Source organism: Pseudomonas sp. PDM14 (genome assembly GCF_014851905.1).
Classification (GTDB): Bacteria; Pseudomonadota; Gammaproteobacteria; order Pseudomonadales; family Pseudomonadaceae; genus Aquipseudomonas.
Genome location: NZ_JACVAQ010000002.1, coordinates 55,441 through 106,357 on the forward strand (window position 1 = coordinate 55,441; position 50,917 = coordinate 106,357).

Sequence of the window (50,917 nt, forward strand, 5' to 3'; positions counted from 1 at the left end):
CAGGGCTTTCACCGCCAGCAGAAACCAGGGCAAGTGGCGCTTCTTGCCGGCATAGCTGGGCCAGTCCAGGTCGAGCGCGATCTTCGGCGGCTGCAGGCGCGCGCGCAGGGCTTCGGTGAAGCCGGCCAGCTCTTCTGCGCTTTCTTCTTTATGTCGCAGCAGCATGAGGAAGGCGCCGAGCTGGGTGTCCTCGACCTTGTCGTCGAGCAGCATGCCCATCGCCTCGCGCGCTTCCTCGCGGCTCATGCCACGGGCTCCGCGCTTGCCTTTGCCAAGGATGCGCACGAACTGGGCGAAGGGGTGTTCCGGTGGCGCTACGAGGTGCATGGAGTGATCCTGAAGGGACGCAACGCCGTTACGGCGCTGCGTCAGAGGCAATTGGTCGGTTTCGGCAGGCCGGCGAGCTTGGCCGCCAGTTTCGCCGGGGTGCCGTTGAACAGGCGGTTGAGGTGCGCGCTATTGCCCTTGTCCGGGCCAAGTTTCAGGGCTGCGTACTTGATCAGTGGGCGCGTGGCTGGCGACAGTTGGAACTCGGTGTAGAAAGCTCGCAGCAGCTCGATGATCTCCCAGTGCTCGGCGCTGAGCGGCAACTGCTCGGCGGCGGCCAGGGCTTCGGCGGTCGCGGGCGACCAGTCGGTCAACTCCACCAGGTAACCGTCCTTGTCCAGTTCGATGCTGCGTTCGTCGACGATCAGTTTCATAGCCAGCTGTTGACCTTGGCATAGCGTGCGCAGAGTTCGACGAATGCCGGGTAGTCGACCACCTGAGCACGCTTGGGCGCGGCGAGATTACGCGCGTGCAGGTCTTCTTCGAGCACGTACAGCTCGATTCCTGCGGGCATCAGTTGCAGGGCCTGTAGTTGCACGGTCTCTGGTTGCAGAGCGTAGGCGGCATCGCCGGTCAGCAGCAAGGCGTCTTGCGGGCCGAGCAGGCGCAGGCAGCTGGCGAAGCGGCTGTCGCTGAAGGGCGAGTGGGAAAGCATGTGCAGGGTGGCCATCAGAGGGTGATCACCTGGTCGTAATGGTCGATAAGCAGGGTCAGTGCGGCGTCATCCAGGCACTCCACCGGCATGGCCAGCGACTGGCCGTGCAGGCCGCGCTCGTCGAGGCTGCGCTGCGAGGCATACAGCGCTTCGATTCCGAACAGCGGCAGCGCCTGCAGGTTGGCGCCCAGATCTTTCTGCTGCAAGGCGGCGGGCTGTTGCTGGGGTTGCAGCTGGAATACGCCGTCGTCGAGAAACAACATGCCCAGTGGCAGATCGAAGGCGCCGCCGGCCAGTACGATGTCCAGTGCTTCGCGTGCGGACGGTCCGGCCCACGGTGCCTGGCGGGTGATGATCAGCAGGGATTTGCTCATCACTGGCCTCCGAAGCAGATCAGCCGATCCGCTACCTGGTTGGCTTCATGCAGCTGGCCGAGACCGGATAGATCCCAGGGTGCGCCCAGGTTGGCCGCGGGCTTCTGGTAGCGCTGCGCCTCTTCTTCATTCAATACCCCGCGGCGCAGGGCGGCTGCGATGCAGACAACAGCATCCAGCTGGTGCTGCTCGACGAAGGCCCGCCATTCGCTGGGAATATCCGGCTCGTCCTGAGCGAACACGGTGTTGGCCGAGGCGCTGTGCACGCCATCCTGATAGAAGAACAGGCGCACGATCTCATGCTGGCCGGCCAGTACGGCCTGAGCAAAGCGCAGAGCACGGCGTGAGGCAGGGGAATGGGCCGGAGCGAACAGGGCGATGGCGAACTTCATGGTGAACCTGGTGGAAGAGTCCTGGCGCAATGATAAAGCCAGAATGACGCGGATGTTTCCCGCAGGCATGAAAAAGCCCGCCGAAGCGGGCTTTTTCATTGCGGGGTATCAGTCGTCGCTGCCCATGATGCCGAAGATCTGCAGCAGGCTGATGAACAGGTTGTAGATCGATACATAGAGGCTGATGGTCGCCATGATGTAGTTGCGTTCGCCGCCGTGAATGATCGCGCTGGTCTGGAACAGAATCATTGCGGAGGACAGCAGCACGAAACCGGCACTGATGGCCAGTTGCAGGCCGCTGATCTGGAAGAAGAAGCCTGCGATCATCGCACCGAGCAGAACGAGGCAGCCTACGGTAATAAACCCGGAGAGGAAGTTCATGTCTTTGCGAGTGGTCAGCACATAGGCTGAGAGACCGAAGAACACCAAGGCGGTCATGGCGAATGCCGAGCCAATCACCTCGGCGCCGTTACCCATGCCCAAGTAGAGGTTGAGAATCGGGCCCAGTGTATAGCCCATGAAGCCGGTCAGAGCGAAGGTGGAGAGCAGGCCCCAGGCGGAGTTGCGCAGCTTCATGGTGAGGAAGAACAGGCCGAAGAACCCGGCCAGCACCACGAAGAAATGCGGGTAGGGGAGGTTCATCTGCTGCGAGACGAAAGCGACCAGGCCGCTGAAGGCCAGGGTCAGGGCGAGCAGGCCATACGTGTTGCGCAGCACCTGGCTGACTTCGCGTTGTTCGACCTGCGCGTGGTTAAGCGCGTAATCTTGTTCGTGCATGGCAACTCTCCTAGCGAGCTATTGGGTCCGTGACCGCAGTCCAAGGGATCATAACAGACGACTCCGCTGTGCCAATTGCGAGAGTTTGACAGTGTGTTGCGTTCGGGTAAGATTGCCGCCCGCACTAACGCCGGAAGCGTGGCAGAGCGGTTGAATGCAACGGTCTTGAAAACCGTCGAAGGGGAAACTCTTCCGTGAGTTCGAATCTCACCGCTTCCGCCATCTAAGTCCTTATTTCTAAACGAATTTTTCTAATCGAAACCCTCTGCGGGAACGATTTGGGAACATTTTGGGAATGAGTGATGCTTGAGAGGGGCGCAAAACAGCCCCTGCAGCTGGTTTCAGGACAGTTTTAGCGCCTGATTCAGCAGGCCCACGAAGTCCGGGCCGTCCTTACTGATCCACGTCGCGTAGTGCTTGAAGATCATCGCCGTCGACGTGTGCCCCATCTGGTCTGCAATCCACTCTGGTGTCGCAATCCCGCTGGTCAGCATCTGGCTGGCAAAGGTGTGTCGGCACTGGTTCGGTCCGCGCGGCCGGATGCCTGCTTTCTTCAGATGAGCTTTCCACCAGCCGTTGCGCAGCGTGTCTGAGGTCGAATACGCCTCGCCGCTGGCCGTGTTGTGGAACACGAAGCGCACCTTCTGCACCTTCTTCGTTCGGTTGTCCCGATCGGTAATTTCGATTTCGACGGGTGGCAGGTTTTTGGTGTGCTTCACCTGGGCTTTCAGCGCCCGTAGGGATGGGGCCAGCAGCGTGACCTTGCGTGTGGAGCGTCTGGTCTTCGTCACCTTGTACTGACTGCGCACCCGCGCCCGGCGGAATATCACCGTGCCGGCCTCGAGGTCGACATCCTCCCAGGCCAGCGCCATTGCCTCGCTGATGCGCGGCCCGGTCCACATCATGAACTCGACCATGTTCAGCTCCTGAGTGCGATCGCTTTCCGTGCTGAGGATCTGCGCGATCTCGGCGCGGGTGAACGGGTCCGGGTCGTCGGAGTCGGGCAGGGTGATGACGATGCCGTCGGTAGGGTCGTGCGCGGTTTTGTTGCGGGTGCGATAGAGGCGGAAGATCTGCCGCATGTTGCTGACGATCTCGCGCACGGTCTTGTTGTGCAGCTTGGGCATCAGCTCCAGCTGCACCCAGCTCTGCAGGTCCAGGTGGTCGATCTGGTCGGCCTGGTGGTTACCCCAGCGCGGGCGGATGTGGTTTTCCACCCGGCTCAGGTAACCACGGAAGCCGCTGGCCGCCAGGTGGTTGCGCTTGATGTCGAGCCAGAGGTCGATGTAGTGCCCCAGGGTGTTGGTCTTGATCCGCGGGGAGTCGGGGAAGTGGCGCGCGTAGCTGAAGGTGCCGTTCTTGATTTCGTAATTGATGATGCCGGCCAGTCGCTCGGCGTTGGCGATGTTCGCCGGCGTTGCGTCACCGGCGATCGCCTCCCGGCATAGCTCACCCTCGAACCGGAAATACACGCGCACGCGGTTGCCGCGTACTTCTACACCCTCTGCCATGTGCGTCCCCACGCATAGAAAACGGGGCCAGTGTATTGGCCCCGTAAAAGCTCGCCCCGTTGCCAAGGCGAGAAACAGCGAATCGATATTCTTGTTCGCCAGGAATTACCTGGTTGCGCGATGGTCCATCCCGAGCTGTCCACCCGGCCGCGCGTCGGGCATGGAAGTCGGCCGGGCTGGGCGGTCCACCATCACCACGACATAGCGGTCAGCCCTGGCCAGCATGGTCACTGCGTTGCGCACGGCACGCCAATCGCTCGGTGTGCAGCTGGTGTGGATGATCGGGCGGCCTGGTTTCGTGATGCGAAAGTGACCGCTGTTCGTTTTCCCGATCTGCCAGCCGTGTTCTTTGGCGTACTGGAACAGTGGCAGCAGCCGTTTCCCCCCGCGCTGACCGGTGGTGCCGTACATGATGCGGCTCATGACTGGGACTCCAGGAACAGCAGCGGCTGCACAGAACCATCCGCATAGACCTTATCGAGCGGGGTGGTGGCGATAGGCTCGTCGCCGTCCCAGCCGTCTGGCCAGGTTTCGGTAGCGATCAGCTCGCGGATGCGGGCCTCTTCCTCGGTGTTGATCAGATCCACCAGCGGCCGGCCGAGGCGCTGCGCTGCCTCGTTGATTTCGGCCTGGATGCCGAGCAGGCGCTCCAGGGCCATGAGACGCGACTCCAGCAGAATCGGCCCCATGCGCTGCGGGTTGGCAGCAATGCTGCCGTCCTTCAGGCGCTCGATGCCGGCTTTGCGCAGGCGGTGCTGTGGCTCGCGCAGCTCGCGCCACAAGGCCCTGATGCGCTTGAGCGGGGCGAGGTAGGCCCAGGCCGGATTGAGCAGGATGGTGTCGAGCGCTTTGTCTTCGCTGGCAAGCGGGCAGGCGGTGCAACCGGTACGGGCGTTGATTTCCTCGGCTTCGTCGCCGCCGTAAGCGTCGGCAATGGTGGCAGTCGACCAGTCGCCGTACTCCACCAACGGCGCCCAGTGCTTGAGCCATTCCCAAACGTGGCAGACGCGCCAGTGCAGCAGCGGTGCCAGAGTACCGAGCCGACCTTTCAGGCCCTTAGCCTCGGGCAGCACCTTCTGGTACCAGCCCTGGCCACACTCGGCACCATCCTTGCCGCAGCTCATCTCGATCCGTTTGTCGCGGATCGCGCTTTCGCCCTGTCGCACACCGGTGATCATCAGGACATTGCCTTCCAGTTCGGCAAGGCGTTGCTCTAAGGCCTGGGTCATTGGGTCAATCTTGATCTGGCGGGTGCACCAGCGCAGCGTGTTGTTGTTCGGTGGAGGCACGCCACGGCCAAGGATGTAGACCATGAAGCGCTTGTCCATGGGCGCGGTGACAACCTCGACGTGGATTCCGCGCTCTTCCAGCTCGTCCATGATCTGCTTGGCCGCATTGGCCAGGGGCAGCAGCTCCAGCCGCGTGTCGGCATAGAAAACAGTGAGGGACTTAGGCGGTTTGATGCGGCCGGTGTCGATCAGCCAGATGAGCAGGGTAAGAGTGGCGCTGGAGTCCTTACCGCCCGACCACGCCACTCCCCAATGGTCGTGATCGGCGCCGTAGGCCTGCAGGGACTGGATCGTCAGCTCGATGCTCTCGGTCATCTGCAGGCGCTGGGCGCCGGAGGAGAAGATGTCGCCTTGGCGGAGCGAACTCATCATGCACCCCCGCCTACCTGGTCGATCTCGAAGAAGCCCAGCCGGCCCTTGCAGGGCTGGAACGGCAGCGGCTTGGCCTCGGCCAGCTCGAAGCCGAACTTGCCGAAGAACCAGGGCGACAGGCTGTCGCTGCTACAGCCGGTTATGGTCGCCTGGCTGACAAGGCCGTATCGGGTGACGGTGCGCAGGCGTGTGGTAGCCTTCGCCTCGCTGACTTCTTGGGGGTTCACTTGCATGGTGCTTCTCCTTGGGGTTGGTCTGGCCTCGGAGGGTTGCCGCCCTCCGAGGCCGTCTTTTATGCGGCGACGTAGCCGCCTGCGGTCTTGTGCAGCACGCCCATTTCGGCGGCCTGCTGCAGCAACTTGGTGGCCTTGGCGCTGCCTATCTGTAGTTCCTTCGCCACCTGCCTGACTGCCACCTTGGCGCCGCTCGCCGTGCCGGCGATGAGCTGTTGTAGCGCTGGCGGCAGGCCTGTTTCCTGCTCGGTTTCTGCCTGTTTCTGGCCGCGTTCCTCGGTCTGTTTCCGCGTGGCCGTTGCTGCTACAGGCGTGCGTTGCTGTGCCGGGGGCGGGCGCAGGGCGGCGAGGATCAGGGCGGGGACAACCTCCAGCGCGGCGGCGAAGCCGAGGCAGAGCAGGGTGGCCAGTTGCAGTGGCAGGCCGGCGGCCTTGGCCGGCTGGCTGCGCATGGCGGTGAGTTCCTGTGAGGCTGCTTCGCGGCGTACCTGGGCGGCTTGGCGTTGTGTGTCGATGCGGGCCAGGGCGGCGGTTTCCAGTTCCAGGGCGCGGGTGACCATGCCGCGCTCGCGCAGGGCGTTGGCCTGTTGGTGGACTGCGAGCGCTTCGGCGTCGAGCTGCTCGATCCGGTCGGCTTCGGCCTGACGTAGCTCCAGCAGTTCGGGCTGGCGTAGGCCGAAGCGCACCTGGTGCTCGGCGCGGCTGGTGATGATCGAGGTCATGAGTCGGTCATAGGTGGCCCAGCTGGATACGGCGCCCAGGGCCAGCGCGCAGGCCATCATCAGCAGCGCGGCCAGGATTCGTCGCATGGTCAGCAGGCCGAGGGCCAAGGGCCAGGCGATGTACTTGAACAGGTCCAGAACCACCGCCGCCGAGGCGAACAGGACGGCGAGCAGGGTGTTGTCGATGAGCGCGCTGATGGCCAGCGCCACGGACGTGGCGGTGACGCCTGCGAGCGTGGCGACCATGGCGAGCAATGCCCAGCGGTGGTGCTGATGAATGGGGTGCATGGTGCTTCTCCTTGGGGGGCGGCCCTGCCGAGTTGCCGCTCGGCGGGGCCTGCTGGTGCCGGCTTCAGTTGGTGCGTGGGGCCCAGGCTGCTTTGAGTAGCGACCAGATGGCCTCGCCGTTCTCTACGTACAGGTGCACCTCTTGCTCGGGGCGCCTGTCCATGCGCAGCAGCGCCATGCAGTCGTTCCAGAGAGCAGTGTCGAGCCCGCGCAGGTCGGTGAGCGGGAAGGGAAACGCGGAGCCGTTGTAGAGGCTGAGCAGAAAGGTGCCGACGATGCGGCTTTGCCCGGTGCGGCGCTGGGCTACGGGGAGCAGGCGGTTGAGCGCTTCAATGCCGGCAGCGCGCAGGTAAGGGCGCTCGGCTTCCTCCACCGCCAGGCGGTTGAGGTCGTCTTGCATGCGTGCGCTGAGGGCCATGATCAGGACCCCGCTTGCGCAACGGCGTGGATGGTCAGGCTGTCGGGTAGCTCGGGCTGAAGCTTTTCCAGCTGGTGGATCTGCTCAGGGGAACAGTCGTCGATGAGCACGATCTTGTGGCCGCGATGCAGGCGGCCGCGGATCAGCAGGCCGAGGTCGAACTCGCTGAAATGGGGGGCAGCGATGATTACCGCTTCATCATGGCCAGCCTCGGCGGCCAGTTGGCGCAGCCTTGTGGTTTTACCGGTGGCGCGTTCGCCGCGGATTACGTTGAGTTGCATGGTGCTTCTCCTTGGGGTGGTGCCCAGGCGTTGCCGCGCCTGGGTGGGGGTTAGCGGATGGCCGCGGCCAGCAGGGTTGGGGCGAAGTAGCCGGCGAGGGCCAGCAGGGCGATGGTCAGGCCGGTGACGACCAGGGTGCCGAGGGCTTCGCGCCGGCCGGCGGGGTAGAAGGTGTCGTTGTCGTCGGTTTGCATGGTGCTTCTCCTTGGGGTTGTGATCGGCGCGGGTTGCCGCCCTACGCCTTGAACACCCAGCACTTCACCGAAGGTGACTTGCTGACTGTGCTGTTGTGCCGCGTGGCCTGGTACGCGCGAACGGCGCTGTCGACGGTGCGGTTGGATTCGATGAACTTGCGGCTGCGCGATTCCTTGAGCAGGTCACGCAGCACGCTGACCTCGGCCAGCTTCTGGCGGTGCTCGGCGGCGCGCTCGGCGAACTCGTTGAGGTTGATGGCGATGAGGTCGGGCTTTTTGCTGTGGTTGACCACCGGGCCGTCGGCGTCCAGGCCTTCGAGGTAGTCGTACACCTCCCAGAATTCCGCCACGGCGGCGTGGTCGGCGCTGATGGAGCCCTGGCGCTCGATGGCCATGCGCACGATCTGGCGTTGGGTGGCGCTGACTTGTGCGTCGCTGAGCGGAACCATCAGGCGGATGCAGTCGAGCAGGGCGAGCATCTGCGCATGGTTCTTGCTGATGCGCTCTACGCGCAGGTAGCCGCGCAGGTCGTTGCCGCAGGCCTTGCAGGCGCTGCTGTCGACGTTGCCGGGGTACTCGGTGCCGCACTGAATGCAATGCGTGTGCAGGCGCCGCAGGCGGCTTTCGTGCTCGGGCATGCGCTGGGCGAACAGGTCCAGCACCGCGGATTCCTGGCGCACCGCCTTGAGCAGGAAGTGGCTGAGCTTGCGGCCGTCCAGGGCGTTGAGCTTGTCCGCCGCGGCGCGGCTTTCCGGGGTAACGGTGGGGCGCACGAAGTGCAGCTTGCAGATGCGCGTCATGATGGCCTCATGCGCTACCACGGCCGCGTTCTGGCTAATGGCAATGGTGCCGCGGAACGGTGGCTCGTAGGTTTCGTTGCCCGCCGTTTTCACGCCCTTGGTGGCCAGCGTACCGCCGCCGAAGAAGTCCTTCAGCTCGTCCCACTCGAAGGTTTTTGCATGGGCCTTGTCATCGCCGTGGCGGTCCGCCTCGAGGAACACCACCGGCATGCCCGACACCTGGCCCATCAGGCGGCTGCGGCCGGCCTTGGTGGACTTCATCGGGTCGAAGCCCTCGTAGCCCTCGCGGCCGAGCAGCTTCCACAGCAGGTTGAGCAGGGTGGTTTTGCCGGCTCCGGCCTCGCCGGTGGCCTCCAGGAAGGGGAAGGACTGGAAGCGGGCGCGGATCTGCTCGCAGAACAGCGAGCCGAACCAGAACACCAGCGCCACCACGCCCTGGGCGCCGAAGCACGTCCAGAGCAGCGGCAGCCAGTCGTCGCTGTATTCCTTTACGTCACGCTGCAGGCGGATGGTTACGCCCTTCTGCAGGCTTTTGAGGCGCAGTTTGCCGAACTCGAAGTAGTCCTCTTCGTTGACCTCGCTCACCGCGCCGGCGCGGATGGCCACGTCGCCGTAGACGTAGCAGCCGTATTCCTTGCTGTAGCCCACGTAGTCGATGGTTTCGACCGTCTTGATGCCGTAGAGCTGGTCCTTGAGGATTTTGTCGAGCTGCTGGCCGCTGCCGGTGAACACGGCGCCGGCGGCCATGCCGAGCATGCGTTTCTTGAACTCGCTCGCCGCGGCCACCTGGCCACCGGTGAAGGTGTTCTTCACCGACATGCCGTCGTGGGGGAAGTCGACACGGAAGTAGTACCAGGACTCGTCCGTCACCTCGTTTCGCTGGAAGTACAGGGCCTCGGGGTAGCAGTTGGCGATTTCCACCACGCAGCCCGACATGCGCAACGCCTTCTCGCGCATGGCGCGCTTGTCGAGCAGCTTCTCTTCCTGCTGGTCGCTGGACTCCAGGGCCTGCACGGCCTTGTTGAATTTCTCGATGTCGAGCTTCCACCAGTACAGGCGGCTGTCGAAGCCGAAGTGGAACTCTTCCCGCTCGCGCCATTGGTACATGAGCAGGGCTTTTTCCGAGGCGCTTTCGGCGATGAGCAGGGCGCCGTGGTGGCGGGCCTCGCGTAGGTCGGCGTCGATGCGGTCTGCGCGCTTGTCCTCGTCGAGGAACTGCCAGCGCTGGTGCAGATCGTTCCAATCGACCTTGCGGCCGTCGCGCTGGGGGATCTGCGCCACCTCGCAGAAGTAGCCGAGCTCGCGGGCCTGGCGCACCCAGCGGCGGGTGTACTTGTGCGCGCCGGGCTCGTTGTCCAGTGCCCACACCAGGCGGGGCAACTTGCCGCCGCGCTGGCGGGCCAGCTCGCGCAAGGATTCCTCGGGGAAGGCGTTGGAACTCATCGCCGATACGGCGGTGATGTCGTGGTGCATCAGGGCGATGGCGTCGAAGATGCCCTCGACAATCCACACCTCCTTGGCCGCTAGCAGATCCTGCCCCTTCGGGCTCCACCACACACCGCGGTAGCTGGCGCCTGGCTGGAAGCGCGCCTTTTGCTTGCCGAAGCGGTGGGGGCGGTCGATCAGGCGTTCCCAGTACCCGCCCTTGGCCAGCGGGAAGCGCACCGTGGCGCTGCCGATGTTCAGGTCGCGGGAAAAGTAGTTCTCCTGGGTGTATTCGCCCTCCAGCAGTTCCAGGCGGAAGCCGCGGGCGAATTCCAGGTAGGCACGGGCGCTGGCGTTGGGTTGCTGCTCGGTGGCCGGTGCGCGGTCGCTCCAGTCGTCGAACAGGTCGTCGTACAGCTCTTTCACGTGCCAGTTCTTGCCGCATTTGCTCTCGCGGCCGCAGCGTATGACCCAGGGCTTTTTGTGGCTGGTGAACAGCTCTTTCTTGTTGCAGCTCGGGCACACACCGCCGCGCATGTAATCGGTGCCGGTGCGGTGCTTGAGGCCGTAGTCGAACTCCAGGCGCTGGAGCACGTCGGAGCGGAGTTGGTCGTGCATGGTTGGCCTTACTGAGCTTGGGTGAGGGCGGCGCGCAGTGCGCCGATGGTGCGTTTGTGGCCAGCCAGCGCGGGGTAGTCCGCGAGGATGGCCTTGCTGCGCAGGCCGGCCGGGGTGTAGCGGTAGCGGTCTGCGTACCAGTGCTCGTTGAACGCCATGCGCAGGCGCTGGCGCTCGTCCTCGAGCAGCGCCTGGGCCTGCTCCTGGGTGAGTTGCAAGCGGATTTCCAAGGCCTTGGTCATGGGTGTTCTCCGGGCGCTGGGCGCAACTTGCCCAAACCCACTGCGTGGGAAGGGTGTGGGATTCGGTTAGGGGGCGGCCGGAGCGGCCAGGAAACGGTGCGGCAGAATGCGCCTGGCAACGAGCACCAGGTCGCGGTGCTGGCCTTGTTCCCAGCGCGCCAGCACGGCCACGTCGGGCTGGGTGGCCAAGTCGATGCCGATGACCGTGGGGCTCAGCTCGCTGAGGGCCAGCTGGGCCAGGCGCGGGGCCATGAACAGGGGCACGTCGAGCGACTTGACCAAGTAGCTAGTGGCGCGATCGAGCAGGGCGGCCTCGTTGCTCAGGTGTTCCGCCTGGTGGCGTTCCATGAAGCACAGGGCGGCACGCTGCATGCTGGCGCGGTATTCCTTGGCAGGGTCGAGCAGAGCGGTGGTATTCATGCGTGTGCCTCCAGCAGTTGGTCCAGCAGGTCCGGTTGTTCGCCTTCTGTTGCCAGGCGCAGGGCGCGCATCCGCTCCAGCGCCGGGGCGAGCGGCAGCACCATCAGCGGTTTTTCCATGCCGGATGGGCTGAGCTGGAAGTCGATAGTTACCGAGCCGCTGAACGTGGCGCCGCAGGCCAGGTTCTGGCACTGGTAGTACGTGGAGCGGAAACAGGGCGTTTGCCCCTCGGACGTTCGGATACGCATGCGCCCATTGCATGCTGGGCACACCAGTTTGTAGGTGCTCATTCAATCTCCCCGGCCGCTAGTCGCAGCCATGGCCGTAGCCAAAAAGTGTTGGCGCTTCGTGCGCTTACTGCTGGTCCTGGGGCCTGCCCGGATTTTTCCGGTGCAGGGTGATCACGGCGCCGACTTCGGCGTGTATGGCAGCCACATGGACGCGGTGCGCGGCGACGATATCGGCGAGTTCGCCCTCGTCGAGCCGGCCGTCTTCCAGGGCCTTGATGATGATCTGGTCGACCTTGCCCTCGGCCACGTCGGCGGCCAGGGAGCGGGTGTAGAGGTCGAGGTTGTCGAGGTCCGTGGCGGCTGGCATCGGTACGAACACGCCGCCGTAAAGCCCGGTGAGGTAGTCGACGAGGAAGCTGGTGCCACTCACCAGCTCCAGCTGGCGCACCTGGGCGTCGCTGAGCGGCTTGTGGCCGGGGTTCTCGTACACCTGGTTGTCGAGCTTCTTGAGGTCGATGCCCAGGCACGCGGCGGCACAGTCCCGGCCACCGGGGAAGGCACCCACCACGGCCATGACCACCTTGCGGCGGCTGTCGAGAATCGGCCGCCGGTTCTTCTCGTTTGTTTGGGAAGGGCTGCGCATTACTGTGCGACCTCGCCGGGCTTGATGCCGAGCAGCACTGCGGCGCGGTGGGACTCGCCGCGCAGGCACTTCTTCTGGCGATTGAGCACCGCGTACACGGTAGAGGGAGTCAGCTCGTTCTGTTCCGCCCACTCTTTGGCGGACAGGCCGAGTGCTGAAAGGCGGTCACGCGCTGCCGAGCACGCTTGCTCGGTTGGGTATCCGTTGGGCATAGTTCAAATTCGTGTGATTTCGTGTGGTGTGCGGCGATATTGGTTCAGATAAATGAACCTGTCAACGCCTAAGGTGCAAAAAATATGACCATCGGCGAACGGCTGAAGGAAGAAAGGTCGCGCCTGGGGTTCAGCCAGACCGATTTGGGTGCTGCAGGCGGGGTGGGGAAAACCACTCAGATCAATTACGAGAAAGGCAACGGAAGCCCCGACGCCTTTTACTTGGCTGCGGTCGCTCGGCTTGGTGTGGATGTGCTTTACGTAGTCACCGGCGAGCGGAGGCCCGTAGCTGCCGAGAGCTTCACTGCATCGGAAGCTGCGCTGGTCGACCACTATCGAAAATTGCCGGCCGAGGAACAGGCTGGAGTGATGCGAACCACGTCGGCGCTGGCCGCCACGATTGGGATGTCGTTTCCGGATTAAAGCGTTGTATCAGGGCGGCAGCAGATCGCCCGATTGCTTTGCGTTCGCTGGCCATGGGGGCCGGCGTTTCATTGGATGAATCAAAGGGGAGAATTCCATGGCTCTTACTGCCTGCAAGTCCTGCAAACACCAAGTCGATACCTCAGCTAAAACCTGCCCAAATTGTGGCGTTGCCAACCCCGGAGTCACGTTCGGGCAGCAGTTCGCCGGCGTGGCGATCCTGCTGGTGATTATCGCGGTCGTCGTCTCCATGTGCAGCGGCGATGACGATGAAAAAAAGACCGCCGCGCCGCCCAAGATTGACGACGCCACTTGCATGAAGAGCCTGAGCTGCTGGGGCGACAGGCACCTGGTTTCTGCCAGCGTCTACTGCAAGGACCACGTAGAGAAACTCGGGAAGTTCAGCGCTCGCTGGACTGACGGAACCTTCGAAACCAAATTCAGCCACTTCCGCTGGGCCAATGAAGCACAGGGAATAGTTACTTTCATTGGGGACAAAATCGAATTTCAGAATGGGTTTGGCGCATTCCAAAAACACATTTATGAGTGCGATTTTAATCCGACTACTAACGCAATTTTGGATGTGAGAGCGCGTCCAGGTCAACTCTAAAATTATAAGAAGAGAGTTCTCCCATGTTCAGTATGATCGACTCGGTAAAAAGTAGTGTGAGCGAACGGTTTAGTAGCCCTCTTACAGGGTCATTTATAGTTTCATGGCTTCTGTGGAACTATAAATTCATTTTCGTTATGTTCTCGGATATGAAGATTCACGTAAAATTCTCTTACATCCAGAATCATATTTGGACAACGCCTCTGGATATCGGCGTGCTCTGCTTTCTAGGTCCAATTGGTACTGCCTTGCTCTATTTGTATCTTTACCCAATTCCTGCAAAGAGAGTCCATAAATATTGGCTGCGCGAGCAGAACGAGTTGAGAAAGCAGCGGCAAGAGGCTGATGAAGTCTCCCCTCATACTCATCTAGAGTGGGTCCGCGTTCGGAAAGAGCTAAAAGTCCAAGTTGCCGAGCTACAAACAGACTTGGACTCTCGCGATGATATTATTGACACGCTTAGGGCCGATGTCGATAAACTTCAGCGGCAGCTTTTGGATAGTCAGGAATCAGTAAGAGAACGTGATGTTTCGCTTGATCTCATAGCAAAAGATGCTACTGAAAATAAGAAGGTCATCAATAGGCTTAGGGGTTCAAATGAGCAGATTCTACAAAATAATTCCTCTCTTGCAGACGAGACTGCGAGGCTGAAAGATGAACTTGACATTGCTGAGCAGAAAATTACGTCCTTGACTGAGGCTAAGCTAAAAGCTGAAAAATTTGCTGAGTCGTTAATGAGTCATCGCTCCAAGAAAGCTTCTTCGCAGTCGCATTTACCTATTTCAGATCAAGCTAAAGCGGCAGCTGAACTAGCTAAATTCTCCTCGCATACTTCAGCTTTGCTTGCTGAATTAAAGCAGCAAGAGCTAGAAGCAAAAAAGCAGATGGAGATTGTGGCAAATGAACAACGGTTTGATCGGCAGCGGTATTTAAAGGAGGTAGGGCTGGCACATCCCGGAACTTCTATTGCTGCGCTTGAGCGTGCTAGAACTGATTTTGAAACTTCACGACTCGAAGCTAATAAATTTTCTGAGAGAAAACCAACTGACGAGTAAATCGTACTTTGACGTAGTGTTGAATCATTCAGTACGAATATTGAAGTGGGGTTTACATGGGTTATCTCGCGCTCACCCGCCAGGAAGGCGAACAGATCCGCATCACCATCGACCCTGGCGTCGACACTGAGAAGCTGTTGAAGCACCTGCTGCGTGACGGCATCACAATCCACGTCAATCATGCTCAGGCTCACCGTGTGAGCCTGGGTATCGATGCTCCACCGCAGATGCTGATACTGCGCACCGAGCTCTGTGATGAAGGCGCCCCCGAGGTGCTGTAGGAGGTTGCTGTGTCGAAAGCACTTATCGCGTTGTGCATGCTCGTTGGCGTGGGCCTGCTCGTGGCGTTCGGCCTGCCGCTGCTGCGGGACGATGGCGCGAGCGCGGAGGTGGCCAGCCTGTGCGCCGCAGAGGTGGACCCACGGGAGCGCGACATCTGCCTTGAGGATGCGGCCAAACACTTCAAGGCCAATGGCTCGTTAGGTGTAGCGCCGGCTGCAGAGCAGAACTAGGCCGCTTAATCGTCCTTCAGCACCGTCCAGAACACGTCCACGCTGCCATCGTCGCGGTGCGCGATTGTGACGTTGTCTTCCTCTGCCAGCCCGTCTAGAACCTGACGCCAGTCGTCCTCATTGTCATCCGGCAGGCGCGGGAGGTAGGCGTGCTTTGTGCGCTGGGCCGCGGGGGAGTTGATGGCGCGCAGCAGGCGGCCGGCCAGGAGCTCGTAAGAAGAGGGTGCCGTTGGTAAGGAGCGTTTTGCCACGATGGGGAATCTCAATTACTGTATGTGCATACAGTAATTCGAGAAGTCCCCGATGTCACTCTCCATTCTTGGCCGCAGCGAGCGGCTGCGGCACCTGCTGCCAGAGGTCGCCGACCTGCGCATTACAGGCTTCCAGTCACCCGCCGAAGACGAGAAGGAAGAACGCCTCTCCCTGGACAAGCTCACGGGCCTGGGCGCGCCGCAGATTTGGGTGGTGATGGTGAATGCCGATGACCTGATCGGCTTTGGCATGTACCCCGGCGACCGCCTGGTGGTGGACCGTTCCGCCGCGTGCGCTGATGGCTGCTTTGTGGTGGTTGAGGCGGACGGCGACGACACGTTGCGCGTGCGCCTGATGAGCCGCGATGAGCAAGGCCGCTTGATGCTGAAAGCCTCCCACCCGTTTACCCCGCCAGTGAACCTGGAAACCGATGACTGTGTGGCCATTTGGGGTGTGGTGCGCTGGGTAATCAGCTATGTGGGGGCCGCGTGACCATCTTCGCGCTGATCGACTGCAATTCGTTTTACTGCAGCTGTGAGCGTATTTGTCAGCCGGGGTTGAAGCGTGTGCCGGTTGCTGTTTTAAGCAACAACGACGGCTGCATCATCGCGCGCACGGCGGAGGTGAAGAAGCTCGGCATTCCCATGGGGGCGCCTTACTTCCAGGTGCGCGAGCAATTGGCCGACCTGGGCGTGGCAGTGCGATCGAGCAATTACACGCTGTACGCCGATATCTCGAACCGGGTGATGGCCATCATCGCGGACATGGTGCCGGCGATTGAGGTGTACAGCGTGGATGAGTGCTGGGCAGACATGACCGGTGTGCATGAACGTGCTGCGCTGGGCCTGCGCATTCGCCAGCGCTTGTTGCAGTGGGTGGGCATGCCGGTGGGGGTTGGCATTAGCACCACGAAGACGCTGGCGAAGCTTGCGAACTGGGCGGCGAAGAAGTGGCCGGCCACCGGCGGCGTGGTGGACCTGACCGACCGCGCGCGCCAGGAGAAGCTGCTGCGCCTGGCACCAGTTGACGAGGTGTGGGGCGTTGGCCGGCGCACCGGCGTGAAGCTGGCCACGCTGAATATCGCCACTGCCTGGGACTTGGCGCAGTGCGATGTGGCGCTGATTCGCAAAACCTTCGGTGTGACCATGGAGCGCACGGTGCGCGAGCTGCGCGGGGTGAGCTGCATCGGGTTCAACGAAGGGCCGCCGCCGAAGCAGGCCATTTGCTCGAGCAAAATGTTCGGCACCAAGCTGCATGACCTGCCGCCGATACGCGAGGCGCTGGCCACCTACGTGACGCGCGCGGCCGAGAAGCTGCGCAGCCAGCAGTCGGTAACCGGCGCCCTGCAGGTGGGTATTCAGACGCAGATGATGGACCCGTACAAGCCGCGCTACGCGAATGCGGTGACCATTCCGCTGCCCACGCCGACCGACGACACGCGCGACATCCTCAAGTGGGCGCTGCGCGGCCTGGAGCAGATCTACCGGCCGGGGTATGCCTATTCCAAGTGTTCGATTCTGCTGACGGACCTGAGCCAGCGCGGCGAGGTGACGGGCGACCTGTTCGCGCCGGCGCCGCGGCGTGGCAGTGAGCGGCTGATGGCGGTGTTGGACTCGATTAACCAGCGGGAAGGGCGCGGCACCGTGCGGCTCGGCCGGGTGCCAATCGACCCTGGCTGGGGCATGCGCCGCGACATGAAAAGTCGCAACTACACCACGCGCTGGGATGAGGTGATTGGGGTAAGGGGCTAGACCAGGGGATCGCTGATTGGCTCGATGAGCTGCGGGCCCTGGTTGCGGACGTTGCCCACAGCCTTGCCTACGGGGTACCACTCGAACGCATCTGCGGGCAGCGCCAGATTCTCCGCGATGTGCTGGGCATCGGTGGGTGAGGTGTCGGGGCTTAGCCATTGCCGGGCGAAGTCGGGCGGCAATACCAGGGGCTTGCGGTCGTGCACGTCGACCAGGCCCGAGTCCGCACCGCCGGTGATGATGACCACGCCGCGGTTGGGCGGGTCGATGCCATCGGGCAACTCGCCCAGGGCGGCGAAGAGCAGGGGTGCGCCGCTTTTCAGACGAATGAAGTAGGGCTGTTTGACCTTGGGGTTGGCCGGGTCCTTCTTCCATTCGTACCAGCCATCGGCACCGACGATGGCGCGGCCGTGTTGCCAGATCGGCCGGAAGAACGGGCTGGTGGCCACGCCTTCGATGCGCGCGTTGATCGGCGCCGGCCGCTTGCCCTTGGCCCACGCGGGGCTCCAGCCCCATGGCACCACTTCATCCTGGAGCAGCCCCTGCGGCATGTGCAGGACGTGCACGAGGGAGGTGGGGGCGATGTTGTAGCGCTCCGCGGCTGGCTGCTCGAGGATCAGCGTGAGCTGATCGGGCCCGAGGTCAAGCGCCTGGGCGTAGCGGTGTGGCTGGCGATACTGAACGAAGCGACCGCACATGGTTGGCTCCCGGGGGCAGGTAAGTGGAAGACAGCGCACCCGGCTGGATGGTGCAGGTGAATCGCACGGAGCTGCCGTTTCTGCCCATGTAGTCAATTTGTCGCGGGTCAGTGGAGTGGGGAATGTCAGCCGTTATCGTCCATAGCTCACTGCCAATAACGGAGTATGCAGATGAGTTGCGAGGTTGCTGTTCAGGAGCTGGAACAGAAGGGGCAGGATCTGCCCGACGCTGACAGCCTGACGCCGGAAGAGTGGTTGATTGTCCGGTTCTATCGCGGGCTCGGGGAGCCTGACCGGAAGATCGTGAGAAGGATGCTTGTAGCCCTGACGGCGCGAACGGTACCCGACTGATGGAAGAAGGCCCTGCAGTGCAGGGCCTTTTTGTTTGGGCGTCTCAGCTCGGTTTATCTGCCGGCTTGGCGACCAGCGTTGTGGTGCGCATGACCCGATTGTTGGCGTTGTTGATCTTGTACACCAGGTGCGTTTTGTCGCCTTTTTCGTCGGTGGCCACGGCCAGGAGAAACGTGACCTTGGCGGTGGCGAAAACGATACGGCCTTCCAGCTCCCGGCCACCCTCAATCGTCAGTTTGTGGACTGACTTGTATTTAGCGGCAGCGTTCGTAGTTTGCTCGTTATAACTCTCGGTCGCGACCTCAAGCCCTCGGATATAGCCCCAGGCGGGTGCGAGAAAAAGAAGTCCAACACCCACGCCTGCGAACGTACTAGCAAGTAGTTTCAGCTTACCTTTAGCACGCCCTGTGACCGAGAAAATCACCAGCCCGCATATGAGGTCAGACACCAAGAACAGTATGACGGCGCTGACCGCAGTAGATGTGCCGAACAGAGCGTTTAACACCTGAACGTAGCCACTGAAGAGAAGCTCGGCTTTACTGATTTCAAGCTCGCCCAAGTCGATGCCGTAGAGCGAGTAATAGCCAATCAGGACTGAATACCCATAGATGAGCAGGCTGCCTTGGATCACCAGATAGAGCCCAGCGATGAGCTTTATGGCAAGTCCAAAATCTACGAATGGGGATTCAGCTGCAGGTGCCCGATTCTGAGGTGCCGAGGCGGAGTGAGCCGGCTGAATTAGCTCGACTCGAGTGGTGTTCCGTTTCCTGCGGATCATGCTCTTTCCTTGAGGTGGTTGGCAGCGTGCGACCTTATCGCGCGGTGCGGAAAAGCGACAGCCTGGGAAACCTGTTTATTGAGCCGTTGCATCCTGAATCTTTGCCCATTCCCGATCCACCGCCCGCTTGGCATTAGCCTTGGTAGCGTAGAGGTGGCGCAGCCGGCGCGGCTTGGTTTGGTCGCCGGCTGTGATGGTTTTTTGGGTGCCAGTTTTCTTGTCGCGGTAGTAGGCGATAACGCCGGTGTAGTCGCCGGGCACTTCCTCGTACAGGGCGTCGACCAGGTCTTCGGGCAGTTGGCTCTCCAGCTCCAGACTGGTGATGTAGCCGCCGTCTGCCGTGAGGCTGTGTTGCACGTTGCCGCCGTGCCAGATGATGGCGTCGATTTCGTCCTTTACGCCGACCAGGGTGTAGGTGAGTTCGGGGAACAACTCTGGCCGGCCCAGGGCGAGGGTGTAGCTGAGCGTGGCGGTGCCGCGCTGGAGGCGGTTCCATTCCGAGCGGGCAGCGCGCAGGGCGCTGTCTCGATCGCTGTAGGTGTGGCGCAGGTCTTTGAGGTTGTCGCCACCGCCGGCGATGGCTTCCTGTTTCTTGGCGCTGTTGATGTCGTAGAAATAGGCGCGCACGCCGTCGTAGCTGTCGCGGTTGGCGTTGAGGTAGCGGTGGCCATCGCCGTCTGCGCGGGTGAGGGTGATGTGGGGCAGATCCAGCCCGCTGGCGGACTTGCCGCCGTTGCCGCGCATGAACACCAGGCGCCCGGCCTTGACGGTGGCCACCGCGTCGAAGTCTTCGCCGAGGCGGGTGAGGATGTTGGCGTCGGACTCGTTGGCTTGGTCCAGCTGCAGGATGGGCAGAGCGGCGAGGGCTGGCGCTATCTGCGGCAGCAGGCCGCTGCGTTCGGCGATGGTGGTGAGCACGGCGCCGAGGGTGGTGGCGCTGAAGCTGCCTTCGCGCTTGGACTTGAGCTGCTTGCGCAGATCCGCACTGCGGGCGCGGATGCTGAGCACGTCGGGCGTGCCGCTGTGCTCGACCTCGTCGACGGTGTAAGTGCCCTTGTCCACCAGGCCGCTGTTGCTCCAGCCGAGCCAGAGGCGCACCGCTGCCCCCTTGGGCGGGATGACGAGCAGGCCGTCGTGGTCGCTGAGGGTCAGGTCGAGCTGGTCTGACTCGAGGCCGCGGTTGTCGGTGAGGGTGAGGCTGATCAGGCGCGGGCTGATGAGCTGGGCGATATCGGTGCCGTTGACGGTGATGCGGTAGATGGGCACGGGGTAGTCGGCGGCGCCCTGCAGGTTCTGTGCGGCGTCGCGCACCATGCCGACCACGCTGGCGAGGGCCGCCTCGATCACAGCAGGCCCCTGACGAAGTTGACGCCGGCGCTGACCAGGCGGCCGAGCATGTCGCTGCTGCCGTCGTCGACGCGCTTGAGGCTGATGGTGAATTCGATGCGGCGGGGCGTGCCGTCCTGGAAGAAGATCGTCTGCGTTTCGCTGATGCTCTCAATGACCCAGGTGCCCATGACGTAGCCGGAGCCGTTGACCATGGGGTACGCCTTGCCGGTGTCAGCCATGGCGCGCAGCGCGGCGAGGCTGAGCGGTGTGCCGGCCAGCTCGGGCAGGAGGATGCCGGGCAGGGTGATTGAGTCTTCACCGCGGCCGGCGAACTGGCGGGCGGGGTTGGTGCCCACGCGGCCGCTGGTGGGGTGGCGCCAGTCCGTTTGGCGCTGCAGCTCCTGGTAGGCCAGGGTGTGCAGGCTGAACACGAACATGCCGAGGGCCATCATCATGGCTTGTTACTCCTGGTCGGCCAGGCGGGAGCGGCCGCGGGCCTGTTGCTGTTGCTGGGCGGCGGCGAGCTGGCGTTGCACCTCGCGGCCGATGGCGGCGGCGTCCATGCCCGGGGCCGGGTGAATGTTGATGGTGATGTTGCCCGGCGCCTGAGCTGCTGCAGGCGCCGAGCCGCGTGCGCTGATGGGTGGGCGTTTGTCGAAGGTGAAGGCGTTGCTGGCGGTGAGCATGCCGGCGCCGGCGTTGGTGAGGCGCTTGGCGGTGCTGGCCACCTGGCGCAGCACATCGTTCTCGCCGCCAGCCAGGCCCTGGGTGAGGCCGGCCATGGTGAAGCCGCCGAGGGTGGCGAACACGCGCGAGGGGCTGTGAATGCCGAGCTTCTCTTTGAACCAGTTGACGGTTTGGTCCGCAGCGCCGGTGATGGCGGTTTTGACCTGGGCCAGCCCGCTGGTGATGCCGTTGACCATGCCCTGCATGAGCATGCTGCCGAACTCGGTGAATTTGCCGGGCAGCTCGAAGCCGAAGTAGTTCATCACCGCAGCGAAGGCGCGGTAGAACAGGCCGATGGGGCTGAAGTTGGTGATGAGCTGCAGGATGCCCAGGAGCCCACCGTCGAAGCCGGCCTTGATCTCTGCCCACAGGCCGAGGAAGTAGGCTTTGATCGGGTCCCAATTTTTGTAGATGAGGTAGGCGACGACGCCCAAGGCGGTAACCGCTGCGACCACTGCCAGGATCGGCCAGAGGGTGGCCGACGTGGCGATGCCGAGTAGGGTGAGGGCGTAGCGCACCATGGCGAACGGGCCGAGCATGCCGGCGAGCATGACGGCCAGGCTGCCGCCTACGGTGAGCAGCAGTGCGAGGCCTGCAGCTGTTTTGAAGATGATTGAGGTGAGGCCAGGGTTGGCACGTACCCATTCCTTGATGCCGTTGGCCACGCCGCCGAGGCCGTTGATGATTTCCTTGAGCTCCGGCGCGATGGTGGCGCCGATTTCGGACATGGCATTTGTCCAGCTGCCCTGGGCGGCCTCGATCGTGTTAGTGAGGGTGCCGAGCTGCTCGTTGACGCGCTTGCGTAGGTCGGCCTGGGCCTGCATTTTCTCGGCGACTTCGCGATAGCCGTCGATGCCTTTGTTCATCATGGTGTTGAGGACCTGTTGGGTTTCGGCGTCGTCGCCGAACAGGTCTTTCATCACGGACAGGCGGGTGGAGGTGTTGAGGTCTTTCAGCTTGGAGAGCTGGGCGTACATGTTCTCCAGGCCGCCGAACTCGCCTTTGCCGTCGGTGAATTCCAGGGAGATTTTGTGGCCTTGGAGCGCGAGGATCTTGTTGACCTCCTTGACGCCGTCGGAATCCATGATGCCCTGGAACACCTTGCGGAAGGCGTTGCCGGCGGACTCTCCGGCCATGCCGGTCTGGTCCATCATCACCAGCAGCGGGGCGAAGGTGTTGGCCGCCTCCAGGCCTGACTGCTTGATGATGTCCATCACGGGGCTGATCTTGCTGAAGCCCTTGAGCATGTTGTTGTCGTCGACGCCCAAGTAGAAGGCCCGTTGGATGGTGTCCATCAGACCCATCATGTCCTTTTCGCTGGTGCGCGTTGCATCCTGCATCTTGGCTGCGAATTCGGCGGCTTCCGCCACCGGCTTTTGCAGCTGCACGCCGAGGTATGCCGCTGCCTCGCCAGTACCGCCCAGGATCGACTGCGCGCTGATGCCCTGGCGGCGCAGCATGGTCATCATGTCCTGGAAGTCGGCGGTGGTCCCCGGCAGGCGGTCGCCCAGGCTGTTTGCCAGCTCGGTGATGCGCTGGAAGTCGGCGGCGACCTGGCCGTTTTTGTCCATCATCGCCACCTTCAGCTGGGTGGCGGCGTTCTCGGCCGGGGCGAAGGCGTTGACAATGCCCTGCAGGGGCCTGGCCAGCGCGTAGCCGGAGGCAAGCCCTGCTGCGCCGCCGGTAGCCATGCTGCCGGCGAGGCCTTGCGCGCGATCAAACTCACTACGCGCCCGGGCAAGCTGCCGCGTTTGCGCGGTGATGCGCTCCAGGCGTTTGCCCTGTTCTCTGATGGTCTGGTTGGTGAGGGCGATCTTGCTGCGCAGCTCGCGCTCGCCGGCGACGAGGTTGCGGGTACTGATGCCGGCAGCGTTGAGTTTGGTGCGCAGGCCCTGCAGCTGGGTTTGCTGCTCGCTGTGGGTGCGCTTGAGGTTGGTGGCCTCACGGATGGCGGCCTTCAGGTCGCGCGTCATCTGGCGCGTCGGGACGCCGGTGGCGGCCATGTCGCGGCCGAGCTGGGTGACCCTTGCGCGTGCGGCTTCGAGGGCCTGCTCGGTTTGCGCGGCTGCCGTGCGCTGGGTGCGCCAGGCGCCGACATCCTTCTGCTGGGTGTTGAGTTCCCTGAGGCGGTCGCGGGCTTCCTTGAGGCCCCGGGCAGCGCCGACGCTGTTGCCCTGGATCTTGCGGAGCGGGCCGGTGACCTTCTCCAGCATGGAGAGGACTACCTGTAGTTGCAGTTTGTCAGCTGCCATCGACCTGGCTCCGTACCCGCGCCCGCTCGCGCCAGTCCATCAGTTCTTGCAGGCCCAGCCGATCCATGTCGGCCGGGGCCCAGTGAAACACCACGGCGAGGTCCGCCATGGCGTCTTCTACGCGGTGAGGAATGCTTCCGCCTTCACCGACTTCCGCACCAAAAAAGCGGCCACCTTGCTGCCCAGCTCGACCATGTCTGCTGGGTCCAGGCGGCCGACTTCGTGGTCGGTCAGGCTGGGGGTGGTGATGCGCGGCAGGACCTTGCGCAAGGCGTTGACTTCAAGGTTGAGCAGGTCGACCAGGGAGACACCACGCAGCTCGCCGGACATCGGTTTGCGCACGGTGACGTGGGTGACGGTGGTGTTGCCGCGCTGCAGGGGTTCGTCCAGCTCGACGATGGCCTCGTTGGGATTCTCGACCGGCGCTGGCTGGTAGGTGGCGGCAGTTGGAGCGACGACAGGCGCGGGTGTGGCTGCCGCGGTGCCGGTCGTGGCGGCGGGGCTGGCTTCGTGTGTGGCGTCCTGCTGCTGGTCGTGTGCGTTGTCGATGATGCTGCCCATGGGAGGCTCCTATCTGGGGGGAGGGCCGGCCGGAGCCGGCGGTGTGAAACGGTGGTGCGCCGGGCTAGATGCCGAGTGCCTTGCGCTGGGCTTCGAGCATGTCAACGCCGTTGACCTTCTCGACGAAGTTGAGGAGGTCGATTTCGATGATTTCTTCGCCGTCGATCACCAGCTTGAAGTAGCTGCAGGTGGTGGTGATGGTGTGCTCGGTGTCTTCACCCGGGGCTGACTCGCCCATGTCGATGGTTTCGTGGCGGCCGCGGAAGACCATTTCGACGGCGGTGGTGACGCCGGTGTCATCCTGCTGGTAGGCGCCGGCGAAGCGCAGCATCACGCCATCCGCTTTCACCGCGCCCCATTGGCGCAGGGCGATCAGATCCAGGCCGCCAAGGGTCCACTCGAACTGGATGCCGTCGTCGCTGATGCCGAGGTCGACCTTGACCGGGCCGTTCATGCCGCCGCCGCGGTAGCCTTCCATCTTGCGGGCCAGGGGCGGTGGCGTGCAGGACTTGGCGACGCCGAGGTAGCTATTGCCCTCGTTGAAGAGGTTCATGTTTTTCAGTTTGCGAGGCATGGCCATGGCGGCGCTCTCCTACGACGCGGCCGGGGCCGCGCGGACAATTGGGGTCAGGCGTTGACCTGGGCGGCGAAGTTCATCAGGTAGCGGTCGGTGATGCGCTGGCGGAAGGTGAGGTCTTCCAGCGGCGGCACGGGTGTGTAGTCGTAGTCGATGAACAGCTTGCCGGCCTTGAGGGTGGTGGCGTCGTTGGCGGTTTCGTCGTACCAGCACTCGCCGTCGATGATGTAGCCGGCCGACTTGAGCTCGCGGAACTTGGCGTTGATGCCGTTGATGATGTCTTTCACCAGGGACGGGTGCAGAGGCTTGTCTACGGCCCAGAAGTGGGCCTCGGCCATGGTGTCGGCCAGCACCTGGGCGGTGCGGGTGTAGTTCTCGAAGGCGAAGAGCGGGTCTTCACTGCAGGTGCGCGAGCCCCAGAAGCGGTAGCCGGCCTCGTTGATGAGGGTGGTGACCTCATTGCCGTTGAGGTAGTTGGAGTCGGTGGCCGGGTTCTGCAGGTCAAACCACACGTCCGCGCTGATGCCGGTGACGCCGTTGACGGCGACGTTGGAGAGGGTCTTGTGCCAGCCGATTTCTTTGTCGAGCTTGGCGCGCAGGCCGAGGGCGATGGCCACGGCGGGGGCGACGACGGTGGCGCTGGTGGCGGTATCCCACTTCTGGAAGTTGGGCCAGATGACCATGACTTCACGGGCGCCGAAGCCTTCGCGGTAGGCGACGGCCTCTTCCTTGGTTTTGCAGCCGTGGGCGCTGACGTAGGCGAAGGCGCGCAGGTCCTGGGCGATCGATACCAGGGCAGTGGCCACCGGCAGGCTGTCCAGCCCCGGTACACCGAGGATGCGCGGCACCATGCCGAGCTGGCCCTTTGCGGCGAGTAGGGCCTTCATGCCGGTGTACTTGCCGTCTGCGGTGGTGGTGCCGATCAGCTTGGAGACGAGGTCTGCCTCTTTGGCCGCTGCATCGGCGCCGACGCCATCCGCCACGCGAACCACGATGACGAAGGGCTTGGTCTGGTCTGCGATGGCTTGCAGGCTGGCGCGCAGCGTGCCGAGCAGGCCGGCCTTGCCGATGGCGGTTTGCACGTTGGTGATGAGCACCGGGGTGTCGAGAGGGAAGGTGGCAGCATCGGCATCGGAGGCAGTGGCAACCAGGCCGATGACGGCGGTGGATACGGTGCGAATAGGGCGGGTGCCTTCGCTGATTTCGATGACGCGGACGCCGTGTAGATAGTCGGCCATGGGTGTGCCTGCGCGAATGTGGATGACAGTGCACAGGCTGCCGCGCGCGCGCCGACGGGGCGAGCGGTGGACGGTGTAGCGGCAGGCGCTACAGGGCGCGGGCAAAAAAATGCCCCGCTCACGCGAGGCAAATCCCTCCCCAGGGAACCGGTCAGGTGGTGGCGTTGCCCACGCCGGAGACAGCGGCCTCGATCGAGGCGATGGCTTCGGCGGCGATGTCGCGGGCGGCTTCGGCGTTGCCCAGGGCCATCTGGGTGCGTACCAGCTCCTTGGCCTGCAGGCGGGTTTCGCGCAGCAGGTAGAGGGCCTCGGTGTAGGCGGCAGCCTCGGCCAGGATGCTGGCCGCTGCCTGCTGCGGCGTGCGGCCGTTGATGGCCCAGGCAGCGACGGTGCGCGGCACCTCGCCCTGGTAGCCGGCTGCGGCGAAGCCTTCGGCCTCGATGCGGGCGCGGTCGTATTCCACGGCGCGCAGTGGGTCGCCGGCGACGAGGGAGCGGGCTGCGTCGGCGGCTGCGTCGATGGCGGCGCAGAGCGTGGCTGCACTGGTTACGGGATCTACCAGCACAGGCAGCCCCTCGGGGTTGTGGCTGAGTACTTTGCCGGGTGCCGGGTTGGCGAAGACGGTGTTGTAGACCTCTTGCGAAATTTCTACCGCGTCCGCCGGTATGGCAGCGCCATGGATGGCGTGGCTGTAGATGCCACCGGTTTGTCTTGAATAGAGCATTGCTGCCTCCTTAACGGCCTAGGGCGATGTAACGCATGACGGCGCTGTTGCTGCTGGCAGCTGCGACCAGGGTGAAGCCCGCGTTCGTTGATGTGGTGGTGGAGGTGTACTGCCCCGAAGACACGCCTGTGGAGACGTGCTGGTTGATGACCATGTGCAGGTGCAGGACCTCCGTGGGGAACGTCAGGGGGTAGGTGACCGTGCCGTTGGAGTTGTTGCCCCACTGCAGGATGAGCGCGCCCAGCCACGACGGAAACGCGATGTAGCCGTTGGCAGCGAGGCTGATGGCGAAGCCGGCCCGGAGCTTTTTGGGGGTAACGGCTACGTCATCCAGGGCGCCGGCGTTTACCTCTGCCTGAGTGCCTACGCGCAGCACACCGCGCAGCAGCTCGGTGGCGTTGGCGGCCAGCGAGCGTATGGCCTGGAACACCCGCAGGGCAGTCATGCGGCGGACGTTGTTGGTGCCGTTCTCTGCGTCTGCCTGAGTGGCGGTGAGGGCGGCCGTCAGCTCGAAAGTGAGCGCAGTGGTACCCAGGACGATGGGGCCGTTGGTGGTGAGCTCCCATACGGTGTCTGCCAGGGCGGTGCCGGCCTCGATTGTGACCAGCATGCCGGGAGTTACCTCAGCTGAGGCGTCTGCGTCCTGGGCTCGGGACCAGGCACCGGCGGCTGCGGTGTACAGGCCCCGGTCCGCGCCGGTGGTTTGGTCCTTGGCCAGCACTCTGTCACCCGCGGTAAGTGGCACCGCCCAGTCGCCGCCGGCCTGCACGGCGAGGCCGCTGAGGTTGATGTTGGCGGTGGTGGTGTAGAGCACACTTTGCTTGCTGTCGCGGCTGTTCATCTCGGCGGCGATGAGCGCGTTCACCTCCGGCACGGTGGTGTATTGCGGGTGCGGGTCTGCTGCTGCCAGGTGGCCGACCATGATGGCGTCCGCATAGGCGCGGGTGGCCAGGACCACGGATGGGTCGATCTTCAGCTGCACGGCGGCGGTGCTGGAGACGATGAGCACCATGCGCATGACCTGGGTTTTGCCGGAGCCCTCGGCCACCACGGGCTTGTAACTGGGCGGGCAGTTGGCCACAGCGATGAGCGCGCCGGTGGCGTCGTACAGGCCCATTTCGCGCAACCAATAGCCGCCTTCTGCCTCGGGGATGACCAGCTCGGCAATGATCTGGCTGGCGTTGAGCGGGTCGATGATCAGGCTGTTGAGGTCTGCCCGGTAGGTTTCGCGCACCAAGGCGGTTTGTGTGCCGATGGGGATGGGCAGCTCGCCGTTGCCGTCGCCCACGCCCATGCGGCTGATCTGCAGGGGAGTGCCGAGCGCGGTGGCGTTGGCGAGCTTGGCCTCGCCGATTGCGGTAAGGAGGGCGAAGTAGGTCTGGCTCATGGGTAGACGCTCGTGGTTTCGATGATGTGGGCCGCGCCGCCGAACAGCAGGGCGGGCGCGCCGACCTCGATGGGGCCGGGTTCGTAGGGGTAGACGGTGATGGTTTCGCCACTCATGGCGGCGGCGCCGATGTAGGTGGTGCCGCGGACCTCCAGGCCGATGGCCAGGCCGACCAGGTGACGGGTGAGGGGCTTGGCGTCATCGATGAGCCAGGTGAGCTCCTGGTACATGGCCTCGGTGATGCCGGTGTCGAGCACGCCGACCAGCAGGCGGAAGGTGCCGGGCTCGCCCAGGGGCGTTTCTTGCCACCATTCGCGCACTTCGATGAGGTAACCGAGTGGCTCGACCACGCGGCGCAGGGCGCCGATGGTGCCCTTGTGGGCATGGATGAAGTAGGCGGCGCGGATGGCGGCGCGCTTGGCGCTTTCGGGCCAGGCCTGGGACCAGCGGTCCACCGAGAACGCCCAGGCCAGATACGGCAGCAAGGCGACGGGGCAGGTGTCCGGGTTCCACAGGTCGCGCAGCGGTAACGGCACGCGGTCGAGCTGGGCCAGGGCTTGCGCGGCCAGGCGCTCCAGCTGGGTGTTATTGGAGGGCAGCAGGCGCGCGGCCATTACTCGGCCACCGACACGGTGAAGGCGGTGCAGTACGGGGCCTGCTGCTGGGTGGCGACGATATCGACCCAGCCGGTTAGGACCACGCGCTTGACGCCCTCGATGTGCAGGGCGGCATCCAGCGCGGAGCGGTTGACCTCCATGCCCAGGCGGCGGCGCTTGGTGACCAGCGCAGCAAGGCGCGCCTCGGCGGCTGCGCGGATGGGTTCGGCCTCCGGCCCGGCGCTTGCCAGGTGGAGCACGGCGGTGACGGTGTAAGGCAGCACGGTGGCGCTTTGCACCGTGAGGCGGTCCGCCACGGGGCGGCGGTCGTCGTCGCTGAGGTAGGCGGCGACGATGGCGAGCAGCTCGGGGCTGGCGGTGCCGTCGCCCAGGGCGCTTTGCACGGTGACAACAGCCACGGCCGGCGATGGGCTGGCGGCGGAGGCGTCCGCCACGCGGCCGTCTGCACTGCGAGCGTGGAAGATGTAGGCGTTGCGCGGGCCTGCAACAGACAGGCCCTCCATGGCCATTTGCGCACGCTCGCGCAGGCCATCGTCACCCTCCATGACCGCCGCCACGGGCGGCACTGCGGCGGGATCTGCCGGGGTGATGACCAAGCGGGCGACGTTAAAGCGCGCCGCGATCTGCTCCAGGTCGGCGCGGCGGGCGAAGGCGAGCATGGTGGCTAGCGCGCCTTCGTTGACGCGCTGGCGCAGCAGCATTTCGCGGTAGGCGTTCTCTTCCAACAGCTTGGTGAGCGGCTCCGACTCCAAGGCGAGGCGCGCGGCCATGGCTGGGCGTTCGTCTGCCGGGTACAGGGCCAGCAGCTCGGCCTTGCGCGCGGCGAGGATGGCCTCGTAGTCGATGGTTTCGACCACGGCGGGCGGCGGCAGCAGGGACAGGTCAATCGGGGTGAAGTCGCTCATGCTGCGGCGCCCATGCTGAGGGGAATGCGCAGGCTCTGCTGCTCGTTGGTGTCGACGATGGAGAAGTCGAGGGCCAGCTCGAACTGCCCGGCCAGGGTGGCGCTGGCGAGCTGGATGCGGCCGACGCGAATACGCGGCTCCCAGCGCAGCAGGGCCATGGCGATGGCGGCGTAGCAGAGCAGGCGGGTGGTCTGGTTGCCGGGCTGGTCGAGCAGGTCTACCAGTTGGCTGCCGTACTCACGACGCATGAGACGGGTGCCGATGCGGGTGGTGAGGATGTCGCCCACGGACTGGCTGATGTGGGCCAGGGTGGTGATGGTGCCGCCGGTGTGCCGATTCATGCTCAGCCTCCGGCGAATACGTTGGGGCTGCCGGCGGCAACCGTGGAACCGCAGGCGACGGCGTCACCCACGCGGCCGAGCGGTTTGCCGTTGACGCGTACGGTGCCGCTGCCCTGGGCCAGGGTGCTGGCGTGGCAGGAATTGGGGTCGCAATGGCTGGGCCAGGCGTCGCCCTGGCGATGGGCCGGGATGCCGTTGATGAGCACGTTGGGGCTGCCGCTGCTGGACGCGCGCGGAGGGAAGCCGCCGTGCCCGGTGCAGGCGTCGCCCTGGCGAGTTACGGCCGGCATCAGTTGAGCTCGATGGTGGCGGCGCTGACCTTGAAGGTGCCGGCCGCGGTGATGGTGATGTTGGCGTTGCTGCTGACGACGATATCGCCGCTGGCAGTGACGTTGACCTTGCCCTGTGCTGTGAGCGTTGCATCGCCCGGAATGGTGGCGGTGAGCTTGTGGGTGACGCTGTCGTACTCGATCACCGCGCCGTCGCGGTAGGTGCGGCGGTGCAGGCCGGCGCGGTCGCCGTTGGCTGGGGTGTGGTCGCTGAATAGGCCGGTGATGACGACGCCGTTGGCGAGCTGGCCGGAGGGGCTGAGCAGTACGACCTGTTCGTTGATGGTGGGCGGGTTCCACTCCTGGTCCGCACCCGCACGCGGGTTGAGCCACGGCAGCCAGCCAGTGAGCAGCGTGCCGGTTTGTACCCGAACACGCGGCGGTTTCTGCTGCGCAGGGTCGCCATGGTCCACCTCGGCAATGGTGCCGAAACGGATCAGGTTTTCAACGAGGCGGGCGAGGGCGGCGAGTGAGTTCATACCGCCGATGGTGGCGGCCTCGCGCGAGGGTTGCAGCTGGCGGGGTTTGTATAGCGCGGGGTTACAGCGTGAGGTGGGCGAGGGTGCGGTCGAGGATGTAGTCGCGCTCGGCATCGGTGAAGCCGAGCAGCTCGCGCTGGGCGTATTGCACGTCGGGCGCGCCGCGTTCTGCTCGATCGCGCAGGCCGAACTGGTGCACGCGGGCGATGCGGCTGATGCGGCCGGCGAAGGCGACGGTGGCGGCGCCGGCGTTGCCAGTGGCCTTAAGGTAGCGGGCGGTGCGCAGCTTGGTGAACATTTTGGCCTTGCGCTTGATGCGGCCCTGTTTGCCGCGCAGTTGGCGCTCTTTGCGTGGCTCGTAGGGCGTGCCGTCTGGGTTGCGCTGGGCGATGACGCGTTGCTGCTGGCTGCGGCGCAGGCCCTGGGCGACCTCGCGGGCGAGCTTGGCGCGCTCTGCTGGCGCCAGCCGCAGCATGAGCGGGGTGAGCCAGTTGCTGAGGTCGTCGAAGGTGTCAGCCATTTGGCACGTACCATTCCTGGGTGCCATCTGCGCCTGCTGGTGGCCAGGCCGGGTCTGCAAAGTCCGGCGAAGGCTGGGGCTCTGCCGGGTGGGTGATGGTGGTTGCGCCCTGGCCATCCTGGCCGACGACGACGCGCTCGGTTAGCTGCAGGGTGATGGCGAGGTCGACCTTGCTGGCGTCGATGATGTCGGCCTCGAACTGGATGCCTTGGGCGGACTTTTCGAGGTTGGTGAGCAGTTCGGACTGGTGGACGCTGACCCAGCCGAGTACGGGCAGAAAGACGGTGTCTGGATGGCCGGCGAAGTCCGTGAGGATGACCTGCAGCTTGTAGCCGTATTCCCAGGAGAAGGACTTGGCCGCGGTGCAGCGCACGCTGCCTTGGTCGATGAACACCAGGAGGCGGTCTGCGTTGTGTTCCAGTGCCGGGACCTTGGCCAATAGGTGTTCGCGCAGGCTGTTGGGTTTGTTCATGGGTCTGCCCTCGGCTGCTGCTGGTTGTACTCGTAGACGGTGTCGACCTGGGCGGCGCATTCGGCCCAGGCGCTCACCAGGTAGTCGGTGTCGTCACTGAGTGCGCCGTTATTCTGCGGCGCCGCTGGCAGCAGGCTGCAGGGCGTTACGACCGGACAGCCACTGACGGTAACCGTTTGCTCCGGTGAGGGCGGGGCGCTCATGCAGCCGGCGAGCAGCGCCAGGGAGAGGCAGAGCAGCCCAATCTTTCGATGCTGGGTCATTGCGGACAATCTCCTGTTTTTGCAGCTGGGCGGTGGCGTGCTGTTGGCGCACGCCGGCCTGGGCGGTGTGCAGGCTTTGCTGGGCGGCACGTTGCGCGGCCACTTCACCGCCTAGGCGGATGATGGCGGCGGACTGGCGGGCGCTGCGGGCCTGCAGGGTGGTGAGGCGTTCTTCGGCCAGGGCGGTGCGGCCCTGCTCGGCCTGGCTGCGCTGGTGGGTGCCCCAGAGCAGCAGGGCGAGGGCGCCGAGGAGTGCGGCGCCGTAGAGGGCCTGGCGGAGGGTGGTCACGCGGCCGCCTTACCGCAGCCGCAGTCGGCGTGCCGCTGGTAGGCGCGTTCGAGCTTCACGTCGTACAGGTTCCGGGCGTAGGCCGGGCCGTTGTAGCGCTTGGCGAAGTCGGCCCATTTGCGGGCCTTGAGTGCCTTATGCAGCACCGGGTCCAACTCGATGAAGCGGACGAAAGCCTCGAACTGCTCTGACTCGTTGAGGGCCATGCGGGCGAGGAAGTCGTCGACGCTGGCGTAGCCGAGCTCGGTGGCGTGAAAGCCCATGATCTGGAAGGCGCCCCAGCTGGTGGACTCGTTGGCGCAGAGCGGGTCGAACAAGCGGGCGGTGCTGAGGCGGCTGTGTTCGGCCACGCCGCCGGCATAGCCGCCGGGCTTGGTGTTGACCAGACCGGGGTACTGTTGCGCGAGCTTGTTGGCGTGGGCCTGGAGCTGCTCGGCATCGTCCGCCTTGCTGCGAGGCAGGCCGAGCTGGCGGTGCATGATGTGGCGTTCGTAGAGGATGACCGGCTTACCGTTGCTGAGGAAGCCGGCGCCGTTGCTCTCGACTTCGTTGACGGCGTAGACGGCTGCCAGCTCGACGCCGAGGCGTTTGGCTGCTGCGACCAGGTCCGCATTCTTGAGCAAGCGCGAGCAGTCGGCGCCGGCGATGGCGGCTTGGGTTTTGGGCCCGGCGATGCCATCGGCGACCAGCCCGACGCTGAGTTGGTAGGTGCGCACGGCGGCCTCGGTGCTGTCACCGAAGTGGCCGTCGGCGAGCAGCGTGGCGCCGCGGGCGTTGAGGGCTTTTTGCAGCTGCTGGACGGCCTGCGAGCGGTCGCCGTGGCGGAGGGTGGTCATAGTTGGTCTGCCTTGCGAATGGCAACGCGCTTGAGGCGGTCGCGGATGAAGTCGGCGCCGAGCAGGCCGACCACACCACCGAAGAACGGGGCGTACTCGGCGGGGATGCCGAACAGGGTGAGGCCGTTGCTGATGGCCAGGGTGATGAGGCCGCAGATGAAGCCCTCGCCGATGGCGCGCCGGAGGCTGCCGCCGCTGTAGATGAAGCGGGCGGCGGCGAGCATGCCGGAGAGGATGGCGGCGTAGATTAGCGGGTGGTGATGCTCCAGCCAGGCGAGCAGCAGGGCCCAGGTTTCCGGTCTGTCAGGCATGTTCATTCCTTGCGTCCTGGGGTACTGAGTGGGCGAGCTGCACGAACGGCAGGGCGTTGATGCGCTGTACTACCTCACCGAGCAGCATCGGGCTGAACCTGGAAGCGCTGGCTTGCAGGCCGAGGGCAGCGGCACAGAACTCGCTGCAGAACATGCGGGCCGGGCTTTGGATAGCGATGGGTACTACCTGGCTGAGCAGGATGCCGACCCAGTCGTAGCCCTTGCCCTGGTGGCGCTGGAAGAGGCCTTCGATGTGCGCAGCGTTAGCCCAGGGCAGCGGGATCAGGTCCCAGTGCGCAAGGTCGAGGTCGATGCGTTTGGCGCGCACGCCGCCGTCCATAGCGCTGGCGGACAGCCAGCGGCCGTCTGGCATGACCAGCTCGCAGTGGCTGTACTTGGAGCGCGTCCACAGCCGGATGAGCCGGTTGAACAGCTTGCCTTTGCCCTTGTAGAGCGCGAGGTAGATCAGTCCCATAGGTTCACCATCTGGCGTTGAGGTTGTGGGGCTTCATCGGGGAGGGTGACGAGGGTGCCTTGCGGGATGTGCGGGCCGAGGTCGGCGAGGCCGGGGTTGGCTTCGAGCACGGCTTCGGTGACGCCGGCGGTGCGGCCGTAGTGCCGCCAGCAGATGCCGTCGACGGTGTCGCCCTGGACGGCGCGGATGGTGGCCATCAGATGAGCTCCACGGTGGTGCGGCGTTTGCCGAGGAAGTCGCGAATGGCCCAGCGCAGGTCGCGGCGGTAGTCGTCGATGTTGGTTTGCAGATCCTCGGCTTTCTTGTCGCCGGTACCGGTGCTGTCGAAGCTGCGGTAGCGCTCGCAGACCTCGGCGCCGCTGGCGGCCTGGATGGCCCGGATGTACAGGTGCTCGCGTACGGTGAGGTCTTTGATCTTGGGCCCTGGTACTTCGCCCAGGGTGGCGAGGCCGGCGGCCTGCTGCATTTCGCGCCATTCGGCCAGCTCGCTGTTGACGTTGATGGCGGCGGCGATGACGGCGGTTTCTAGCCGGGGTTGGGTGACGCTGGAGTCGATGCGCAGCGCTGCACGCAAGGCGTCGAGGTCGATCGATGGCCAGAACGGATCGGTGTTGATGTGGGCGCTGGGCGTGGTGGTGCCGCCTGCGACGAATCCGCTCATGGTCTGCGCTCGGAATAGGAGAGCGGTGGTCGGGGCGTCACAGCGAGGAAGGAGCGAACCTGCTGATCAGCCCCGAGCCGCTCGGGTTGCCGGGGACGGCTCGGTTAGCTGGCTGGGCCAGCATGATTCTTGAGGAGGCGGTCTACGCGCTCCATGTCCTTTTTGCCGCCGCAGTTGCTGTGCAGCTCGATGGCGCGCGACAGGTGGCGCTTGGCGGCTTCGAGCCAGACGGCATCGGTGGCGTCCGGTTTGGCTTCGTCGACCTGCGCAGCTGCTGCCTTGCCCAAGGCGAGGTGCAGCTTGGCGCGGGCCTGGTCGGGCATGTCCTGCTCGGCGGTGAGCTCTTCGGTTTTGGCCAGGATGGCCACGTCGAACTGGTTGCCGGCCTTGAAGGCCTTGAGGGCCGCTTCGGCCACTTCTTCGGCGATGACGGTGCCGGCGGTGCGGCTGAAGCGGTCCGGCATTTTCAGGCTGTGCTTGAGCACGTATTCAGCGATGGGCAGGGCCTCGGCAAAGGCGCCTGCGTCGATGTGCCAGAGCATGACGGTGATGAGCACTTCGTCCTGGGCGCCCTGGCCGGCTTCGAGCACGCCTTGCACGTAGGGTGCGTAGGCGGGCAGAAGCTGGGCCTTGAGGGCGCACTTGCCTTCGGTGGACTGCACCTGCTTGAGGCGCAGTTGGTCCTGCAGGAGCTGGGCGCGCTGCTGGTCGTAGGCGTCGAGTCCTTCCATGGTATCGGCTGGGCCAGCGGCCTCCGCAGCCTGGGCTGCGGTGACTTGCTGGAAGTGGCGTTTGGCGGGGCTCAGTGCCATGGCGATCAGGCCTCCAGCAGCTCGATGTTTTCGACCAGGCAGCCGAGGCCGTAGTCCTCTACGACGTAATCGTCGTTGCTGGACTCGAAGTTCTCGATGCGGTTCTTGCTCGGGTTCTCCTGGATGTGACGGCGGCGGCCGCTGATTTGCCAGTAGATCGCGAGGTTTTTCAGGCTGGTGATGAGCATGGCGTTGTCCGGTACGTGCGGAACCTCGACCGGCTGCTTACCGCCCATGCGCTTCTGAGAAATGATCAGGTCGGTGGCCAGCTTTTCAGAGGCGGCCTGTTCCTTGTTGATCAGCGGGAAGTACTTGTCGTGTACCAGGTTGCTGCCGAGGATCACGACAATGCCGGGGTCTTTGCGGTGCCACGGGTCGATCAGGTTGGCGATGGCGTCGTACACCAGGGCGTCGAGGTTGTTGTAGTCCGCGGTGGCGCCGGTGCCGATGCGGACCTTGCCGTTTTCTTTGCCGTCCTTTAGGACGCGCTGCGGGGCGTGGGTCCGGTACTTCTGCAGCCAGCCGATGTTGACGTCTTGCAGCAGCGGGTTGGCGGTGCGGTTGGTGGTGGCGGCGGCGCTGGTACCGTTGAAGCCGATCATGATGCGGTCGAGCGCTTGGCGCTCCAGGATGGCGTCGCGCAGCATTGCCTGGAACTCGGGAAACTTGGCCCAGGCGTCGAGCTGGGCGTAGCGCACGGCGGTATCGAAGTCAGTGTGGCGGCACTCGTAGCCATCGCTGGACAGGTCAGACACGTCACGCGGTACACGCACGCCGGCGCCGGTGGTGTCGGTACGGCCGGCGATGGTGCTGCTGACACCGAGACCGACCTTTTCACCTTTGATTTCGTCTACGCCGATCATGCCGATGCGGCCGAGGAATTCGCTGGATTCCTGCATGCGCTTTTCCAGGCGCTGCTGGACGGTTGGGTCTACCGCGAAGGTTTTGGTGGCGTCAGATACGCCGCTGAGCTTTGCGAGCTGGCTCAGGTAGCTGTCAAAAATTTTGCGAGTTTCGTTACGCATGGTGTTCTCCGGTAAATCCTTGGATGGTCGTTGCCCAGGGCTGGGGAGCTGGGGTTAGCAGTCGGTCAGTTCGTGCTTTTCGCTACCGGTAGCCACGGGGCGCTTCTGCTGGTTGTGGTCAGCGGTTCCGCCGAGCGTGGCCTTGAGGGTGTTGAGCTCGGTTTCCAGGCTGGTGAATTTTTTCTGCAGATCGGCCAGGTCGGTTGCGGATTTGCCAGCGGCTTCGGCCTGCTGGGTGCTGAAGGTGACCAGCCCTTGGAGGGCCTCGCCCAGTTCGGAGAACAGGGCGGCGTCCGTGCCTTCTTTTTCCTTGGTCTTGCCGGTGAGGTCGCGGATTGCCTTGGTCAGCGAGGCGAACATGCCGGGCTGATCGGTGACCTCTTCGAATTCGAGTTCGACTTCCTCTGCTGCTGAGAAGAGGTTGTCTTTGTCCTGTTTGCGGTTGGCCAGGGTGCCGTGTTGGGCGCTGAAGCTGAGTGCTTCGGTGCCGAGGCTTGCGGGGCTGTCCGTGATGGCCAGGCCGACCAGGTACGCCTTGCCGGTGTCTGCGAATTCGGGGTTGACCTCGATCGAGGTGTAGATCTTCTGGCTCTTTTTGTTCAGGGCGATGAGGGAGTCGGTGGGCTCAATCTGCGCCAGGAGGGCGAGCTTCTTTTTGCCGCCGATATCGGCCTCTTCTGCCTTGAGGGCCAATACGTCACCGAACGCACCGAAGTCGCTACCAGGCCACAGGCCGCGCATGTGCTCGCAGTTGAGGCGGGCGCCGTAGGTGTTGCGGCTGTACTGAGCGGCCATTTGCTCGATCCAGCTGCGTTCAATGGTGCGGCCGTCGGTGGTCGCGCCTTCGACTGCAATGCGGGTCCACTTGGAGCGGTATTTCTTGGTGGCTTGGTTGCTGGCGGCCATGCGGGCTGTCCTCGATGCGGTGGCGGCGGTCTGCCGTTGCGTTGAGGGCATGTTCGATATCTGAGGGGGTGGCGGGCAACGGACTCGCCCTGTAGCGGGCGGCGCTACAGGGCGCAGCGCTACAGAGGCTCGCGCGAGGGCGGCAGCATCGCTGCCATGAATGCAGCCGTCGAAATTCCCATCCGTGACAACCGCCGCCAGGCCAAGTTTCTGTACTGGACGGGCTGGCGCGTGTGCGAGATCGCCGAGCACCTGGGCGAGAAGGAGAAGACGGTCCACGCCTGGAAGGCTAGGGACGAGTGGGACCGGGCTGACAATGTAGAGCGGATCGGGGGCGCGTTGGAAGCGCGCCTGGTGCAGTTGATTCTGAAGGACGGGAAGAGCGGCGGGGACTTCAAGGAAATCGACTTGCTGCACCGCCAGTTGGAGCGGCAGGCGCGGATTGAGCGTTACCAGGGCGGCGGTACCGACGCCGAGCTAAACCCGAAACTGAACAATCGGAACAGCGGCCCCAAGGCGAAGCCGAAGCGCAACGAGTTCAGCGAGGAGCATGTCGAGCAGCTGACGGAGGCCTTCCGCGATGGGTGCTTCGGGTATCAGCTGGACTGGTATCGGGCGGGCGACCAACGCACCAGGGCCATCCTCAAGTCACGCCAGATCGGTGCCACGTACTACTTCGCCCGGGAGGCGCTGATTGATGCGCTGGTGACGGGGCGTAACCAGATATTCCTGTCGGCCTCGAAGAACCAGGCGCACATTTTCAAGGCGTATATCCAGGCCTTCGCGCGGGAGGTGTGCGGGCTGGAGCTGACGGGAGACCCGATCATCCTGGGCAACGGCGCCGAGCTGCACTTCCTGGGTACCAACGCGCGCACAGCCCAGGGCTACCACGGCAATTTCTACTTCGACGAATTCTTCTGGACGTTCAAGTTCCGCGAGCTGAACAAGGTCGCCAGCGGCATGGCGATGCAGAAGCAATATCGGAGGACCTATTTCTCGACGCCTTCGAGCATGGCGCATGAGGCGTACACGTTCTGGACGGGGGAGCGGTTCAACCGGGGTAAGCCGGCGGCGAAGCGGATCAAGATTGATGTTTCGCACGATGCCCTGCAGCAGGGGCGTCTGTGCGAGGACAAGGTGTGGCGGCAGATCGTCACGATCATTGATGCCGAGCAACGCGGGTGCGACCTGTTCGACCTGGATGAACTGCGCCAGGAGTACGACGCCGAGGCGTTCCAGAACCTGCTGATGTGCGAGTTCGTCGACGACGGGGCGAGCATCTTCCCGCTGGCGATGCTGCAGCCGTGCATGGTGGATAGCTGGGTTGAGTGGGGTGAGGACTACAAGCCTTTCGCTGCACGGCCTTTCGCTGACCGGCAGGTGTGGGTGGGCTATGACCCCGCCGAGACTGGCGACAGCGCCGGCCTGGTGGTGGTGGCGCCGCCGCAGGTGCCGGGCGGGAAGTTCCGCATTCTGGAGCGCCACCAGTTCCGCGGGATGGATTTTTCGGCGCAGGCCGAGGCCATCCGCCAGGTGACGAAGCGTTTCTGGGTGACCTATATCGGCATCGACATGACGGGCATGGGCTCGGGCGTGGCGCAGCTGGTTAAGCAGTTTTTCCCGAACCTGACGACCTTCAGCTATTCGCCCGAGGTGAAAACCCGCCTGGTGCTGAAGGCGTATGACGTGATCCACAAGGGCCGCCTGGAGTTCGACGGCGGCTGGACGGACATGGCGCAGTCGCTGATGGCGATCCGCAAAACGATGACCGCCAGTGGGCGGCAATTCACCTACACCGCCGGGCGCAGCGACGAGACGGGCCATGCCGACCTGGCCTGGGCGCTGTTCCACGCATTGCACAACGAACCCCTGGAAGGGCAGACCGCTGCCAATACCGGGCGCATGGAGATTTTCTGATGGGTACAGGTACGGAGCTGGCTGTGGCCGGCGCAGGTCAGGGCGTAAGCAAGGGGGCGATGGCGTTCACCTTCGGGGAGCCGGAGTCGGTGCTGTCGGCGCGGGAGATCTTCGATTACCTAGAGTGCTGGTTTAACGGGCGGTGGTATGAGCCGCCGTTGTCGATGGATGGCTTGGCGCGGTCGACGCGGGCCAGTGTGCACCTGGATTCGGGGTTGCGCTTCAAGCGTAACCAGCTGAGCCGGACCTTTATTCCGCACCGGCTGCTCAGCCGGCCGGCCTTCGAGCAGTACGTCCAGGACTACCTGTGCCTGGGCAATGCCTATCTGGAAGGGCGGCGCTCGATGCTGCGCCAGACGATGGCGCTGCAGCCGCCGCTGGCGAAGTACATGCGGGCGGGCAAGGAGGGGCGGTTCTTCCAGGTGCAGGGCTGGAAGGATGAGCACGAATTCGAGCCGGGCAGCGTGTTCCACCTGCGAGAGGTGGATCTACATCAGGAAATCTACGGGCTGCCGGAGTGGATCAGCGCGTTGCAGTCGGCGCTGTTGAACCAGTCGGCCACGTTGTTCCGCAGGAAGTACTTCGAGAACGGCAGTCACGCCGGGTTCATCCTTTATATGACCGATGCGGCGCAGAACGAAGAGGACATCGATGACCTACGCACCGCGTTGAGGAACGCCAAGGGCCCAGGGAATTTCCGCAACCTGTTCGTGTACGCGCCCAACGGCAAGAAGGAGGGCATCCAGCTGATACCGGTGAGCGAGGTGGCGGCGAAGGATGAGTTCAACTCGATCAAGGACCAGACCCAGGGTGACGTGCTGGCGGCGCTGCGGGTGTATCCGCAGCTGATGGGGATCGTGCCGAAGAACGCTGGTGGGTTTGGGTCGCCGAAAGAGGCGTTTGAGGTGTGGGCTGCGCTGGAGCTGGAGCCGCTGCAAAGGCGCCTGGCGCTGGTGAATGAGTGGCTAGGGGAGGAGGTGGTGCGGTTCAGTGATATAGAAGGGATCGCCGGACCGTGAGCTGGACCTCAAGCCCTCTCAGCGTTTTTGGGTTGTAAGGAAGGGGACCGCTCGCATTAGGTCCAGCCGGGACATCAGCCGACCATAGTCTTCTGACCACTGACAGTACTCAGCCAAGAAACCATCATGCTCACCGATTAGGACCTTCTGGTGATAGATCAGGCCTGTCAGCATTGGGATGTGGCGGATCATAGGTGTGCCCGGCTTGCCGGTGTAGAAGATCGCCTCATTAAGGGGCAATGGCTCAGCTGCGCTTCGCAACTTGCGGTGCTGTGAGGCCAGGATCGTGCCATCAATCACATCGCCTGATTCCAAGGTGATCCAGGCGTGCCCCTTGGCGGGTTTCCCGTGTATTGCCCCGTCTCTTATCTCGTATTGATATCCCTCTGAGATTTCATCAAGCAGGTCAGCCGCAGTTGCGCCTGTATACATGCCCTCTGCCAGCTCGATGTCCCCAATCGTTACTGTGTGTCTGATACCTAGATCGAACAATACGTACGACAGCTCCCTCACCACCCAGAAGCATCGGCCTGGAAGAATCTCGGAGCCAGGCATGAACTCAGAGAAGTCCTTGGCAATTGCGGCAACGACCATCTTCAGGTTGACGGAGGCGTCTGTGATGATCTGGAGGGGGTAGTTCGACATCCCTTGATTGATGGTGTTGGTCAGAGCGATCGCTTCGGCAAACATCTCGATGTAACTCTTCATGCCTGACCCTCACGCCAAAAGCCCGCGAATATACAGAGCGAGGCATGTACTTGCCACGAATTCTGGGCCTCCCGTCATCACGCCACCAGAGTCAGGCCACGCCGCTGCCCCGTGGATGGGGCCCACTCTGGCGCGCGCCGTCGTCCCCCCGCCACGCCTGCGGGCTAAATGTGTCGTTTTACCTGCACCCCTGCATAGCGAGCCCGGCGGTTAGCTCCGGGGCGTGCGTGCAGATTGGTGGGACTAGAAATCCCTGCGAAACCCTGCACCGATGAGGTGATTTGATGTTGAAGTGATTGCGGAAGGGGGCGCACAGCCAGTTTCAAGCGTGGCGCCGGGATAAGGTAATTTTGGTCAGGTGTTGAAGAAGGGCACCCAGAAGCCGCGTGGCACTAGGCATTTAGGACTTACCTTTAGGGGTAATTTAAGGTCAGGCAGAAGGTAATTTTTTGCTATCTATCTGATATCAAAGGTTTTTATTTGATTGGGGAATGCCCGTCGGAAAGGTAATTTATGCACCTGGACTTACCAAATTCTTACCTTAATATCGTCTAGATAACCAATTGATACATAAGGATAAATTGCAGAAAATTGAATCGACTTACCAAAATTACCTTTTTCCCGTGGGTCAACCTGAAATCCGGTAGAATCGCCGCTGCGTCGTTCCAGAGCATTCCTCCCAAGGAAGCTTGGGAACACGTTGGGAACGAAATTCATGACTTGGTAACAGGTGGGGCCGCGTCTCACGCGGCCTGCAGAGGCGCGGCTTTGAAGCGTATGAGTTCGAATCTCACCGCTTCCGCCAAATTCGGTTGTTGCCTTATAAAGTGATGCCTTTTTGGCGTTTGCTTTTTGACGAATTTACGCCAAGCTAGGTTCGTGAAAGCCATCACAGATTCACTGCCTGCCCAAAAGACCGCTTAAGCGGCGTGTTTGATGCAGCGAGGTGTCGCTTGATTAAGGTGCTGGTGGTCGATGACCACGATCTGGTTCGTACAGGAATTACCCGCATGCTGGCCGACATCGATGGCCTGCAGGTCATTGGCCAGGCGGATTCCGGCGAAGAAGCGCTGAAGAAGGTCCGCGAGCTCAAGCCCGATGTCGTCCTCATGGACGTCAAGATGCCCGGCATCGGCGGCCTTGAAGCCACGCGCAAGCTCCTGCGCAGCTATCCCGACTTGAAGATCATTGCCGTCACCGCGTGTGAGGACGATCTGTTCCCGACGCGTTTGCTCCAGGCTGGCGCGGCCGGTTACCTGACCAAGGGCGCGGCGCTGGAAGAGATGGTTCAGGCTATTCGCATGGGGTTTGCCGGGCAGCGTTACATCAGCTCGCAGATTGCCCAGCAGCTGGCGCTCAAGTCCTTCCAGCCCAATGGCAGCGGCTCGCCGTTCGACTCGCTTTCCGAGCGCGAGATCCAGATCGCCCTGATGATCGCCAACTGCCAGAAGGTGCAGACCATCTCCGACAAGCTGTGCCTGTCGCCGAAGACGGTGAACACCTACCGCTACCGCATCTACGAGAAGCTATCCATTACCAGTGACGTGGAGCTGGCCCTGTTGGCCGTGCGTCATGGGATGGTCGATGCCATCAGCTGAGATGCCCGTGCAGTTCGATCCGAGTGCGTTTCTCGCCACCTGCAGTGGCCGCCCCGGTGTCTATCGGATGTTCGATGGCGAGGCCAAGCTGCTGTACGTCGGCAAGGCCTCGAACCTGAAGAAACGCCTGGCCAGCTATTTCCGCAAGACCGGCCTCGCGCCGAAGACCGCGGCGCTGGTTGCACGCATCGCACAGGTCGAAACCACCATCACTGCCAACGAAACCGAAGCGCTGCTGCTCGAGCAGACGCTGATCAAGCAGTGGCGGCCGCCGTACAACATTCTTCTGCGTGACGATAAGTCCTACCCCTACGTGCTGCTGTCCGACGGCGCGTTTCCGCGGCTGGGTATCTACCGCGGAGCGAAGAAGGAGAAGGGCCGCTACTTTGGCCCTTATCCCAGCGCAGGAGCCGTGCGTGAAAGCCTTGGTCTGCTGCAGAAGGCCTTTCTGGTTCGCCAGTGCGAAGACAGCTACTTCAAGAACCGCACGCGGCCCTGTCTGCAGTACCAGATCAAGCGCTGCAAGGCGCCGTGCGTGGGACTGGTCGATGCCGACGAGTACGCCGAGGACGTGCGCCATTCGGTGATGTTCCTCGAAGGTCGCAGTAACGCCCTAGCCGATGAGCTTTCGGCCAGCATGGAGGCGGCCGCGATGAACCTGGAGTTCGAGCGTGCCGCCGAGCTGCGCGACCAGATGGCGCTGCTGCGGCGCGTGCAGGACCAGCAGAGCATGGAGGGCGGCACTGGCGATGTGGACGTCGTCGCGGCCATGGTCAACCCAGGCGGCGCCTGCGTGCACCTGATCAGCGTGCGTGGCGGACGTGTGCTGGGTAGCAAGAATTTCTTTCCCCAGGTGGGCATTGAGGAAGAGGGCGGTGCGGTGCTGGCGGCTTTCCTTGCCCAGTACTACCTCAGCAGCCATGAGCGCGACCTGCCCAGCGAGCTGATCGTCAACGTGCTGCACGAGGATTTGCCCACGCTCGCCGCGGCGCTGGCTGAGTTGCGTGGGCGCGAGTTGGCCATCAGCCATCGCGTACGTGGTACCCGCGCACGCTGGCAACAGCTGGCGGTCACCAACGCCGAGCAGGCGCTGTCCGCACGGCTGGCCAATCGTCAGCATGTTGCGGCGCGTTTCGATGCGCTGGCCGAGGCGCTGGGTCTGGACGAGCCTCCGCAGCGGCTGGAGTGCTACGACATCAGCCATTCCAGCGGTGAGGCCACCGTGGCGTCCTGCGTGGTGTTCGGTCCGGAAGGTCCGTTGAAGTCCGACTATCGCCGCTACAACATCGAGGGCGTGACGGCGGGCGACGACTATGCCGCCATGCACCAGGCGCTGACGCGACGGTTCAGCAAGCTCAAGGAAGGCGAAGGCAAGTTGCCGGACATTCTGCTGGTCGACGGCGGCAAGGGGCAGATGAACATGGCCAGCGAGGTGCTGCAGGAGCTGGCCGTGCCGGAGCTGATCCTCCTTGGCGTGGCCAAGGGCGTGACGCGCAAGCCAGGTCTGGAAACTCTGTATCTGAACGATGCCGAGCATGAATTCACACTGCCCGGTGATTCGCCCGCGTTGCACCTGATTCAGCAGATTCGCGATGAGGCACACCGCTTTGCGATTACCGGTCACCGCGCGCGCCGGGGCAAGGCGCGGCGCACATCGAGTCTGGAAGATGTGCCGGGCATCGGGCCCAAGCGCCGGCGCGAATTGCTCAAGCATTTCGGTGGCTTGCAGGAGCTCACGCGTGCCAGCAGCGATGAGATCGCCAAGGCGCCGGGAATCAGCAAAAAGCTCGCCGAGTCGATTTATGCCGCTCTGCACAGCGAGTAGAATGCCGGCTCAACTCGTTGGTCAGTGGTCCAGATGAATATCCCAAACCTTCTCACCGTTCTGCGCGTACTACTGATCCCGGTCATCATCCTTCTCTTCTACCTGCCATTTTCCTGGAGCTACCTGGCGGCCAGTGGTGTCTTTGCGCTGGCAGCGGTTACCGACTGGTTCGATGGCTATCTGGCGCGTCGCTGGGAGCAGAGCACGCCGTTCGGTGCCTTTCTCGATCCGGTGGCGGACAAGCTGATGGTTGCAGTGGCCCTGGTTCTGCTGGTTGAGGAGCACGCGAACTTTTGGCTGACCCTGCCGGCGGCCATCATCATCGGTCGTGAGATCGTAGTGTCCGCGCTGCGCGAGTGGATGGCCGAGCTGGGCGCGCGGGCGCATGTGGCCGTGTCGAACTTGGGCAAATGGAAAACGGCGGCGCAAATGGTGGCGCTGGTCATTTTGCTGGCCAATCCGCCGCACATGACGGTCTGGGTCGGTTTGGGCTTTGGTTTGCTGATCATTGCCGCAGCGCTGACCTTGTGGTCGATGCTGCAGTATCTGCTGGCTGCTTGGCCGCATCTCGGTTTTGCTACTGACAAGAAATAAAGTTTTTTGAATCAAGGGGTTGACGCGGCGTTTTGAAACTATAAAATGGCGCCCGTCACCAAGACGCGGGAATAGCTCAGTTGGTAGAGCACGACCTTGCCAAGGTCGGGGTCGCGAGTTCGAGTCTCGTTTCCCGCTCCAATTTGTTGACGTTGACGCCGCTTTTTGCGGCGTCTTCGTTTGAGGCCGATTAGCAGAGTGGTTATGCAGCGGATTGCAAATCCGCGTACATCGGTTCGATTCCGGTATCGGCCTCCATTATAGAAAAGCCCCGTAGATCACTGATTTACGGGGCTTTTTCTTATCTGCATCAGCTTTGTTTTTGCGCCTTGCGAGGCGTGCGATGGCTGTATATAGTCCAGCCCTCGCTTTGCAGCGCTACCGCCCGAATGGCGAAATCGGTAGACGCAGGAGACTTAAAATCTCTCGCTCGTAAGGGCGTGCCGGTTCGAGTCCGGCTTCGGGCACCAGTTCGCAGAGGCTTCAGTTCTCTGCTTTTCCTCTCGCCCTTGCGCGACGCTCGACGATCACATTCCTCGCCTGCTACGACCCTGGGCCGAAGCTGACCATCATGCCGTGCTGAATGCGATAGAGGCGGCCGTTTACCCGAAGGCTGAAAGGGCTGCGGCTGACGATCTGCGCACCCTGGTCGATCAGTGCATCGATGTGTGAGCGCAGCGCGTGGTATGTCCTTTTTTCTTCCATTGAGTGAGCTCCCTGTTGGCTGCACGGAGCATATCAGCGGGGTGATGGCTTTTCGATATCTGTGCGCTGCATCACGGCCCAAAATCCTGCGGCGTTCTGTCGCCCTGCGTGACGTGTGCTCATGCGGGTTTCTGGAACGTTCACGCGTGCCTTCGGGTCTTCAGATACAGGAAGGCAATCAGAGGAGCATGATGATGGGACACGTCGACGGAAGACCGCAGGATCAGCAATTGCCCCCTGCGGAGCATGACCCGGAACCGGTCGATCCGGATCGCGATGATGGTGAGCAGCCACGCGACCCGGATGAGTCTCAGGTGGAGTAAGTCCAGGCAGCCGAGCAGTATCGCGGCGCGCGTAAACAAAAAGCCCCGGCAGTGCCGGGGCTTTTTTGTCAGTGCTCGAACTGCTTGGCGGCTTCCACGCCCGATGCGGTCAGTTTGATCGGGTCGGTGTTGATGTTCGCATCGGCTTTCCTGTCCTGGATCAGCCCGCGCGATTGCAAGTCGGTGATGGCCTCGGCGACGGCGCTCTCGCCACGGTAGTTATCCAGTATCTCCTTGCCCAGCCCGCCGGGATGGGCGTGGAGCAGGCGGGTTAGGACTTCTTTTTCCAGTTCTTTGTCGGTGGACATGGTGACCTCGCGTGATCGGGTGGATTGATCGTGCTCATCTGCTGTGACCCTGCATGAGGGCGATGGTTTTACCCGAGGTGTGAGCGGTCGTTGCACGGCTGTAAATGCGTGGCGCGGCCGTATAGGCTTGACCATCGAAGCGCCAGTAGCGCGATTTGCCGCGTCTGCTGAAATACCTCTCCAGCCAAGTGAAGACCGGTCGCCATGCCCGATGCCGTGGATGTTTTTCTCGAGTGCTGCCAGCACGTTGTCGCGGGCAACCACGCATGGCTGGCGCGTTTGCAGGCACAGGGCTTTACGTGTGCGCCTGGCGAGTGGGCGTTTAGCCTGCCTGCGCTGCATGGGTTTATGGTGCGCGAAATGGGTGGCGGCGCGCCGGACTACCAGTCGTTCATCCGCGCGCTATTCGCCAGCGACATCAACCAGCAGTTGGGCGAGCAGGGGATGGAAATCGCCATTGCCGAGAACCTCGGCAAGGTCAATCTGAGCCGCTATTGCCTGCGTCGTCGCTCGCCCTGAACAGGTGACGGGTTTCGGCGTTGTAGAGGGCTGAGTCGGCAAACTGCTCGGCGCCCAGCACGCGGCCGACCAGAATCAGTGCGGTACGGCGAAAGCCCTTGGCCTGTACTTGCGCCTCGATGGTGGCGAGGGTGCCACTGACCCAGTCCTGATCGGGCCAGCTGGCGCGATGGATCACGGCGATCGGACAATCGCGGCCGTAATGCGGCAACAGCTGTTCGACGATCTGCGCGAGCTGGTTGATGCCCAGGTGGATGGCCATGGTCGCGCGATGGCGGGCAAGGTCGTGCAGTTCTTCGCCGGGCGGCATCGGCGACTTGCTGGCGAAGCGCGTGAGAATTACCGTCTGCGACACTTCGGGCAGAGTCAGTTCGCTTTCCAGCAAGGCCGCGCAGGCGGCGGTGGCGGTGACACCGGGAATGATCTCGAAAGGGATGCCGAGCGCGCGCAAGTGGCGGATCTGCTCGCCGATGGCGCCATACAGCGAGGGATCGCCGGAGTGCACGCGGGCCACATCCTGGCTGTTGGCGTGGGCGGCGGCGAGCAGCGCGATGATTTCATCGAGATGCAACGGTGCGGTGTTCACCACCTGCTCGGCGCTGTGCCCGGCGAGTACCGCCTCGGGCACCAGCGAGCCGGCGTAGAGAATCACCGGGCAGCTGCGCAGCAGGCGCTGGCCCTTGACGGTGATCAGCTCGGGATCGCCAGGGCCGGCGCCGATGAAATAGACGGTCATGCGTTCTCCACAACTCAGGGGGGGGGCGGTCAGGCGCCGCTGGCGACTGCCAGGGCGATGCTGGCGCGGGCGCTGCTGCGCTTTTCGCAGCGCAACCTGGCCGCTGTTCCACTCAGGGCCTCGGCATGCGCCAGTGCGCTGGCTTCGGCCACGCCAGCGCTGCCGGTGATGGCCAGCGCAAGCGCCGAGGATTGACTCAGGCGTGCATGGTAACCGGCCAGGTGCTCGCTGGGGAGCAAGGCGAGGGGGAGGGCAAGGTGGTGCGCCAGTTGCTGCAGGCCCGGCTCATCGCGCTTGTGCGTGCTGCTGGCCAGGGCGTTGAGATCATCGAGTGTGAGGCCTGCTTCGGCAACGACCTGCTCGAGCAAGGCTAGCAGGTCGGCCAGTGGGCAGTCCTTGCGACAACCGATCCCGGCTACCACGATGCTCATCGAGAAAACGCGCCCCGGAGCGAGGCGCGCATGACTCAGGCGGACGGTTGCTTGGTGCGGCTGGCGAACCAGGCGGCAGCCAGACCGAGGGCGGACCAGAACACCGCGTTGGTCAGCAGGGAGGCGAGGATGAATTCGTGCTCAAGGGCTTCCGGGGCCAGGCTCTCGTGCACCTCGGGCTGCGGTGCGCCGATCAGGTGCGGGATGGCCAGCAGTACCAGGCCGCCGATGCGCAGCGCCCAGTTACGACCGAAGGCCAGCAGGCCGAGACCGCCTGCAGTGGCCAGTGCCGTGCCGATCCACCAGTATTGGCGCAGCAGCAGGTCGGCAGCGGCGGTGCCCGGCAGTTCCGGCGGCAGGCCGGCGGATGGCGCCAGGGAGAACGTGGCGAAACCGCCCAGGCCCCAGAGCAGGCCCTGCCAGGTCTTGTTCGGCGCACGCAGGGTGAACAGGCCGGCCAGCATCAGGCCGAAACCGACGGCAACCACCAGGTTGCTCAGGCCGGTGGAGAGCACGCGCTGCCAGCCGTCTTCCGGCGACCAGGCTTCGGCGTCATGGCTGTGCTCGTGAGCGGCGGCGTCGGCCGCGTGGCTGTGTTCGGCGACGACCTCGGTGGCCGGTTCGCTGTTTTCGTAGGTTTCCGCCTGGAGAATCAGCGGAGTGACCCACAGGCTTTGCAGCAGGGTCAGCACGATGGCGGCGAGCAGGCCGGCGAACCCGGCGGTTTGGGCGATACGTTTGATCATTGGAGTCGGCTTCTCGAAAGAGTGGGCGTCGGGCTGCTCAGTGGCAGGGGAACGCAGCGCTGTGGCGGGTATCGTGGGCGGCGTTGTGCATCGCCTCGATGTGCGAGAAACCAGCAACGAAGATTAGCGCCGCGCCGAGCAGGATGCTGCCGACGGCGAGAACCAGGCGTTGCGACAGGGGAAGCGTGACGGCTGCGGAAGACGGAAGCGTGCTGCTGGACATGATCTGACCTTCTGATGAAAAGGGGCAGGGCAGAAGGACGCAGCACGAGCAGGCCCGGCAGGGCCTGAATCCGGCGCGTACCCGCCCACCGCGGGTTGCCAAACTAAGGGGTTCAGGCCGGTCTCCGGGCTTGCGACGACCGTCTCTCGACAGTGTGGGTCAGCCTTCCCATGCGCCTGGCACAGTGACTACGACAACCCTACGTACGCTTACCGTTGCGGGGGCAGCGCCGGACTCGTCTTCGCTCGCAATCGAGCGGATGACCCACCGGCTTCCCGTTTCACCTCGCGCACGCCGGCGCGAGACACCTGAAACAGCCTTTCTAGAACATCACGAAGCGGGCGCGAGCGTCAACTCTGGCGATTGACCTGCCACCGCGGCCTGCGTAGCCTTCGCGCTTTCGAGGTTCTGCGGCGCTTGCGTCGCGGCTAAGAGGGAACACGGCAAGCCGTGGCTGCCCCCGCAACTGTATGCAGCGAGTCGATGCGCGTGACGCCACTGGGCAACCGGGAAGGCAGCGCAGCGATGCCGACCTGCCAGCCAGGAGACCTGCCTCGATGACGCTTTGACAACCGGGCGGGGTGATCCGGTGGTGCACGCATGACGGCCCGGCCGTACATGCCTGTCCTGCTGCCCCCGTTCGCCGCCATCATCGACGCAGGGCCCCGCATGAAATCGCTCGCCAAACTTCCCGTCACCATCGTCACCGGCTTCCTCGGTGCCGGCAAAACCACACTGCTGCGCCACATGCTCGGCAACGCCGAGGGTCGCCGTATCGCGGTCATCGTCAACGAGTTCGGCGAGCTGGGCATCGATGGCGCCATCCTCCAGCAGTGCGCCATCGGCTGCAGCGAGGAAGAGGCCGCTGGCCGCGTCTACGAACTGGCCAACGGCTGCGTGTGCTGCACCGTGCAGGAAGAGTTCTTCCCGGTGATGCGTGAACTGGTGGCGCGCCGTGGCGACTTCGACCATATCCTCATCGAGACCAGCGGCCTGGCCCTGCCCAAACCACTGGTGCAGGCCTTCAACTGGCCGGAAATCCGCAACGCCTGCACGGTCGACTCGGTGATCACCGTGGTCGACAGCCCGGCCGTGGCCGCCGGCACGTTCGCCGCCTTCCCCGATCAGGTCGACGCGCTGCGCAAGCAGGACCCGAACCTGGATCACGAGTCGCCGCTGCACGAGCTGTTCGCCGACCAGTTGGCCAGCGCCGACCTGGTGATCCTCAACAAGACCGACCTGCTCGACGCCAACGCCCTGGCGACGGTGCGCGCCGAAGTGGCGGAAGAACTGCCGGAAGCGGTCAAGGTGATCGAGGCGCGTAACGGCGAACTGCCGCTGGACGTGCTGCTGGGTCTGAACAGCGAGACCGAGCTGCACATCGACAGCCGTCGCACCCATCACGACGATGAGGACGAGGATCACGACCACGACGAGTTCGACTCCTTCTCCGTCGATCTGCCGGAAGCGGAAGAAACGCGCCTGCTGCAGGCGCTGAAAGACGTTGTGGCCAAGCACGGCATCCTGCGCATCAAGGGCTTCGCGGCGATTCCAGGCAAGCCGATGCGCCTGCTGGTACAGGGCGTTGGCCAGCGCTTCGACAAACACTTCGACCGCGCCTGGGGCGCCGAGGAGGCCCGCATCAGCCGCTTGGTGGTGATTGGGCAGGAGCTGGATCAGGCTGCCATCGAGGCCGAATTGAAGGCATCGTTGAGCTGATGCCCCTTGCGCGGACTGCCCACCCTCACCCCCGGCCCCTCTCCCGAGGGGAGAGGGGAGCACTCGCATGCATGGCCGGAACCTCTGCGCTGATCCAACTCCCTCTCCCCCCGGGAGAGGGTTGGGGTGAGGGCGCTTTGGTTTCCTCGATGGTGCCCTGACCCATGCACCTGCTGCGCACCCAGCCCGGCGTTGCCCTGCCAGCCGACAGCGTTGCCGATCTCGGTCAGACGCCCGCCGAGCTGGTGGTGCTGTGCACCGGCGACTCGCACCTGTCGCTGCTGGCAGAGGTCGCTCGTCATCTGCCCGAGGATTACCCAACCCTGCGTCTGGCCAGTCCGGCGCAACTGGGCAACCACGCCTCGGTGGATTTCTACGTCGAGCAGGTGCTGCAGCACGCCAAGGTCATCCTGATTTCCGTGCACGGCGGCGTCAGCTACTGGCGCTACGGCATCGAGCGTCTGGTGGAGCTGGCGGGGCGCGGCAAGACGTTGATTCTGGTGCCCGGCGATGACAGCCCCGATCCCGAATTGACCGGCCTGGGCAACGTCGCCGCCGAGGATGCCGAGCGGCTCTGGCAGTATCTGCGCCAGGGCGGGGTGGATAACGCGCTGCAGTTCTTCCATTGCATCGCCAATCGCTACCTGAGTCGCGACTA

Annotated in this window: 72 protein-coding genes, 4 tRNA genes and 2 riboswitches (2 of these 78 running past the window's edge); of the genes, 20 read left to right on the forward strand and 56 right to left on the reverse strand. The window is 63.7% G+C overall.

Annotated elements, in window-relative coordinates; translation table 11 throughout:
- From IB229_RS12820 to IB229_RS12845, 6 genes are all read right to left on the reverse strand, one after another.
- A protein-coding gene (locus IB229_RS12820) for a glycosyl transferase family protein (protein WP_192329510.1) crosses the window boundary here: on the reverse strand, window positions 1-327 show its beginning. Its footprint begins 657 nt before the window's first position; the window shows 327 of its 984 coding nt (coding positions 1-327); the start codon lies at window positions 325-327; its stop codon lies beyond the left edge, outside the window.
- A 41-nt stretch (window positions 328-368) separates the two neighbouring features.
- Window positions 369-701: a TusE/DsrC/DsvC family sulfur relay protein gene (locus tag IB229_RS12825; RefSeq protein ID WP_192329513.1), complete on the reverse strand. Its 333-nt coding sequence runs from the start codon at window positions 699-701 to the stop codon at window positions 369-371.
- Window positions 698-997 (reverse strand): sulfurtransferase complex subunit TusB, encoded by a 300-nt coding sequence (gene tusB, locus IB229_RS12830; RefSeq protein ID WP_192329515.1) that lies wholly within the window; start codon window positions 995-997, stop codon window positions 698-700. Before tusB ends, IB229_RS12825 begins: the two co-directional genes overlap by 4 nt.
- Window positions 997-1,356 carry a sulfurtransferase complex subunit TusC gene (tusC, locus tag IB229_RS12835; RefSeq protein WP_192329517.1) on the reverse strand — a complete coding sequence of 120 codons (360 nt, stop codon included), beginning with the start codon at window positions 1,354-1,356 and terminating at the stop codon, window positions 997-999. The genes tusB and tusC overlap by 1 nt, the downstream gene beginning before the upstream one ends.
- Window positions 1,356-1,748, reverse strand: coding sequence for a sulfurtransferase complex subunit TusD (tusD, locus tag IB229_RS12840; protein WP_192329519.1), 393 nt, complete (start codon window positions 1,746-1,748; stop codon window positions 1,356-1,358). Before tusD ends, tusC begins: the two co-directional genes overlap by 1 nt.
- Window positions 1,749-1,856: 108 nt before the next feature.
- Complete coding sequence (locus tag IB229_RS12845; RefSeq protein ID WP_192329521.1) at window positions 1,857-2,525, reverse strand: Bax inhibitor-1/YccA family protein; 669 nt, start codon at window positions 2,523-2,525, stop codon at window positions 1,857-1,859.
- Window positions 2,526-2,657: 132 nt separating this feature from the next.
- On the opposite strand from IB229_RS12845, the gene IB229_RS12850 reads away from it, so the two are divergent.
- A tRNA-Ser gene (locus tag IB229_RS12850) sits at window positions 2,658-2,747 on the forward strand.
- Between the two features lie 119 nt (window positions 2,748-2,866).
- Here the strand turns inward: IB229_RS12850 and IB229_RS12855 are convergent.
- From IB229_RS12855 to IB229_RS12920, 14 genes are all read right to left on the reverse strand, one after another.
- Complete coding sequence (locus IB229_RS12855; protein ID WP_192329523.1) at window positions 2,867-4,036, reverse strand: Arm DNA-binding domain-containing protein; 1,170 nt, start codon at window positions 4,034-4,036, stop codon at window positions 2,867-2,869.
- Between the two features lie 105 nt (window positions 4,037-4,141).
- Window positions 4,142-4,459, reverse strand: coding sequence for a hypothetical protein (locus IB229_RS12860; protein ID WP_225579141.1), 318 nt, complete (start codon window positions 4,457-4,459; stop codon window positions 4,142-4,144).
- Window positions 4,456-5,697, reverse strand: a complete 1,242-nt coding sequence (locus IB229_RS12865) for a phosphoadenosine phosphosulfate reductase family protein (RefSeq protein WP_225579142.1) — start codon at window positions 5,695-5,697, stop codon at window positions 4,456-4,458. The genes IB229_RS12860 and IB229_RS12865 overlap by 4 nt, the downstream gene beginning before the upstream one ends.
- Window positions 5,694-5,930 (reverse strand): hypothetical protein, encoded by a 237-nt coding sequence (locus IB229_RS12870; protein ID WP_192329525.1) that lies wholly within the window; start codon window positions 5,928-5,930, stop codon window positions 5,694-5,696. Before IB229_RS12870 ends, IB229_RS12865 begins: the two co-directional genes overlap by 4 nt.
- A 59-nt stretch (window positions 5,931-5,989) precedes the next feature.
- Window positions 5,990-6,940: a hypothetical protein gene (locus IB229_RS12875; RefSeq protein WP_192329527.1), complete on the reverse strand. Its 951-nt coding sequence runs from the start codon at window positions 6,938-6,940 to the stop codon at window positions 5,990-5,992.
- Window positions 6,941-7,004: 64 nt separating this feature from the next.
- Window positions 7,005-7,358, reverse strand: a complete 354-nt coding sequence (locus tag IB229_RS12880; RefSeq protein ID WP_225579143.1) for a hypothetical protein — start codon at window positions 7,356-7,358, stop codon at window positions 7,005-7,007.
- Between the two features lie 2 nt (window positions 7,359-7,360).
- Window positions 7,361-7,639, reverse strand: coding sequence for a hypothetical protein (locus tag IB229_RS12885; RefSeq protein WP_192329529.1), 279 nt, complete (start codon window positions 7,637-7,639; stop codon window positions 7,361-7,363).
- 50 nt (window positions 7,640-7,689) lie between these two features.
- Complete coding sequence (locus IB229_RS12890) at window positions 7,690-7,833, reverse strand: hypothetical protein (protein ID WP_192329532.1); 144 nt, start codon at window positions 7,831-7,833, stop codon at window positions 7,690-7,692.
- A 41-nt stretch (window positions 7,834-7,874) separates the two neighbouring features.
- Window positions 7,875-10,676 (reverse strand): toprim domain-containing protein, encoded by a 2,802-nt coding sequence (locus IB229_RS12895; protein ID WP_192329534.1) that lies wholly within the window; start codon window positions 10,674-10,676, stop codon window positions 7,875-7,877.
- A gap of 8 nt (window positions 10,677-10,684) precedes the next feature.
- Complete coding sequence (locus IB229_RS12900; RefSeq protein WP_192329536.1) at window positions 10,685-10,918, reverse strand: hypothetical protein; 234 nt, start codon at window positions 10,916-10,918, stop codon at window positions 10,685-10,687.
- Window positions 10,919-10,984: 66 nt separating this feature from the next.
- Window positions 10,985-11,338 carry a hypothetical protein gene (locus IB229_RS12905; protein ID WP_192329538.1) on the reverse strand — a complete coding sequence of 118 codons (354 nt, stop codon included), beginning with the start codon at window positions 11,336-11,338 and terminating at the stop codon, window positions 10,985-10,987.
- Complete coding sequence (locus IB229_RS12910) at window positions 11,335-11,628, reverse strand: ogr/Delta-like zinc finger family protein (protein WP_192329540.1); 294 nt, start codon at window positions 11,626-11,628, stop codon at window positions 11,335-11,337. The genes IB229_RS12905 and IB229_RS12910 overlap by 4 nt, the downstream gene beginning before the upstream one ends.
- Window positions 11,629-11,692: 64 nt before the next feature.
- Entirely contained in the window at window positions 11,693-12,211 is a 519-nt protein-coding gene (locus tag IB229_RS12915) for a YmfL family putative regulatory protein (protein WP_192329542.1), read from the reverse strand.
- Window positions 12,211-12,423, reverse strand: a complete 213-nt coding sequence (locus IB229_RS12920; RefSeq protein ID WP_192329544.1) for a DNA-binding protein — start codon at window positions 12,421-12,423, stop codon at window positions 12,211-12,213. Before IB229_RS12920 ends, IB229_RS12915 begins: the two co-directional genes overlap by 1 nt.
- Before the next feature lie 84 nt (window positions 12,424-12,507).
- Here IB229_RS12920 and IB229_RS12925 point away from each other — a divergent pair, with 84 nt between their 5' ends.
- From IB229_RS12925 to IB229_RS12945, 5 genes are all read left to right on the forward strand, one after another.
- The gene (locus tag IB229_RS12925) at window positions 12,508-12,846 is read left to right on the forward strand and encodes a helix-turn-helix domain-containing protein (RefSeq protein WP_192329546.1); all 339 of its coding nucleotides are present in this window, start codon (window positions 12,508-12,510) and stop codon (window positions 12,844-12,846) included.
- A 97-nt stretch (window positions 12,847-12,943) separates the two neighbouring features.
- Complete coding sequence (locus IB229_RS12930) at window positions 12,944-13,456, forward strand: zinc ribbon domain-containing protein (RefSeq protein ID WP_192329548.1); 513 nt, start codon at window positions 12,944-12,946, stop codon at window positions 13,454-13,456.
- Between the two features lie 23 nt (window positions 13,457-13,479).
- The gene (locus IB229_RS12935; RefSeq protein ID WP_192329550.1) at window positions 13,480-14,511 is read left to right on the forward strand and encodes a coiled-coil domain-containing protein; all 1,032 of its coding nucleotides are present in this window, start codon (window positions 13,480-13,482) and stop codon (window positions 14,509-14,511) included.
- 56 nt (window positions 14,512-14,567) lie between these two features.
- A complete protein-coding gene (locus IB229_RS12940) occupies window positions 14,568-14,792 on the forward strand; it encodes a carbon storage regulator (protein WP_192329552.1) in 225 nt (74 codons plus the stop codon).
- 9 nt (window positions 14,793-14,801) lie between these two features.
- A complete protein-coding gene (locus IB229_RS12945) occupies window positions 14,802-15,023 on the forward strand; it encodes a hypothetical protein (protein WP_192329554.1) in 222 nt (73 codons plus the stop codon).
- Window positions 15,024-15,028: 5 nt separating this feature from the next.
- Here IB229_RS12945 and IB229_RS12950 read toward each other — a convergent pair whose 3' ends face one another.
- The gene (locus IB229_RS12950) at window positions 15,029-15,274 is read right to left on the reverse strand and encodes a DUF1654 domain-containing protein (RefSeq protein WP_192329556.1); all 246 of its coding nucleotides are present in this window, start codon (window positions 15,272-15,274) and stop codon (window positions 15,029-15,031) included.
- Between the two features lie 52 nt (window positions 15,275-15,326).
- On the opposite strand from IB229_RS12950, the gene IB229_RS12955 reads away from it, so the two are divergent.
- Entirely contained in the window at window positions 15,327-15,767 is a 441-nt protein-coding gene (locus tag IB229_RS12955) for a LexA family protein (RefSeq protein WP_192329558.1), read from the forward strand.
- Between the two features lie 2 nt (window positions 15,768-15,769).
- Complete coding sequence (locus IB229_RS12960) at window positions 15,770-17,026, forward strand: Y-family DNA polymerase (RefSeq protein ID WP_192331569.1); 1,257 nt, start codon at window positions 15,770-15,772, stop codon at window positions 17,024-17,026.
- Here the strand turns inward: IB229_RS12960 and IB229_RS12965 are convergent.
- Window positions 17,023-17,724, reverse strand: a complete 702-nt coding sequence (locus IB229_RS12965; protein WP_192329560.1) for an SOS response-associated peptidase — start codon at window positions 17,722-17,724, stop codon at window positions 17,023-17,025. The genes IB229_RS12960 and IB229_RS12965 overlap by 4 nt on opposite strands.
- Window positions 17,725-17,895: 171 nt before the next feature.
- Between IB229_RS12965 and IB229_RS12970 the strand changes: the two genes are divergently transcribed.
- Window positions 17,896-18,075, forward strand: coding sequence for a hypothetical protein (locus IB229_RS12970; RefSeq protein ID WP_192329562.1), 180 nt, complete (start codon window positions 17,896-17,898; stop codon window positions 18,073-18,075).
- 43 nt (window positions 18,076-18,118) lie between these two features.
- Here IB229_RS12970 and IB229_RS12975 read toward each other — a convergent pair whose 3' ends face one another.
- The 27 genes from IB229_RS12975 to IB229_RS13100 all read right to left on the reverse strand — a co-directional run bounded on the left by IB229_RS12975 (window position 18,119) and on the right by IB229_RS13100 (window position 36,888).
- Window positions 18,119-18,853 (reverse strand): hypothetical protein, encoded by a 735-nt coding sequence (locus IB229_RS12975; RefSeq protein ID WP_192329564.1) that lies wholly within the window; start codon window positions 18,851-18,853, stop codon window positions 18,119-18,121.
- A gap of 75 nt (window positions 18,854-18,928) precedes the next feature.
- Window positions 18,929-20,200 (reverse strand): phage late control D family protein, encoded by a 1,272-nt coding sequence (locus IB229_RS12980; RefSeq protein ID WP_192329566.1) that lies wholly within the window; start codon window positions 20,198-20,200, stop codon window positions 18,929-18,931.
- On the reverse strand, window positions 20,197-20,637 hold the full coding sequence (locus IB229_RS12985) for a phage tail protein (RefSeq protein WP_192329568.1): 441 nt from the start codon (window positions 20,635-20,637) through the stop codon (window positions 20,197-20,199). Before IB229_RS12985 ends, IB229_RS12980 begins: the two co-directional genes overlap by 4 nt.
- 6 nt (window positions 20,638-20,643) lie before the next feature.
- The gene (locus tag IB229_RS12990) at window positions 20,644-23,160 is read right to left on the reverse strand and encodes a phage tail tape measure protein (RefSeq protein ID WP_192329570.1); all 2,517 of its coding nucleotides are present in this window, start codon (window positions 23,158-23,160) and stop codon (window positions 20,644-20,646) included.
- A complete protein-coding gene (locus tag IB229_RS12995) occupies window positions 23,150-23,269 on the reverse strand; it encodes a GpE family phage tail protein (protein ID WP_192329572.1) in 120 nt (39 codons plus the stop codon). Before IB229_RS12995 ends, IB229_RS12990 begins: the two co-directional genes overlap by 11 nt.
- 8 nt (window positions 23,270-23,277) lie before the next feature.
- On the reverse strand, window positions 23,278-23,721 hold the full coding sequence (locus IB229_RS13000; protein WP_192329574.1) for a phage tail assembly protein: 444 nt from the start codon (window positions 23,719-23,721) through the stop codon (window positions 23,278-23,280).
- Between the two features lie 64 nt (window positions 23,722-23,785).
- The gene (locus IB229_RS13005; RefSeq protein ID WP_192329576.1) at window positions 23,786-24,301 is read right to left on the reverse strand and encodes a phage major tail tube protein; all 516 of its coding nucleotides are present in this window, start codon (window positions 24,299-24,301) and stop codon (window positions 23,786-23,788) included.
- Window positions 24,302-24,348: 47 nt separating this feature from the next.
- On the reverse strand, window positions 24,349-25,536 hold the full coding sequence (locus IB229_RS13010; RefSeq protein WP_192329578.1) for a phage tail sheath protein: 1,188 nt from the start codon (window positions 25,534-25,536) through the stop codon (window positions 24,349-24,351).
- Window positions 25,537-25,687: 151 nt separating this feature from the next.
- The gene (locus tag IB229_RS13015) at window positions 25,688-26,260 is read right to left on the reverse strand and encodes a phage tail protein (RefSeq protein WP_225579144.1); all 573 of its coding nucleotides are present in this window, start codon (window positions 26,258-26,260) and stop codon (window positions 25,688-25,690) included.
- A 10-nt stretch (window positions 26,261-26,270) separates the two neighbouring features.
- Window positions 26,271-27,647, reverse strand: a complete 1,377-nt coding sequence (locus IB229_RS13020) for a phage tail protein (RefSeq protein ID WP_192329580.1) — start codon at window positions 27,645-27,647, stop codon at window positions 26,271-26,273.
- Window positions 27,644-28,261, reverse strand: coding sequence for a phage tail protein I (locus IB229_RS13025; protein ID WP_192329582.1), 618 nt, complete (start codon window positions 28,259-28,261; stop codon window positions 27,644-27,646). Before IB229_RS13025 ends, IB229_RS13020 begins: the two co-directional genes overlap by 4 nt.
- On the reverse strand, window positions 28,261-29,169 hold the full coding sequence (locus IB229_RS13030) for a baseplate J/gp47 family protein (RefSeq protein ID WP_192329584.1): 909 nt from the start codon (window positions 29,167-29,169) through the stop codon (window positions 28,261-28,263). The genes IB229_RS13025 and IB229_RS13030 overlap by 1 nt, the downstream gene beginning before the upstream one ends.
- On the reverse strand, window positions 29,166-29,510 hold the full coding sequence (locus tag IB229_RS13035; protein WP_192329586.1) for a GPW/gp25 family protein: 345 nt from the start codon (window positions 29,508-29,510) through the stop codon (window positions 29,166-29,168). Before IB229_RS13035 ends, IB229_RS13030 begins: the two co-directional genes overlap by 4 nt.
- 2 nt (window positions 29,511-29,512) lie before the next feature.
- Window positions 29,513-29,800, reverse strand: a complete 288-nt coding sequence (locus tag IB229_RS13040; RefSeq protein ID WP_192329588.1) for a PAAR domain-containing protein — start codon at window positions 29,798-29,800, stop codon at window positions 29,513-29,515.
- A complete protein-coding gene (locus tag IB229_RS13045; RefSeq protein ID WP_192329590.1) occupies window positions 29,800-30,318 on the reverse strand; it encodes a phage baseplate assembly protein V in 519 nt (172 codons plus the stop codon). The genes IB229_RS13040 and IB229_RS13045 overlap by 1 nt, the downstream gene beginning before the upstream one ends.
- A 61-nt stretch (window positions 30,319-30,379) precedes the next feature.
- Window positions 30,380-30,838, reverse strand: coding sequence for a phage virion morphogenesis protein (locus IB229_RS13050; protein WP_192329592.1), 459 nt, complete (start codon window positions 30,836-30,838; stop codon window positions 30,380-30,382).
- Window positions 30,831-31,310, reverse strand: coding sequence for a phage tail protein (locus tag IB229_RS13055; RefSeq protein ID WP_192329594.1), 480 nt, complete (start codon window positions 31,308-31,310; stop codon window positions 30,831-30,833). The genes IB229_RS13050 and IB229_RS13055 overlap by 8 nt, the downstream gene beginning before the upstream one ends.
- Entirely contained in the window at window positions 31,307-31,513 is a 207-nt protein-coding gene (gene lysC / locus IB229_RS21915) for an Rz1-like lysis system protein LysC (protein ID WP_225579145.1), read from the reverse strand. Before lysC ends, IB229_RS13055 begins: the two co-directional genes overlap by 4 nt.
- Complete coding sequence (locus IB229_RS13060) at window positions 31,419-31,862, reverse strand: DUF2570 domain-containing protein (protein ID WP_192329596.1); 444 nt, start codon at window positions 31,860-31,862, stop codon at window positions 31,419-31,421. Before IB229_RS13060 ends, lysC begins: the two co-directional genes overlap by 95 nt.
- The gene (locus IB229_RS13065) at window positions 31,859-32,698 is read right to left on the reverse strand and encodes an N-acetylmuramidase domain-containing protein (protein WP_192329598.1); all 840 of its coding nucleotides are present in this window, start codon (window positions 32,696-32,698) and stop codon (window positions 31,859-31,861) included. Before IB229_RS13065 ends, IB229_RS13060 begins: the two co-directional genes overlap by 4 nt.
- On the reverse strand, window positions 32,695-33,009 hold the full coding sequence (locus IB229_RS13070) for a phage holin, lambda family (protein ID WP_192329600.1): 315 nt from the start codon (window positions 33,007-33,009) through the stop codon (window positions 32,695-32,697). Before IB229_RS13070 ends, IB229_RS13065 begins: the two co-directional genes overlap by 4 nt.
- Window positions 33,002-33,484: a hypothetical protein gene (locus tag IB229_RS13075; protein ID WP_192329602.1), complete on the reverse strand. Its 483-nt coding sequence runs from the start codon at window positions 33,482-33,484 to the stop codon at window positions 33,002-33,004. The genes IB229_RS13070 and IB229_RS13075 overlap by 8 nt, the downstream gene beginning before the upstream one ends.
- Entirely contained in the window at window positions 33,475-33,681 is a 207-nt protein-coding gene (locus IB229_RS13080; protein WP_192329604.1) for a tail protein X, read from the reverse strand. Before IB229_RS13080 ends, IB229_RS13075 begins: the two co-directional genes overlap by 10 nt.
- Window positions 33,681-34,145, reverse strand: coding sequence for a head completion/stabilization protein (locus IB229_RS13085; protein WP_192329606.1), 465 nt, complete (start codon window positions 34,143-34,145; stop codon window positions 33,681-33,683). The genes IB229_RS13080 and IB229_RS13085 overlap by 1 nt, the downstream gene beginning before the upstream one ends.
- Window positions 34,146-34,249: 104 nt before the next feature.
- Window positions 34,250-34,957, reverse strand: coding sequence for a phage terminase small subunit (gene gpM / locus IB229_RS13090; RefSeq protein WP_192329607.1), 708 nt, complete (start codon window positions 34,955-34,957; stop codon window positions 34,250-34,252).
- Window positions 34,958-34,962: 5 nt separating this feature from the next.
- The gene (locus IB229_RS13095; RefSeq protein ID WP_192329609.1) at window positions 34,963-35,982 is read right to left on the reverse strand and encodes a phage major capsid protein, P2 family; all 1,020 of its coding nucleotides are present in this window, start codon (window positions 35,980-35,982) and stop codon (window positions 34,963-34,965) included.
- A 54-nt stretch (window positions 35,983-36,036) separates the two neighbouring features.
- The gene (locus IB229_RS13100) at window positions 36,037-36,888 is read right to left on the reverse strand and encodes a GPO family capsid scaffolding protein (protein ID WP_192329611.1); all 852 of its coding nucleotides are present in this window, start codon (window positions 36,886-36,888) and stop codon (window positions 36,037-36,039) included.
- A gap of 156 nt (window positions 36,889-37,044) precedes the next feature.
- Between IB229_RS13100 and IB229_RS13105 the strand changes: the two genes are divergently transcribed.
- Window positions 37,045-38,805 carry a terminase ATPase subunit family protein gene (locus IB229_RS13105; protein ID WP_192329613.1) on the forward strand — a complete coding sequence of 587 codons (1,761 nt, stop codon included), beginning with the start codon at window positions 37,045-37,047 and terminating at the stop codon, window positions 38,803-38,805.
- Window positions 38,805-39,824 (forward strand): phage portal protein, encoded by a 1,020-nt coding sequence (locus IB229_RS13110; protein WP_192329615.1) that lies wholly within the window; start codon window positions 38,805-38,807, stop codon window positions 39,822-39,824. The genes IB229_RS13105 and IB229_RS13110 overlap by 1 nt, the downstream gene beginning before the upstream one ends.
- A gap of 18 nt (window positions 39,825-39,842) precedes the next feature.
- On the opposite strand, the gene IB229_RS13115 is transcribed toward IB229_RS13110, so the two are convergent.
- Window positions 39,843-40,532 carry a hypothetical protein gene (locus IB229_RS13115; RefSeq protein WP_192329617.1) on the reverse strand — a complete coding sequence of 230 codons (690 nt, stop codon included), beginning with the start codon at window positions 40,530-40,532 and terminating at the stop codon, window positions 39,843-39,845.
- 953 nt (window positions 40,533-41,485) lie between these two features.
- On the opposite strand from IB229_RS13115, the gene uvrY reads away from it, so the two are divergent.
- The 6 genes from uvrY (at window position 41,486) to IB229_RS13145 (ending at window position 45,019) form a co-directional block, all read left to right on the forward strand.
- Window positions 41,486-42,130: a UvrY/SirA/GacA family response regulator transcription factor gene (gene uvrY, locus IB229_RS13120; RefSeq protein WP_192329619.1), complete on the forward strand. Its 645-nt coding sequence runs from the start codon at window positions 41,486-41,488 to the stop codon at window positions 42,128-42,130.
- Between the two features lies 1 nt (window position 42,131).
- Complete coding sequence (gene uvrC, locus IB229_RS13125) at window positions 42,132-43,955, forward strand: excinuclease ABC subunit UvrC (protein ID WP_192331571.1); 1,824 nt, start codon at window positions 42,132-42,134, stop codon at window positions 43,953-43,955.
- A gap of 33 nt (window positions 43,956-43,988) precedes the next feature.
- On the forward strand, window positions 43,989-44,549 hold the full coding sequence (pgsA, locus tag IB229_RS13130; protein ID WP_192329621.1) for a CDP-diacylglycerol--glycerol-3-phosphate 3-phosphatidyltransferase: 561 nt from the start codon (window positions 43,989-43,991) through the stop codon (window positions 44,547-44,549).
- A 65-nt stretch (window positions 44,550-44,614) separates the two neighbouring features.
- A tRNA-Gly gene (locus tag IB229_RS13135) sits at window positions 44,615-44,690 on the forward strand.
- 43 nt (window positions 44,691-44,733) lie between these two features.
- A tRNA-Cys gene (locus tag IB229_RS13140) sits at window positions 44,734-44,807 on the forward strand.
- Between the two features lie 125 nt (window positions 44,808-44,932).
- Window positions 44,933-45,019, forward strand: a tRNA-Leu gene (locus IB229_RS13145).
- Between the two features lie 73 nt (window positions 45,020-45,092).
- On the opposite strand, the gene IB229_RS13150 is transcribed toward IB229_RS13145, so the two are convergent.
- Window positions 45,093-45,254: a hypothetical protein gene (locus IB229_RS13150; RefSeq protein WP_192329623.1), complete on the reverse strand. Its 162-nt coding sequence runs from the start codon at window positions 45,252-45,254 to the stop codon at window positions 45,093-45,095.
- A gap of 391 nt (window positions 45,255-45,645) precedes the next feature.
- Window positions 45,646-45,885, reverse strand: coding sequence for a hypothetical protein (locus tag IB229_RS13155; protein ID WP_192329625.1), 240 nt, complete (start codon window positions 45,883-45,885; stop codon window positions 45,646-45,648).
- Between the two features lie 204 nt (window positions 45,886-46,089).
- Here IB229_RS13155 and IB229_RS13160 point away from each other — a divergent pair, with 204 nt between their 5' ends.
- Window positions 46,090-46,404 (forward strand): hypothetical protein, encoded by a 315-nt coding sequence (locus IB229_RS13160; RefSeq protein WP_192329627.1) that lies wholly within the window; start codon window positions 46,090-46,092, stop codon window positions 46,402-46,404.
- Here the strand turns inward: IB229_RS13160 and cobM are convergent.
- From cobM to IB229_RS13180, 4 genes are read right to left on the reverse strand one after another with little or no spacing between them, the layout of a single operon-like run.
- The gene (cobM, locus tag IB229_RS13165; RefSeq protein WP_192329629.1) at window positions 46,364-47,140 is read right to left on the reverse strand and encodes a precorrin-4 C(11)-methyltransferase; all 777 of its coding nucleotides are present in this window, start codon (window positions 47,138-47,140) and stop codon (window positions 46,364-46,366) included. The two genes, IB229_RS13160 and cobM, sit on opposite strands and share 41 nt — an antisense overlap.
- A gap of 29 nt (window positions 47,141-47,169) precedes the next feature.
- Window positions 47,170-47,571 carry a cobalamin biosynthesis protein gene (locus IB229_RS13170; RefSeq protein WP_192329631.1) on the reverse strand — a complete coding sequence of 134 codons (402 nt, stop codon included), beginning with the start codon at window positions 47,569-47,571 and terminating at the stop codon, window positions 47,170-47,172.
- A gap of 35 nt (window positions 47,572-47,606) precedes the next feature.
- The gene (locus IB229_RS13175; RefSeq protein WP_192329633.1) at window positions 47,607-48,317 is read right to left on the reverse strand and encodes a CbtA family protein; all 711 of its coding nucleotides are present in this window, start codon (window positions 48,315-48,317) and stop codon (window positions 47,607-47,609) included.
- A gap of 37 nt (window positions 48,318-48,354) precedes the next feature.
- Window positions 48,355-48,540 (reverse strand): CbtB domain-containing protein, encoded by a 186-nt coding sequence (locus IB229_RS13180; protein WP_192329635.1) that lies wholly within the window; start codon window positions 48,538-48,540, stop codon window positions 48,355-48,357.
- A gap of 97 nt (window positions 48,541-48,637) precedes the next feature.
- Window positions 48,638-48,867: riboswitch (cobalamin riboswitch) on the reverse strand.
- Between the two features lie 59 nt (window positions 48,868-48,926).
- Window positions 48,927-49,112, forward strand: a riboswitch (cobalamin riboswitch).
- Between the two features lie 97 nt (window positions 49,113-49,209).
- On the opposite strand from IB229_RS13180, the gene cobW reads away from it, so the two are divergent.
- Window positions 49,210-50,259 carry a cobalamin biosynthesis protein CobW gene (cobW, locus tag IB229_RS13185; protein WP_318652109.1) on the forward strand — a complete coding sequence of 350 codons (1,050 nt, stop codon included), beginning with the start codon at window positions 49,210-49,212 and terminating at the stop codon, window positions 50,257-50,259.
- 164 nt (window positions 50,260-50,423) lie between these two features.
- A protein-coding gene (cobN, locus tag IB229_RS13190) for a cobaltochelatase subunit CobN (protein ID WP_192329639.1) crosses the window boundary here: on the forward strand, window positions 50,424-50,917 show its beginning. 3,238 nt of this gene lie beyond the right edge of the window; 494 of the gene's 3,732 nt are visible here — the first part of the coding sequence; its start codon is at window positions 50,424-50,426; the stop codon falls past the right edge of the window.

Coding starts and splice junctions, on each gene's coding strand:
- IB229_RS12825 (WP_192329513.1), bottom strand. CDS start 701: ATGAAACTGATCGTCGACGAACGCAGCATCGAACTGGACAAGGACGGT.
- tusB (WP_192329515.1), bottom strand. CDS start 997: ATGGCCACCCTGCACATGCTTTCCCACTCGCCCTTCAGCGACAGCCGC.
- tusC (WP_192329517.1), bottom strand. CDS start 1,356: ATGAGCAAATCCCTGCTGATCATCACCCGCCAGGCACCGTGGGCCGGA.
- tusD (WP_192329519.1), bottom strand. CDS start 1,748: ATGAAGTTCGCCATCGCCCTGTTCGCTCCGGCCCATTCCCCTGCCTCA.
- IB229_RS12845 (WP_192329521.1), bottom strand. CDS start 2,525: ATGCACGAACAAGATTACGCGCTTAACCACGCGCAGGTCGAACAACGC.
- IB229_RS12855 (WP_192329523.1), bottom strand. CDS start 4,036: ATGGCAGAGGGTGTAGAAGTACGCGGCAACCGCGTGCGCGTGTATTTC.
- IB229_RS12860 (WP_225579141.1), bottom strand. CDS start 4,459: ATGAGCCGCATCATGTACGGCACCACCGGTCAGCGCGGGGGGAAACGG.
- IB229_RS12865 (WP_225579142.1), bottom strand. CDS start 5,697: ATGATGAGTTCGCTCCGCCAAGGCGACATCTTCTCCTCCGGCGCCCAG.
- IB229_RS12870 (WP_192329525.1), bottom strand. CDS start 5,930: ATGCAAGTGAACCCCCAAGAAGTCAGCGAGGCGAAGGCTACCACACGC.
- IB229_RS12875 (WP_192329527.1), bottom strand. CDS start 6,940: ATGCACCCCATTCATCAGCACCACCGCTGGGCATTGCTCGCCATGGTC.
- IB229_RS12880 (WP_225579143.1), bottom strand. CDS start 7,358: ATGGCCCTCAGCGCACGCATGCAAGACGACCTCAACCGCCTGGCGGTG.
- IB229_RS12885 (WP_192329529.1), bottom strand. CDS start 7,639: ATGCAACTCAACGTAATCCGCGGCGAACGCGCCACCGGTAAAACCACA.
- IB229_RS12890 (WP_192329532.1), bottom strand. CDS start 7,833: ATGCAAACCGACGACAACGACACCTTCTACCCCGCCGGCCGGCGCGAA.
- IB229_RS12895 (WP_192329534.1), bottom strand. CDS start 10,676: ATGCACGACCAACTCCGCTCCGACGTGCTCCAGCGCCTGGAGTTCGAC.
- IB229_RS12900 (WP_192329536.1), bottom strand. CDS start 10,918: ATGACCAAGGCCTTGGAAATCCGCTTGCAACTCACCCAGGAGCAGGCC.
- IB229_RS12905 (WP_192329538.1), bottom strand. CDS start 11,338: ATGAATACCACCGCTCTGCTCGACCCTGCCAAGGAATACCGCGCCAGC.
- IB229_RS12910 (WP_192329540.1), bottom strand. CDS start 11,628: ATGAGCACCTACAAACTGGTGTGCCCAGCATGCAATGGGCGCATGCGT.
- IB229_RS12915 (WP_192329542.1), bottom strand. CDS start 12,211: ATGCGCAGCCCTTCCCAAACAAACGAGAAGAACCGGCGGCCGATTCTC.
- IB229_RS12920 (WP_192329544.1), bottom strand. CDS start 12,423: ATGCCCAACGGATACCCAACCGAGCAAGCGTGCTCGGCAGCGCGTGAC.
- IB229_RS12925 (WP_192329546.1), top strand. CDS start 12,508: ATGACCATCGGCGAACGGCTGAAGGAAGAAAGGTCGCGCCTGGGGTTC.
- IB229_RS12930 (WP_192329548.1), top strand. CDS start 12,944: ATGGCTCTTACTGCCTGCAAGTCCTGCAAACACCAAGTCGATACCTCA.
- IB229_RS12935 (WP_192329550.1), top strand. CDS start 13,480: ATGTTCAGTATGATCGACTCGGTAAAAAGTAGTGTGAGCGAACGGTTT.
- IB229_RS12940 (WP_192329552.1), top strand. CDS start 14,568: ATGGGTTATCTCGCGCTCACCCGCCAGGAAGGCGAACAGATCCGCATC.
- IB229_RS12955 (WP_192329558.1), top strand. CDS start 15,327: ATGTCACTCTCCATTCTTGGCCGCAGCGAGCGGCTGCGGCACCTGCTG.
- IB229_RS12965 (WP_192329560.1), bottom strand. CDS start 17,724: ATGTGCGGTCGCTTCGTTCAGTATCGCCAGCCACACCGCTACGCCCAG.
- IB229_RS12970 (WP_192329562.1), top strand. CDS start 17,896: ATGAGTTGCGAGGTTGCTGTTCAGGAGCTGGAACAGAAGGGGCAGGAT.
- IB229_RS12975 (WP_192329564.1), bottom strand. CDS start 18,853: ATGATCCGCAGGAAACGGAACACCACTCGAGTCGAGCTAATTCAGCCG.
- IB229_RS12985 (WP_192329568.1), bottom strand. CDS start 20,637: ATGATGATGGCCCTCGGCATGTTCGTGTTCAGCCTGCACACCCTGGCC.
- IB229_RS12990 (WP_192329570.1), bottom strand. CDS start 23,160: ATGGCAGCTGACAAACTGCAACTACAGGTAGTCCTCTCCATGCTGGAG.
- IB229_RS12995 (WP_192329572.1), bottom strand. CDS start 23,269: ATGGCGGACCTCGCCGTGGTGTTTCACTGGGCCCCGGCCGACATGGAT.
- IB229_RS13000 (WP_192329574.1), bottom strand. CDS start 23,721: ATGGGCAGCATCATCGACAACGCACACGACCAGCAGCAGGACGCCACA.
- IB229_RS13005 (WP_192329576.1), bottom strand. CDS start 24,301: ATGGCCATGCCTCGCAAACTGAAAAACATGAACCTCTTCAACGAGGGC.
- IB229_RS13010 (WP_192329578.1), bottom strand. CDS start 25,536: ATGGCCGACTATCTACACGGCGTCCGCGTCATCGAAATCAGCGAAGGC.
- IB229_RS13015 (WP_225579144.1), bottom strand. CDS start 26,260: ATGCTCTATTCAAGACAAACCGGTGGCATCTACAGCCACGCCATCCAT.
- IB229_RS13020 (WP_192329580.1), bottom strand. CDS start 27,647: ATGAGCCAGACCTACTTCGCCCTCCTTACCGCAATCGGCGAGGCCAAG.
- IB229_RS13025 (WP_192329582.1), bottom strand. CDS start 28,261: ATGGCCGCGCGCCTGCTGCCCTCCAATAACACCCAGCTGGAGCGCCTG.
- IB229_RS13030 (WP_192329584.1), bottom strand. CDS start 29,169: ATGAGCGACTTCACCCCGATTGACCTGTCCCTGCTGCCGCCGCCCGCC.
- IB229_RS13035 (WP_192329586.1), bottom strand. CDS start 29,510: ATGAATCGGCACACCGGCGGCACCATCACCACCCTGGCCCACATCAGC.
- IB229_RS13040 (WP_192329588.1), bottom strand. CDS start 29,800: ATGCCGGCCGTAACTCGCCAGGGCGACGCCTGCACCGGGCACGGCGGC.
- IB229_RS13045 (WP_192329590.1), bottom strand. CDS start 30,318: ATGAACTCACTCGCCGCCCTCGCCCGCCTCGTTGAAAACCTGATCCGT.
- IB229_RS13050 (WP_192329592.1), bottom strand. CDS start 30,838: ATGGCTGACACCTTCGACGACCTCAGCAACTGGCTCACCCCGCTCATG.
- IB229_RS13055 (WP_192329594.1), bottom strand. CDS start 31,310: ATGAACAAACCCAACAGCCTGCGCGAACACCTATTGGCCAAGGTCCCG.
- lysC (WP_225579145.1), bottom strand. CDS start 31,513: ATGAGCGCCCCGCCCTCACCGGAGCAAACGGTTACCGTCAGTGGCTGT.
- IB229_RS13065 (WP_192329598.1), bottom strand. CDS start 32,698: ATGACCACCCTCCGCCACGGCGACCGCTCGCAGGCCGTCCAGCAGCTG.
- IB229_RS13070 (WP_192329600.1), bottom strand. CDS start 33,009: ATGCCTGACAGACCGGAAACCTGGGCCCTGCTGCTCGCCTGGCTGGAG.
- IB229_RS13075 (WP_192329602.1), bottom strand. CDS start 33,484: ATGGGACTGATCTACCTCGCGCTCTACAAGGGCAAAGGCAAGCTGTTC.
- IB229_RS13080 (WP_192329604.1), bottom strand. CDS start 33,681: ATGGCCACCATCCGCGCCGTCCAGGGCGACACCGTCGACGGCATCTGC.
- IB229_RS13085 (WP_192329606.1), bottom strand. CDS start 34,145: ATGAGCGGATTCGTCGCAGGCGGCACCACCACGCCCAGCGCCCACATC.
- gpM (WP_192329607.1), bottom strand. CDS start 34,957: ATGGCACTGAGCCCCGCCAAACGCCACTTCCAGCAAGTCACCGCAGCC.
- IB229_RS13095 (WP_192329609.1), bottom strand. CDS start 35,982: ATGCGTAACGAAACTCGCAAAATTTTTGACAGCTACCTGAGCCAGCTC.
- IB229_RS13100 (WP_192329611.1), bottom strand. CDS start 36,888: ATGGCCGCCAGCAACCAAGCCACCAAGAAATACCGCTCCAAGTGGACC.
- IB229_RS13105 (WP_192329613.1), top strand. CDS start 37,045: ATGAATGCAGCCGTCGAAATTCCCATCCGTGACAACCGCCGCCAGGCC.
- IB229_RS13110 (WP_192329615.1), top strand. CDS start 38,805: ATGGGTACAGGTACGGAGCTGGCTGTGGCCGGCGCAGGTCAGGGCGTA.
- IB229_RS13115 (WP_192329617.1), bottom strand. CDS start 40,532: ATGAAGAGTTACATCGAGATGTTTGCCGAAGCGATCGCTCTGACCAAC.
- uvrC (WP_192331571.1), top strand. CDS start 42,132: ATGCCCGTGCAGTTCGATCCGAGTGCGTTTCTCGCCACCTGCAGTGGC.
- pgsA (WP_192329621.1), top strand. CDS start 43,989: ATGAATATCCCAAACCTTCTCACCGTTCTGCGCGTACTACTGATCCCG.
- IB229_RS13150 (WP_192329623.1), bottom strand. CDS start 45,254: ATGGAAGAAAAAAGGACATACCACGCGCTGCGCTCACACATCGATGCA.
- IB229_RS13155 (WP_192329625.1), bottom strand. CDS start 45,885: ATGTCCACCGACAAAGAACTGGAAAAAGAAGTCCTAACCCGCCTGCTC.
- IB229_RS13160 (WP_192329627.1), top strand. CDS start 46,090: ATGCCCGATGCCGTGGATGTTTTTCTCGAGTGCTGCCAGCACGTTGTC.
- cobM (WP_192329629.1), bottom strand. CDS start 47,140: ATGACCGTCTATTTCATCGGCGCCGGCCCTGGCGATCCCGAGCTGATC.
- IB229_RS13170 (WP_192329631.1), bottom strand. CDS start 47,571: ATGAGCATCGTGGTAGCCGGGATCGGTTGTCGCAAGGACTGCCCACTG.
- IB229_RS13175 (WP_192329633.1), bottom strand. CDS start 48,317: ATGATCAAACGTATCGCCCAAACCGCCGGGTTCGCCGGCCTGCTCGCC.
- IB229_RS13180 (WP_192329635.1), bottom strand. CDS start 48,540: ATGTCCAGCAGCACGCTTCCGTCTTCCGCAGCCGTCACGCTTCCCCTG.
- cobW (WP_318652109.1), top strand. CDS start 49,210: ATGAAATCGCTCGCCAAACTTCCCGTCACCATCGTCACCGGCTTCCTC.